This window comes from Quadrisphaera granulorum (genome assembly GCF_003149145.1).
In the GTDB taxonomy this organism is placed as follows: Bacteria; Actinomycetota; Actinomycetes; order Actinomycetales; family Quadrisphaeraceae; genus Quadrisphaera; species Quadrisphaera granulorum.
In genome coordinates this window covers 1-57,136 of sequence record NZ_QGDQ01000024.1, presented here as the reverse complement: position 1 = coordinate 57,136, position 57,136 = coordinate 1, and the positions used below count along the sequence as shown (strand labels likewise).

At 73.1% G+C, this 57,136-nt stretch carries 54 protein-coding genes (1 of these 54 cut by a window edge); 31 read left to right on the top strand and 23 right to left on the bottom strand.

Annotated elements, in window-relative coordinates; translation table 11 throughout:
• Both dapA and BXY45_RS17100 read right to left on the bottom strand, forming a co-directional pair.
• Window positions 1–101: the 5' end (the start) of a 4-hydroxy-tetrahydrodipicolinate synthase gene (gene dapA / locus BXY45_RS17105; RefSeq protein ID WP_425468338.1), read on the bottom strand. It extends 820 nt beyond the left edge of the window; 101 of the gene's 921 nt are visible here — the first part of the coding sequence; the start codon lies at window positions 99–101; the stop codon falls past the left edge of the window.
• Window positions 102–119: 18 nt separating this feature from the next.
• Complete coding sequence (locus BXY45_RS17100; protein WP_109775730.1) at window positions 120–1,052, bottom strand: lysophospholipid acyltransferase family protein; 933 nt, start codon at window positions 1,050–1,052, stop codon at window positions 120–122.
• A 107-nt stretch (window positions 1,053–1,159) separates the two neighbouring features.
• On the opposite strand from BXY45_RS17100, the gene BXY45_RS17095 reads away from it, so the two are divergent.
• Window positions 1,160–1,693: a hypothetical protein gene (locus BXY45_RS17095; protein WP_109775729.1), complete on the top strand. Its 534-nt coding sequence runs from the start codon at window positions 1,160–1,162 to the stop codon at window positions 1,691–1,693.
• A gap of 7 nt (window positions 1,694–1,700) precedes the next feature.
• Here BXY45_RS17095 and BXY45_RS17090 read toward each other — a convergent pair whose 3' ends face one another.
• Window positions 1,701–2,705 carry an ROK family glucokinase gene (locus tag BXY45_RS17090; protein WP_245961889.1) on the bottom strand — a complete coding sequence of 335 codons (1,005 nt, stop codon included), beginning with the start codon at window positions 2,703–2,705 and terminating at the stop codon, window positions 1,701–1,703.
• Between the two features lie 64 nt (window positions 2,706–2,769).
• Here BXY45_RS17090 and BXY45_RS17085 point away from each other — a divergent pair, with 64 nt between their 5' ends.
• The gene (locus BXY45_RS17085) at window positions 2,770–4,599 is read left to right on the top strand and encodes an AMP-dependent synthetase/ligase (protein WP_211319687.1); all 1,830 of its coding nucleotides are present in this window, start codon (window positions 2,770–2,772) and stop codon (window positions 4,597–4,599) included.
• Here BXY45_RS17085 and BXY45_RS17080 read toward each other — a convergent pair.
• Window positions 4,581–5,762, bottom strand: coding sequence for a glycosyltransferase family 4 protein (locus BXY45_RS17080; RefSeq protein ID WP_109775753.1), 1,182 nt, complete (start codon window positions 5,760–5,762; stop codon window positions 4,581–4,583). The two genes, BXY45_RS17085 and BXY45_RS17080, sit on opposite strands and share 19 nt — an antisense overlap.
• Window positions 5,759–7,231 (bottom strand): hypothetical protein, encoded by a 1,473-nt coding sequence (locus tag BXY45_RS17075; protein WP_109775727.1) that lies wholly within the window; start codon window positions 7,229–7,231, stop codon window positions 5,759–5,761. Before BXY45_RS17075 ends, BXY45_RS17080 begins: the two co-directional genes overlap by 4 nt.
• 6 nt (window positions 7,232–7,237) lie before the next feature.
• Here BXY45_RS17075 and BXY45_RS17070 point away from each other — a divergent pair, with 6 nt between their 5' ends.
• Together BXY45_RS17070 and BXY45_RS17065 are read left to right on the top strand one after the other, a co-directional pair.
• Window positions 7,238–8,989, top strand: a complete 1,752-nt coding sequence (locus tag BXY45_RS17070) for a DEDD exonuclease domain-containing protein (protein WP_109775726.1) — start codon at window positions 7,238–7,240, stop codon at window positions 8,987–8,989.
• Window positions 8,986–9,267 (top strand): Lrp/AsnC family transcriptional regulator, encoded by a 282-nt coding sequence (locus tag BXY45_RS17065; RefSeq protein WP_109775752.1) that lies wholly within the window; start codon window positions 8,986–8,988, stop codon window positions 9,265–9,267. Before BXY45_RS17070 ends, BXY45_RS17065 begins: the two co-directional genes overlap by 4 nt.
• A gap of 24 nt (window positions 9,268–9,291) precedes the next feature.
• Here BXY45_RS17065 and trpD read toward each other — a convergent pair whose 3' ends face one another.
• The gene (gene trpD, locus BXY45_RS17060) at window positions 9,292–10,374 is read right to left on the bottom strand and encodes an anthranilate phosphoribosyltransferase (protein ID WP_245961888.1); all 1,083 of its coding nucleotides are present in this window, start codon (window positions 10,372–10,374) and stop codon (window positions 9,292–9,294) included.
• Between the two features lie 123 nt (window positions 10,375–10,497).
• Between trpD and ctaE the strand changes: the two genes are divergently transcribed.
• The 7 genes from ctaE (at window position 10,498) to BXY45_RS17025 (ending at window position 18,224) form a co-directional block, all read left to right on the top strand.
• Window positions 10,498–11,130 carry an aa3-type cytochrome oxidase subunit III gene (gene ctaE, locus BXY45_RS17055; protein WP_109775724.1) on the top strand — a complete coding sequence of 211 codons (633 nt, stop codon included), beginning with the start codon at window positions 10,498–10,500 and terminating at the stop codon, window positions 11,128–11,130.
• A gap of 81 nt (window positions 11,131–11,211) precedes the next feature.
• Complete coding sequence (gene qcrC / locus BXY45_RS17050) at window positions 11,212–12,000, top strand: cytochrome bc1 complex diheme cytochrome c subunit (protein WP_109775723.1); 789 nt, start codon at window positions 11,212–11,214, stop codon at window positions 11,998–12,000.
• 43 nt (window positions 12,001–12,043) lie between these two features.
• Window positions 12,044–13,108 (top strand): cytochrome bc1 complex Rieske iron-sulfur subunit, encoded by a 1,065-nt coding sequence (gene qcrA / locus BXY45_RS17045; protein WP_245961887.1) that lies wholly within the window; start codon window positions 12,044–12,046, stop codon window positions 13,106–13,108.
• On the top strand, window positions 13,105–14,781 hold the full coding sequence (gene qcrB / locus BXY45_RS17040) for a cytochrome bc1 complex cytochrome b subunit (protein ID WP_211319685.1): 1,677 nt from the start codon (window positions 13,105–13,107) through the stop codon (window positions 14,779–14,781). Before qcrA ends, qcrB begins: the two co-directional genes overlap by 4 nt.
• Window positions 14,782–14,913: 132 nt before the next feature.
• Window positions 14,914–15,579 carry a hypothetical protein gene (locus BXY45_RS17035; protein WP_109775722.1) on the top strand — a complete coding sequence of 222 codons (666 nt, stop codon included), beginning with the start codon at window positions 14,914–14,916 and terminating at the stop codon, window positions 15,577–15,579.
• A 9-nt stretch (window positions 15,580–15,588) separates the two neighbouring features.
• Window positions 15,589–17,571: a sensor histidine kinase gene (locus tag BXY45_RS17030; protein WP_109775721.1), complete on the top strand. Its 1,983-nt coding sequence runs from the start codon at window positions 15,589–15,591 to the stop codon at window positions 17,569–17,571.
• The gene (locus tag BXY45_RS17025; protein ID WP_109775720.1) at window positions 17,568–18,224 is read left to right on the top strand and encodes a response regulator transcription factor; all 657 of its coding nucleotides are present in this window, start codon (window positions 17,568–17,570) and stop codon (window positions 18,222–18,224) included. The genes BXY45_RS17030 and BXY45_RS17025 overlap by 4 nt, the downstream gene beginning before the upstream one ends.
• 18 nt (window positions 18,225–18,242) lie before the next feature.
• Here BXY45_RS17025 and BXY45_RS23900 read toward each other — a convergent pair whose 3' ends face one another.
• The 9 genes from BXY45_RS23900 to BXY45_RS16980 form a co-directional block, all read right to left on the bottom strand.
• Window positions 18,243–19,538, bottom strand: coding sequence for a helix-turn-helix transcriptional regulator (locus BXY45_RS23900; protein WP_211319684.1), 1,296 nt, complete (start codon window positions 19,536–19,538; stop codon window positions 18,243–18,245).
• Between the two features lie 4 nt (window positions 19,539–19,542).
• Window positions 19,543–20,241, bottom strand: a complete 699-nt coding sequence (locus BXY45_RS17015; protein ID WP_146211247.1) for a hypothetical protein — start codon at window positions 20,239–20,241, stop codon at window positions 19,543–19,545.
• Between the two features lie 112 nt (window positions 20,242–20,353).
• A complete protein-coding gene (locus BXY45_RS17010; RefSeq protein WP_109775718.1) occupies window positions 20,354–20,752 on the bottom strand; it encodes a cytochrome c oxidase subunit 4 in 399 nt (132 codons plus the stop codon).
• A 6-nt stretch (window positions 20,753–20,758) separates the two neighbouring features.
• On the bottom strand, window positions 20,759–22,417 hold the full coding sequence (ctaD, locus tag BXY45_RS17005; RefSeq protein WP_342799576.1) for an aa3-type cytochrome oxidase subunit I: 1,659 nt from the start codon (window positions 22,415–22,417) through the stop codon (window positions 20,759–20,761).
• A 68-nt stretch (window positions 22,418–22,485) separates the two neighbouring features.
• Entirely contained in the window at window positions 22,486–23,358 is an 873-nt protein-coding gene (gene ctaC / locus BXY45_RS17000) for an aa3-type cytochrome oxidase subunit II (protein ID WP_428842825.1), read from the bottom strand.
• A 218-nt stretch (window positions 23,359–23,576) separates the two neighbouring features.
• Window positions 23,577–24,248, bottom strand: coding sequence for a leucyl/phenylalanyl-tRNA--protein transferase (gene aat / locus BXY45_RS16995; protein ID WP_109775715.1), 672 nt, complete (start codon window positions 24,246–24,248; stop codon window positions 23,577–23,579).
• Window positions 24,249–24,303: 55 nt separating this feature from the next.
• Entirely contained in the window at window positions 24,304–24,666 is a 363-nt protein-coding gene (gene erpA, locus BXY45_RS16990; RefSeq protein WP_211319690.1) for an iron-sulfur cluster insertion protein ErpA, read from the bottom strand.
• Between the two features lie 101 nt (window positions 24,667–24,767).
• Entirely contained in the window at window positions 24,768–25,934 is a 1,167-nt protein-coding gene (locus BXY45_RS16985) for a glycerate kinase (protein WP_109775713.1), read from the bottom strand.
• Window positions 25,935–25,946: 12 nt separating this feature from the next.
• A complete protein-coding gene (locus tag BXY45_RS16980; protein ID WP_109775712.1) occupies window positions 25,947–27,350 on the bottom strand; it encodes a M20/M25/M40 family metallo-hydrolase in 1,404 nt (467 codons plus the stop codon).
• Window positions 27,351–27,520: 170 nt separating this feature from the next.
• Between BXY45_RS16980 and BXY45_RS16975 the strand changes: the two genes are divergently transcribed.
• Entirely contained in the window at window positions 27,521–28,435 is a 915-nt protein-coding gene (locus tag BXY45_RS16975) for a cation diffusion facilitator family transporter (RefSeq protein WP_109775711.1), read from the top strand.
• Window positions 28,436–28,449: 14 nt separating this feature from the next.
• A complete protein-coding gene (locus BXY45_RS16970; RefSeq protein ID WP_170131570.1) occupies window positions 28,450–29,061 on the top strand; it encodes a DUF3043 domain-containing protein in 612 nt (203 codons plus the stop codon).
• Between the two features lie 11 nt (window positions 29,062–29,072).
• On the opposite strand, the gene BXY45_RS16965 is transcribed toward BXY45_RS16970, so the two are convergent.
• Complete coding sequence (locus BXY45_RS16965; protein WP_109775709.1) at window positions 29,073–29,315, bottom strand: hypothetical protein; 243 nt, start codon at window positions 29,313–29,315, stop codon at window positions 29,073–29,075.
• Between the two features lie 37 nt (window positions 29,316–29,352).
• On the opposite strand from BXY45_RS16965, the gene BXY45_RS16960 reads away from it, so the two are divergent.
• The 4 genes from BXY45_RS16960 to BXY45_RS16945 are packed head-to-tail and all read left to right on the top strand — an operon-like array spanning window position 29,353 to window position 33,882.
• Window positions 29,353–29,997 (top strand): hypothetical protein, encoded by a 645-nt coding sequence (locus BXY45_RS16960; protein ID WP_109775708.1) that lies wholly within the window; start codon window positions 29,353–29,355, stop codon window positions 29,995–29,997.
• Entirely contained in the window at window positions 29,994–31,661 is a 1,668-nt protein-coding gene (locus BXY45_RS16955; protein ID WP_109775707.1) for an ABC-F family ATP-binding cassette domain-containing protein, read from the top strand. The genes BXY45_RS16960 and BXY45_RS16955 overlap by 4 nt, the downstream gene beginning before the upstream one ends.
• The gene (locus BXY45_RS16950) at window positions 31,658–32,371 is read left to right on the top strand and encodes a M50 family metallopeptidase (RefSeq protein WP_109775706.1); all 714 of its coding nucleotides are present in this window, start codon (window positions 31,658–31,660) and stop codon (window positions 32,369–32,371) included. Before BXY45_RS16955 ends, BXY45_RS16950 begins: the two co-directional genes overlap by 4 nt.
• An 11-nt stretch (window positions 32,372–32,382) precedes the next feature.
• On the top strand, window positions 32,383–33,882 hold the full coding sequence (locus tag BXY45_RS16945; RefSeq protein WP_245961885.1) for a leucyl aminopeptidase: 1,500 nt from the start codon (window positions 32,383–32,385) through the stop codon (window positions 33,880–33,882).
• Between the two features lie 9 nt (window positions 33,883–33,891).
• Here BXY45_RS16945 and BXY45_RS16940 read toward each other — a convergent pair whose 3' ends face one another.
• Window positions 33,892–34,242: a thioredoxin domain-containing protein gene (locus BXY45_RS16940; RefSeq protein WP_109775704.1), complete on the bottom strand. Its 351-nt coding sequence runs from the start codon at window positions 34,240–34,242 to the stop codon at window positions 33,892–33,894.
• 95 nt (window positions 34,243–34,337) lie between these two features.
• Here BXY45_RS16940 and lpdA point away from each other — a divergent pair, with 95 nt between their 5' ends.
• Genes lpdA through BXY45_RS16925 form a run of 3 tightly spaced genes read left to right on the top strand, consistent with a single transcriptional unit; the run spans window position 34,338 to window position 38,399 of the window.
• The gene (gene lpdA / locus BXY45_RS16935) at window positions 34,338–35,714 is read left to right on the top strand and encodes a dihydrolipoyl dehydrogenase (RefSeq protein WP_109775703.1); all 1,377 of its coding nucleotides are present in this window, start codon (window positions 34,338–34,340) and stop codon (window positions 35,712–35,714) included.
• Window positions 35,715–35,736: 22 nt separating this feature from the next.
• Window positions 35,737–37,512, top strand: coding sequence for a 2-oxoglutarate dehydrogenase, E2 component, dihydrolipoamide succinyltransferase (sucB, locus tag BXY45_RS16930; protein ID WP_109775702.1), 1,776 nt, complete (start codon window positions 35,737–35,739; stop codon window positions 37,510–37,512).
• 8 nt (window positions 37,513–37,520) lie between these two features.
• Window positions 37,521–38,399: a TIGR01777 family oxidoreductase gene (locus tag BXY45_RS16925; RefSeq protein WP_245961884.1), complete on the top strand. Its 879-nt coding sequence runs from the start codon at window positions 37,521–37,523 to the stop codon at window positions 38,397–38,399.
• A gap of 6 nt (window positions 38,400–38,405) precedes the next feature.
• On the opposite strand, the gene BXY45_RS24325 is transcribed toward BXY45_RS16925, so the two are convergent.
• Window positions 38,406–39,785: a protein kinase gene (locus BXY45_RS24325; protein WP_146211246.1), complete on the bottom strand. Its 1,380-nt coding sequence runs from the start codon at window positions 39,783–39,785 to the stop codon at window positions 38,406–38,408.
• Window positions 39,786–39,855: 70 nt separating this feature from the next.
• Between BXY45_RS24325 and BXY45_RS24320 the strand changes: the two genes are divergently transcribed.
• Window positions 39,856–41,175, top strand: coding sequence for an NAD(P)/FAD-dependent oxidoreductase (locus tag BXY45_RS24320; protein ID WP_170131569.1), 1,320 nt, complete (start codon window positions 39,856–39,858; stop codon window positions 41,173–41,175).
• On the opposite strand, the gene BXY45_RS16910 is transcribed toward BXY45_RS24320, so the two are convergent.
• Window positions 41,132–42,157 carry a Gfo/Idh/MocA family protein gene (locus tag BXY45_RS16910; RefSeq protein ID WP_109775699.1) on the bottom strand — a complete coding sequence of 342 codons (1,026 nt, stop codon included), beginning with the start codon at window positions 42,155–42,157 and terminating at the stop codon, window positions 41,132–41,134. The genes BXY45_RS24320 and BXY45_RS16910 overlap by 44 nt on opposite strands.
• Window positions 42,158–42,192: 35 nt before the next feature.
• Here BXY45_RS16910 and lipB point away from each other — a divergent pair, with 35 nt between their 5' ends.
• From lipB to BXY45_RS16895, 3 genes are all read left to right on the top strand, one after another.
• Entirely contained in the window at window positions 42,193–42,879 is a 687-nt protein-coding gene (gene lipB / locus BXY45_RS16905) for a lipoyl(octanoyl) transferase LipB (RefSeq protein ID WP_109775698.1), read from the top strand.
• Window positions 42,876–44,138 (top strand): agmatinase, encoded by a 1,263-nt coding sequence (speB, locus tag BXY45_RS16900; RefSeq protein WP_211319681.1) that lies wholly within the window; start codon window positions 42,876–42,878, stop codon window positions 44,136–44,138. Before lipB ends, speB begins: the two co-directional genes overlap by 4 nt.
• 96 nt (window positions 44,139–44,234) lie before the next feature.
• Complete coding sequence (locus tag BXY45_RS16895; protein WP_109775697.1) at window positions 44,235–45,263, top strand: NAD(P)-dependent alcohol dehydrogenase; 1,029 nt, start codon at window positions 44,235–44,237, stop codon at window positions 45,261–45,263.
• A 7-nt stretch (window positions 45,264–45,270) separates the two neighbouring features.
• On the opposite strand, the gene BXY45_RS16890 is transcribed toward BXY45_RS16895, so the two are convergent.
• Window positions 45,271–46,746, bottom strand: coding sequence for an AAA-type ATPase lid domain-containing protein (locus tag BXY45_RS16890; RefSeq protein WP_172601967.1), 1,476 nt, complete (start codon window positions 46,744–46,746; stop codon window positions 45,271–45,273).
• 167 nt (window positions 46,747–46,913) lie between these two features.
• On the opposite strand from BXY45_RS16890, the gene BXY45_RS16885 reads away from it, so the two are divergent.
• From BXY45_RS16885 to BXY45_RS16875, 3 genes are all read left to right on the top strand, one after another.
• Window positions 46,914–47,978 (top strand): amidohydrolase family protein, encoded by a 1,065-nt coding sequence (locus tag BXY45_RS16885; protein ID WP_109775696.1) that lies wholly within the window; start codon window positions 46,914–46,916, stop codon window positions 47,976–47,978.
• Window positions 47,975–48,790, top strand: coding sequence for an iron-sulfur cluster assembly protein (locus tag BXY45_RS16880; RefSeq protein ID WP_211319680.1), 816 nt, complete (start codon window positions 47,975–47,977; stop codon window positions 48,788–48,790). The genes BXY45_RS16885 and BXY45_RS16880 overlap by 4 nt, the downstream gene beginning before the upstream one ends.
• A 136-nt stretch (window positions 48,791–48,926) precedes the next feature.
• On the top strand, window positions 48,927–49,451 hold the full coding sequence (locus tag BXY45_RS16875; protein WP_109775695.1) for a DUF1097 domain-containing protein: 525 nt from the start codon (window positions 48,927–48,929) through the stop codon (window positions 49,449–49,451).
• A gap of 31 nt (window positions 49,452–49,482) precedes the next feature.
• Here the strand turns inward: BXY45_RS16875 and BXY45_RS24315 are convergent, their stop codons facing one another.
• Both BXY45_RS24315 and BXY45_RS16865 read right to left on the bottom strand, forming a co-directional pair.
• Window positions 49,483–50,355, bottom strand: coding sequence for an LLM class F420-dependent oxidoreductase (locus BXY45_RS24315; protein WP_245961893.1), 873 nt, complete (start codon window positions 50,353–50,355; stop codon window positions 49,483–49,485).
• Entirely contained in the window at window positions 50,306–51,334 is a 1,029-nt protein-coding gene (locus tag BXY45_RS16865; protein WP_211319679.1) for a DMT family transporter, read from the bottom strand. Before BXY45_RS16865 ends, BXY45_RS24315 begins: the two co-directional genes overlap by 50 nt.
• A 40-nt stretch (window positions 51,335–51,374) precedes the next feature.
• Here BXY45_RS16865 and BXY45_RS16860 point away from each other — a divergent pair, with 40 nt between their 5' ends.
• The 4 genes from BXY45_RS16860 (at window position 51,375) to BXY45_RS16845 (ending at window position 55,726) form a co-directional block, all read left to right on the top strand.
• Complete coding sequence (locus BXY45_RS16860; RefSeq protein WP_109775692.1) at window positions 51,375–51,893, top strand: MarR family winged helix-turn-helix transcriptional regulator; 519 nt, start codon at window positions 51,375–51,377, stop codon at window positions 51,891–51,893.
• A 201-nt stretch (window positions 51,894–52,094) separates the two neighbouring features.
• A complete protein-coding gene (locus BXY45_RS16855) occupies window positions 52,095–53,504 on the top strand; it encodes an NtaA/DmoA family FMN-dependent monooxygenase (protein ID WP_109775691.1) in 1,410 nt (469 codons plus the stop codon).
• Window positions 53,501–54,052, top strand: a complete 552-nt coding sequence (locus BXY45_RS16850; protein ID WP_245961882.1) for a flavin reductase family protein — start codon at window positions 53,501–53,503, stop codon at window positions 54,050–54,052. Before BXY45_RS16855 ends, BXY45_RS16850 begins: the two co-directional genes overlap by 4 nt.
• 18 nt (window positions 54,053–54,070) lie before the next feature.
• Window positions 54,071–55,726: a hypothetical protein gene (locus tag BXY45_RS16845; RefSeq protein ID WP_109775690.1), complete on the top strand. Its 1,656-nt coding sequence runs from the start codon at window positions 54,071–54,073 to the stop codon at window positions 55,724–55,726.
• On the opposite strand, the gene BXY45_RS16840 is transcribed toward BXY45_RS16845, so the two are convergent.
• Entirely contained in the window at window positions 55,707–56,966 is a 1,260-nt protein-coding gene (locus tag BXY45_RS16840; protein WP_146211245.1) for a DUF11 domain-containing protein, read from the bottom strand. The two genes, BXY45_RS16845 and BXY45_RS16840, sit on opposite strands and share 20 nt — an antisense overlap.
• Window positions 56,967–57,136 lie beyond the last annotated feature (170 nt).

Here is a 57,136-nt window from a genome sequence, read left to right as displayed (position 1 = left end):
GCGGGCACGTCGAGGGCGCCGTCGCGGGTGAACGGGGTGGCCATCGCGGTGAGCACCGCCCCGAAGGGCCGATGAACGGCGGCGGGCGTCACTGCGGGCACTGCGGGCACCGGGGAAGGCTACCGGGGGGCCCCGCCGGGCCCGTCCGGGGGCGGCTCGGGAGTCGGCTCGGGAGTCGGCTCGGCGGGAAGTGCGGTGCCGACGTCGCCCAGCTCCTCCGGGCCCAGCTCGGGCTCGTGGGCGCGACGGCTGGTGGAGTCGGCGTCGGGGCCGGCGGCCAGCACCTCGGGGCCGTCGGCGGGCGCTGACGTGGTGCCGGGGCCGTTGGCCGAGGCGGCCTTGGAGGTGCGGAACGGCACGCGGCGCTCCTTGGCGCCGGCGGCCAGACGCTCCTTCATCGACGCCGCATAGACATCGACGTACTCCTGGCCCGAGAGCCGCATGATCTCGTAGGTGATCTCGTCGGTGACGGACCGCAGGACGAACCTGTCGTTCTCCATGCCCTCGTAGCGGGAGAAGTCGAGCGGAGCGCCGATGGTGATGCCCACGCGGCGGATGCGCGGGATGCGCCGGCCGATCGGCTGCACCTTGTCGGTGCCGTGCATCGCGACCGGGAGCACCGGGACGCCGCTGGTCAGCGCCACCCGGGCCACGCCGGTCTTGCCGCGGTAGAGGCGGCCGTCGGGGCTGCGGGTGCCCTCGGGGTAGATGCCGAACAGCTCGCCCCTGTCGAGCACCTGCAGCGCCAGGTCGATCGCGGCCTGGCTCGCCTTGCCGCCGGACCTGTCGACGGGGAGCTGACCGATGCCCTTGAAGAAGCCCGCCGTGAGGCGCCCCTTGACGCCGCGGCCGGTGAAGTACTCGGCCTTGGCCATGAAGCTGACCCGCCGCGGGATGACGAGCGGCAGGAAGAACGAGTCGGACACCGAGAGGTGGTTGCTGGCCAGTACGGCCGGCCCGGTGAGCGGCACGTGCTCGAGCCCCTTGACCTCCGGCCGGAACAGGGACGTCAGGATCGGGTACAGCACCGCCTTGAACAGCCAGTAGAGCACCCGTCCTCCTCTCCGAGCGGTTCCGGGTCAACCATAGGGGCGCCCCCGCCGTGCGACGATGGTGGCGTGGGTGTGCTGGCCGGCGCCGTCGACCTGGTGGCACGACTGTGACCGCCGCCCCTCCGCCCGGAGGCGACCCCGAGGGTGTCGACGTCGACGCCGCCTGGGCCGAGATCATGGCCCACTGGGACGAGCCCGCTGCGCGCCCCGACCGGCCCGAGCCTGCCGCGCCGCCGTCGGCTCCCCCGACTCCTGCGGCCCCGCCAACCCCTCCGGGTGAGCTGCGCCGACGGCGCACCGACCGTCCCGCCGAGCCTCCCGTCGACCGCGCCGTCGAGCGGCCGCAGCTCCCGGACGGGCGCGGCGGCACCGAGGCCGACCCGCTCGCCGAGGAGCACTGGACCCCTCCGGAGCCGCCTCCGCTGCCCAGCGGCAGCTGGCGCGCCTGGCGGACGTGGCTGCCGTGGGTGGGCGTGCTCGGCGTCCCGTTCTTCTTCCTCGTCGTCCTCGTGGTGAGGCCGCCGCTGCCGCCCGTCGTCGTCCTCGTGGCGGTGCTGGGCTTCGTGGCGGGGTTCGTCACCCTCGTCCTGCGGTTGCCCAGCCACCGCGAGGACGACGGCGACGACGGCGCCCGCCTCTAGCAGGGCTCTAGCCCTGGCGGGCCAGGTCGGCCACGCCGATCATCCCCGCGTCGTTGCCGAGGGTGGCCAGCTCCACAGGGATGGCGGGGCGGTGCCCGCGGGCCGTGAGCTGACGCGCGAACGCGGCGCGCGCGGGGCCCAGCAGCAGGTCGCCTGCCTCGGAGACTCCACCGCCGACCACGACGAGCGCCGGGTCGAGCGCGGCGACCACGCTCGCGGCGCCCTCCCCGATCCACCGGCCCAGGTCGGCGAGCAGCTCGATGGCGGCGGTATCGCCCTCCATCGCGGCCGTGGTGACCGTGGGCCCCTGGATGGCCTCGGGGTCGTCTCCGGCGAGCTCCAGCAGGTGCGCCGCCAGCGGCGAACGGGTGCGGGCCACGGTGCGGGCCTCGCGCACCAGCGCGCGGCCGGAGGCGTACTGCTCCCAGCACCCGCGGTTGCCGCAGCCGCAGGGGTGCCCGTCGGGCACGACGCGCACGTGGCCGAGCTCCCCGGCGAAGCCGTTGGCGCCGCGCAGCAGACGGTCACCGATGACGATGCCGCCGCCCAGCCCGGTGCCGATGGTGAGCAGCACCATGTCGTGGACCTCGTGCCCGTCGTTGCTGGCGGCGCGCCCCGCGCCGTGCGCGAACTCACCCCACGCGGCGGCGTTGGCGTCGTTCTCCACGACCACCGGCAGGCCGAGGGCGCCCTCGAGGTCGGCGCGCACGGGTTCGTCGCGCCACGCGAGGTTGGGGGCGAAAGTGACGACGGAGCGACTCGCGTCGACGAAGCCCGCCGCCGCGACGCCGACAGCAGCGACCTCGTGGGTGCGTCGCAGCTCCTCGACCGCGTCGACGACGGCGTCGGCGATCGCACCGACGTCGCGCGCGGGCGTCTCGCGTCGGGTGCGGGCGACCACCCGCCCGTCGGCGTCCACCACCCCCGCCGCGATCTTGGTGCCGCCGATGTCGATGCCGATGGTGAAGGCGCTGGCCAGGTCCTGCGCCGCTGCGCCGGAAGGGGTGCTCACGCGGCCGGACGTTACCGGCCTCGCTACAGTCGAGGGCACCCGCCGAGCCGCTCAAGGGAGTGCAGTGATCGAGCGCGCCGAACCTCTCGCTGTCCAGATCGACCCGGACCAGTCGGTCACCGACCTGCTGGTCGAGGTGGCGGCGGCCTCTCCCGACCTCCCGCTCCTGGCCCGTCCGGCCGGTGACGGCTGGGAGAACCTGGGCGCCGCCGAGGTGGTGCGCCGCGTGCGCGCGCTCGCGGCGGGCCTGGCCGCCAGCGGCGTGGCCCCCGGAGACCGGGTGGCGCTGCTGAGCCGGACACGGCTCGAGTGGACCCTCGCCGACTACGCGATCTGGTGGGCGGGCGCCGTCACCGTGCCGGTCTACGAGACGTCCTCGGCGGAGCAGGCGGCGTGGATCATCTCCGACTCCGGCTGCACCGCGGCCATCGTCGAGCAGCCCCGCCACCGCGCGCTGCTCGAGTCCGTTGCGGGCGAGACCCCCGCGCTCGACCCGGCGCGGGTCTGGGTCATCGACGACGGCGGCTTCGAGGCGGTCGAGGCCCTGGGGCGCGACGCGTCGCTCGCCGTCGACGACGCCGAGCTCGAGCGCCGCCGCGCCGCCGTGACCGGGGCGGACCTCGCCACGATCATCTACACCTCGGGCACCACCGGTCGCCCCAAGGGCTGCCGGCTCACGCACGCCAACTTCGTCGTGCTCTCGCGCAACGCCGTCGCCGCCATCCCCGAGGTCTTCGCCGTCGGCGCCTCCACGCTGCTGTTCCTGCCGCTGGCTCACGTCTTCGCGCGGTTCGTCCAGGTGCTGTGCCTGGCCGGCCGCACCACCCTGGCGCACACGGCGGACACCACCCAGCTCACGAGAGACCTCGCCTCGTTCCAGCCCACGTACGTGCTCGCGGTGCCGCGCGTGTTCGAGAAGGTCTACGCCAGCGCCGAGCAGAAGGCCATCGAGGGCGGCAAGGGCAAGGTCTTCACGCGGGCAGCCGCCGTCGCCGAGGCGTACAGCCGCGCTGCGGATGCCGGGGCGGACGGCGGACGGGGCCCCGGGCTCGCGCTGCGCGCGCAGCACGCCGTCTTCGATCGACTCGTCTACGCCAAGCTGCGGGCGGCCCTCGGTGGGCGCGCGCAGTACGCCGTCTCCGGCGGCGGTCCGCTCGGGGAGCGTCTGGGCCACTTCTTCAAGGGCGTCGGCATCACGGTGCTCCAGGGCTACGGCCTCACGGAGACCACGGCCCCCACCACGGTCAACCGGCCCGAGCGCGTGAAGGTGGCCTCGGTCGGCCGTCCCCTGCCGGGCTGCTCGGTGCGCATCGACAGCGACGGCGAGGTGCTCGTCAAGGGCCCTCACGTGTTCGCGGGCTACTGGGGCGACGCGAAGGCCGACGCCGAGGCCTTCGACGCCGACGGCTGGTTCCGCACCGGAGACCTCGGTGCCCTGGACGACGAAGGGTTCCTGTCGATCACCGGCCGCAAGAAGGAGATCATCGTCACGGCCGGCGGCAAGAACGTGGCCCCCGCGGTCCTGGAGGACCGCCTCCGCGCCCACCCGATCATCAGCCAGGCGCTGGTGGTGGGCGACGCCCGCCCGTTCGTCGCGTGTCTGCTCACCCTCGACCCCGACGTGCTGCCCGGCTGGCTGCGCGCCCGCGGCATGCCCGTGCTCGACGTCGCCGCCGCCGCGCACGACGCCGGGGTCCGCGCCGTGCTGCAGGAGGCCGTCGACCAGGCCAACGCCGCCGTGTCCCACGCCGAGGCCATCAAGAAGTTCGCCGTGCTCAAGACCGACTTCACCGAGGCGAACGGCCTGCTGACGCCCTCACTGAAGCTGCGCCGCCGGCAGGTGATGGCCGCCCACGCCGAGGCGGTGGAGGAGCTCTACAGCTCCAGGAGCTGAGCCAGCGCCGCGGCCCGGTCCTCCCAGTCCCAGGCGTCGCGGATCCACCGCTGACCGGCCTCGCCCATGGCGTGGGCGAGCGCTGGATCGGCCAGCAGGGTCGTGACGGCGGCGGCGACGGCGGCGACGGCGGTGCCGTCGACGAGCAGGCCCGTCTCGCCGTCGCGGACGGCGTCCGGCGCTCCCCCGGACCTGCCCACCACCACCGGGCGGCCACTCGCGGCCGCCTCGAGGAAGCAGATGCCCAGGCCCTCGGTCTCCAGCCCACCGCGGCGGTCGCGGCAGGGCATGGCGAAGACGTCGGCGGCGGCGTGCGCGGCAGCCAGGTCCGGGGCCGGCAACCGCCCGGTGAGGACGACGTCGCCGCCCGGCCCCCGGCGCAGGCCGAGCGAGTCCGCGAGATGCTCGAGGTACCGGCGGCGGGGCCCCTCACCCACGAGCACGAGCGCCGCATCGGGGACGGCGCGCTGGACGGCGGGCAAGGCGCGCAGCAGCACGTCCTGGCCCTTGCGGGCCACCAGGCGCGACAGGCACAGCACGAGCGGTCGGCCGGTCAGGCCCCACTGCGCGCGCAGGGCCCGGCCGCCGTCGTCGTCCTCGGGTCTGCCGAACGCGGCCGGGTCCACCCCGGGCGACAGGGTGGCGACCCGGGCGCGCAGGTGCGCGGGCAGTACCGCGGCGATCGGCCCGCCCGTTGCGGGCCCGAGGACGGTGAGCACGTCGTTGCGAGCGGCGACGGCGCGCAGCGCGGCGCGAGAGCCGGGAAGCCGCGCCCACCAGACCTCGTGACCGTGCGTGGTGGCCACCGTCCGGCGCACCCCGGCGCGGCGCAACGCGGGGGCCAGCACGCCCAGCGGGGCCGCGGCGCCGAACCACGCCCGGTCGCAGCCGTGCGCGCGGGCGGTCGCGGCGACCCGACGGGCCAGGGCCGGGGTCGGCAGGAGGAGGCTGCGGGGATCGCGGACGACGACGACGCCCGCCGTCGCCAGCTCCGCGTCGAGGGCGCGCTGCGCGCCGAGCAGGGCCGGGTGCCGTCGGGTATGGACGACGACGCGACGCGCCCCGTGGGCGGGGAGCCGCCGCACGAGGTTCTCGACGAAGGCCTCGATGCCCCCCGCGCGCGGCGGGAAGTCGTTCGTGACGACCAGCAGGGACGCGCTCACCGCGGCGCCGCGAGCTGGGCGATCTCCGCGCGCCACAGGGCGTCCACGCCGGCGCGATCGGTGCCCAGCACCGAGGCCAGCGAGGCGTCCAGGGCCGCGTCGGGGTCGTCGGTGGCCGCGCCCTCGCGCGAGGCCGTGCGGTACAGGGCCACCACGCGGTCGTCGCCGTACCGCTGCGCCAGCGCCTCGACCGCCAACCAGGCCGAGGAGTACGCGGGCCCCACGTCGGAGGTCTTCGTGGGGTCGAAGTCGTCGGAGGTCGGCAGCGCCCGCGGCGGCCTCCCGGCCCGGACCTGGGTGAGGAGGTCCGCCGCGACGTCCTGCCGCGACAGCCTGGTCCCCCGGTACCCGACCCAGTCCGCGAAACCCTCGGACAGCCACAGCGGCACCGCCCGCGTGGCGCCGGAGCGTGTGGCCACGTGGGTCAGCTCGTGGGTCAGCACCACCTCCTGGCCCAGGGCAGCCAGTTGGCCGAATCCGCGCGGGTTGACCACCACGTGGTCACCGCGGGTGGCCCCCCGGCCCCCCACCAGCTCGCCCGTGGTCACCGCGGCGATCTGCTCCAGCCCGGCGTCGTCGTCACGGCCCAGCAGCCTCGCCATCTGCTGCTGGTCGGCGGGGACCTCCACCACGGTGGCGCGCGGCCAGGCCGTCCCCCACACCGCGTCGACCGAGCGCGCCGAGGTGGTGGCCAGCCGGGCGACCTTGTCCAGCTCGGACCGCTCCGCGGTACCGATGACCACCGCCCGCTCGGACGTGACCACCCGCACCGCGCCGAGGTCCCACAGGTCGGGCACCGTCTCGCCGTCGGCGTCGTCGGCCACGGCCCACCCGCCGTCACGCGGGACCACGGTGAGGTCCTGCTGGCGGCGCACGGGGTCGTCACCGGCGCCCGCCACCGACCACACCAGCGTCGTACGGGCCACCCAGCTGCCCGCGGGCAGCTGCTGGGCCCGCTCGGCGGACAGCGCCGGGCCGCTCCCGGTGACCTCCCAGTGCCACGTGCCCAGCGGCACCGGCTCGAGCCTGTCGAAGGTGACCCGGGTCCGCTCGCGGTAGGCCGCCAGCGCGGCGACCCCTGGGCCGTTCACCGAGTCGTCCCCGGCCACCGCCGCCCGCCATCCGGCGCCGTCGCGAGCGAGCAGCGCGGCCGCCCGGGCGTCCAGGAGGGCCTGCACGGCCCGCACCGCCGAGGGCGCGCCGGCGGTGGAGTCTCCCGGGTCGGTGGCCGTCGCGGCGCTGGAGGGGGCGGGGGCGGCGACCGGTGCGGCCGGGTCCGCGGGCTCCAGCAGGCGGGACGCCCCCGTGGCGAGCACCGCGAGGGCCGCGACGGACAGCAGCAGCGTGAGGACGCGCGTGACGAGCCGCGGCGAGCGGGGGGCGGGACGACGGTGGTGCTGCCGGAGGTCGCGACGACGCGGGAACTCCGGGGTGCTGGGCGGGCCGGCCGCGCTGTGCCGTCCAGCCACCGGGCGATGGTACGTCGGTTGTCAGTGGCGGCACCTAGCGTGCGCGACGTGCTGGAGCCTTCTTCCCCGACCCTCCCGCTGGCCGTCGTGGGCGAGCTCGACCCGGTCACCCCCCTGCACGAGGTCGACTTCGTCGTCGTCGACCTGGAGACCACCGGCGCCTCCGCAGCCACCTGCGACATCACCGAGGTCGGGGCCGTGCGGGTCCGCGGCGGGGAGGTGGTGGCCGAGCTGGGCAGCCTCGTACGGCCGCCGGGCCCGATCCCGCGCGAGATCACGGCGTTGACCGGCATCTCGGACGCGATGGTCGCGGACGCGCCGACCGTCGGTCAGGTGCTCGCCCCGCTGCTGGAGCTGCTGCGCGGCGCCGTCCTCGTGGCGCACAACGCGCCGTTCGACATCTCGTTCCTGCGCGCCGCGTGCGTGGCCACCGGCCGAGACTGGCCTGCGCCCGCCGTCGTCGACACCCTCCGCCTGGCCCGGGCGGTGCTGGCGCGCGGCGAGGTGCGAGACCACAAGCTCGGCACGCTGGCGCGCCACCTGTCGGCACGCACCACGCCCACGCACCGGGCCCTCGACGACGCACGCGCCACCGTGGACGTGCTGCACGCCCTGCTGGGGCGTGTCGGCTCCCTGGGCGTGACCACCCTGGGTGACCTCGTGCAGGTGGCCCCGGCGGTGCCGGAGCAGGTCCGGCGCAAGCGCACCCTCGCCGACGGGCTGCCGTCGGCGCCCGGGGTGTACCTGTTCAAGGACGCCCGCGGTCGGGTGCTCTACGTCGGCACCAGCGGCGACCTGCGCGCCCGGGTCCGCAGCTACTTCACGGCGGCCGAGAAGCGCACCCGGATGGCCGAGATGGTTCAGCTGGCCGCCTCGGTGACTCCCGTGGTGTGCGCCACCCCGCTGGAGGCTCAGGTGCGGGAGCTGCGTCTCATCGCCGAGCACGATCCGCACTACAACCGCCGCTCGCGCCGGCCGGATCGGCTGCCGTGGGTGAAGCTCACCGCCGAGCCGTACCCGCGGCTGTCGGTGGTGCGGGAGGTCCGTGCCGACTCCGACGACGGCGCCGCCTATGTCGGCCCGTTCTCCTCCTCGCGGTCCGCGCAGGCCGCCGTCGAAGCCATCCAGGACGCCCTGCCCCTGCGGCGGTGCACTCCAAGGCTGCCGTTGCGTCCCGCGGCCGGCGCGTCCGCGTGCGCGCTGCACGAGATCGGGCGCTGCGGGGCGCCGTGCACCGGCGCGCAGTCACCCGAGGCGTACGCGGAGGTCGCCGCGAGGGCGCGCGCGGCCCTCACGGCGGATCCCGACGTCGTGGTGGGCGCCGCGCGGGCGCGCCTGACGGCGCTGGCCGCGGCGGAGCGCTACGAGGAGGCCGGCCAGGTGCGCGACAGGTCGCTGGCGTTCCTGCGGGGCGCGGCCCGCGCCCAGCGGCTCGCGCCGCTCGCAGCGGCCCCCGAGGTCGTGGCCGCACGGCGCCGGCCGGCCGGCGGCTGGGAGCTCGTGGTGGTCCGCCACGGCCGGCTGGCCGGGACGACGACGACACCGCCCGGCGCCGACCCCCGCCCGGCCGTCGAAGCACTGCGGGCCACCGCGGAGGTGGTGGCTCCACCGGTGCCGCCCGAGCCGGCGTGCTCGGCCGAGGAGGCCGAGCGGGTGCTGGCGTGGCTCGAGGGCGAGGGCGTGCGCCTCGTCAGCGTCGAGGGGACGTGGGCGTGCCCGGTGCGGTCGGCGATCGGACGTGCTGGGATGGGCGCATGATCACCGCCATCGTCCACGTCGACGTCGAGGTCTCCCAGGTTCCGGAAGCGGCGGCGGCCATCGCCGACGTCGAGGGCGTCAGCGAGGTCTACTCGGTCACCGGAGACACCGACCTCGTCGTCATGGTGCGCGTGGTGCAGCAGGAGGCCCTCGCCGAGGTCATCGCCGACCGGATCGGCAAGGTGCCCGGCGTGCGGGCCACCCGCACCTACCTCGCCTTCCGCGCCTACTCCAAGCACGACCTCGAGGCGGCGTTCGCCATCGGCGCCGACGAGTAGCGTCGGGCCTCTGTCAGCTGGCGCTCAGCTACCGGTCGCGGCGACCCACCGTTCGAGGACGGCGGCGGCCGCCCCGCTGTCCACCGACGCGGCGGCCACAGCCAGCTGGGCGCGCAGGTCGTCGTGGAGGTCACCGTGGAGGCCGTCGGCCGCGACGAGCGCGGCCGCGGCGTTCAGGAGCACCGCGTCGCGCACCGGCCCAGGCTTACCCGCGAGCACGGCTCGGGCGATCGCCGCGTTGTGGGGTGCGTCACCCCCTGCGAGATCGGAAAGGCTCGAGGGCGGCAGGTCGAGAGCGGCGGGGTCGACGACGACCTCCTCCACCGTGCCGGCTGCGCCGGCCCTCCAGGCCCGCGAGGGGCCGCTCGTCGTGAGCTCGTCGAGGCCGTCGTCGCCGCGGAACACCAACGCCCGCGTCCCCCGCCCGACCAGCACGCCCGCCACCAGCGGGGCCAGGCGTGCGTCGGCGACCCCGACAGCCGCGGCCCCGGGGCGCCCGGGGTTGGTCATGGGGCCCAGCACGTTGAACGCCGTGGGCACCCCCAGACCCGAGCGCGCCTCCGCGGCGTGCCGGAAGGCCGGGTGGAAGACCCTGGCGAAGGCGAAGGTGATGCCGACCTCCCCCGCGAGCTCGCCCACCCGCGCCGGTGGGAGGTCGAGGCGGACGCCGAGCTCCTCGAGCAGGTCAGCCGAGCCGCACAGCGAGGACGCCGCCCGGTTGCCGTGCTTGACCACGGTGCGGCCGGCCCCGGCCACGACCAGCGCCGCCATGGTGGAGATGTTCACGGTGCTCGTGCCCGTCACCGATCGGTCGCCGCCGGTGCCGACGATGTCTACGGCGGCCTCCGCGGGACCTGCCGCCGGGGGAAGGGTGAGCGGGACCGCGTGCGCGAGCATCTCGTCCGCGAGGCCGCTGAGCTCCTCGACGGTCTCGCCCTTGGCCCGCAAGGCCACGAGGAAGCCCGCCAGAGGCACCGCGGGCGCCTCTCCCGCCATCACCCGTGCCATGGCCCAGGCGCAGTCCTGAGCGGTGAGGTCACGCCCTGCGACCAGGGACGAGATGAGGGACTGCCAGGTGCGCGCACCCTGCGCTCCGACCACTGCCACGGCCACACCCTGCCAGGTAGAGGTGGCAAACGAGCAGCCCGGGCACAGGCTGTACACAGACGAAGACGCGCCGCAACGGGTCCCGATCGCCGCGCGTCGCGTCCAGGACGCCATAATGGCGCCGTGTCGAGCACAACAGCCCTGCCGCACGCTCCGGCGGCCGTCAACAGGCCCGACCCCGTGTCGGTCGGGACCATCGTCTGGCTTTCGAGCGAGTTGATGTTCTTCGCGGCGCTGTTCGCCATGTACTTCACGGTGAGATCGGTGGTGCCGCAGCTCTGGGAGACCGAGCCGGCGCTGTTCAACATGCCGTTCTCCGTGACCAACACGGCGATTCTGGTGCTCAGCTCCGTGACCTGCCAGTACGGGGTCTTTGCCGCAGAGCGCTATCAGAGGTCCCGCACCGGCTCCCTGCTCCAGATCAACCGCTGGGGCATGCGCGAGTGGTACGTGCTGACGTACCTCATGGGGGCCTTCTTCGTCTCCGGTCAGGCCTTCGAGTACGCCGAGCTCGTGCACGAGGGGCTGACCATCTCGTCGTCCCCGTACGGCTCGGTGTTCTACCTGGCCACCGGCTTCCACGGCCTGCACGTGACGGCGGGCCTGCTGGCCTTCCTGCTCGTCATCGGCCGCAGCTTCGCCGCCCGCCGCTTCGGCCACCAGGAGGCGACCAGCGCCGTCGTCACCAGCTACTACTGGCACTTCGTCGACGTGGTGTGGATCGGACTGTTCTTCATCATTTACATCCTCCGCTGACCCTCCGATGAGCGATGTGTGTCTCGTCACGTCCCCGGCGCGTCTCGTCGCGCTTCCCCCCGCAACGTTGAGGATGACCCCGTGAAGGCTCTCGCCGCCCGCCGCCGCCACCCGCTGGGTGGCGTGGTCGTGATGCTGCTGGCGCTGCTCGTCGTGGGCGGTGCCTACTCGGTACTCACTCCGGCACCCGCTTCGGCCGCCGCCGCCACCGATGACGACATCCAGGCCGGCAAGGAGCTCTTCCTCGCCAACTGCGCCAACTGCCACGGGCTGCAGGCCCAGGGCACCGACGCCGGGCCGACCCTCATCGGTGTGGGGTCCGCGTCGGTCGACTTCCAGGTAGGCACCGGCCGCATGCCCCTGTCGGCCAACCAGCCGCAGGCGCACGACAAGCCCGTCCAGTTCTCGGACGAGCAGATCGCGCAGATGGGGGCGTTCGTCGCCAGCCTGGGCCCCGGCCCCGCCGTACCGCCGGCCGAGTTCCAGGAGTTCACGGATGACCCGGAGCGCATCTCCAAGGGCAACGAGCTCTTCCGCACCAACTGCGCCATGTGCCACAACGTCGTCGGCGCCGGTGGCGCACTGACCCGCGGCAAGTGGGCCCCGAACCTGCAGGACGTCTCGGCCAAGCACATCTACGAGGCCATGCTCACCGGTCCGCAGTCCATGCCTGTCTTCAACGACGCGAACATCACGCCGGAGGAGAAGCAGGACATCGCCAGCTACCTCCACTTCGCGGGCACCGAACCCTCCCCGGGCGGCCTGACGCTCGGCGGCCTCGGCCCCGTCTCGGAGGGCCTGTTCGCGTGGGCCGCCGGCATCCTCGCCCTCGTCGGGTGCGCCGTCTGGCTCGGAGCGAAGGCCTCATGAACCGGCCCACCACCACCATCACGCACACCCCGGAGGACCGGCCGTGAAGGACTCGCCCACCACGGGGCACGCCGCCGTGCACAGTCACGGCGGCGGCACCGATCTTGCCGCTCCCGAGGGCACCGACCTCGAGAACCGCTTCGCCAACCCTGGCCTGCCGGCCCACCGGTTCCGCGTCACGGACACCGACCCGAAGGCGGCGCGCAGCGCTGAGCGCCAGGTCTCGACGATCTTCCTGCTCTCCGCAGTGGGCACGGTCGTCTTCCTGGTTGGCTACTTCGCCCTCCCCATCGAGGAGGACAAGAGCTTCGAGCGGCTGCTGCTCTCGACGCTGGTCCTCGGTCTCGGTCTGGGCTTCGCGATCTTCTGCATCGGCATCGGTCTCGTGCACTGGGCTAAGACACTCATGCCCGACCACGAGCAGATCGAGCTCCGGCACGACATTGCCGGCACCGAGGACGACCGCCGCGACGCGGCGAACATCATCCTCGACGGCGTCGAGGAGAGCGGCGTCATGCGCCGCACGGTGATCCGCAACTCGCTCATCGGCGCCCTCGGCATCCTCCCGATCCCCGCGGTGGTGCTCTTCCGCGACCTCGGCCCCCTGCCGGGCGAGGTGCTCCGCCACTCCCTGTGGGAGAACGGCGTCCGGCTCACCCGTGACCCCGACGGCACGCCCATCCGCGCCGCCGACGTCACGTACGGCTCGGTCTTCCACGTCATCCCCGACGGCATGGAGGACTCCGCCCACCCGATCGAGGAGAAGGCAAAGGCGGCCGTGCTCCTCATCCGTATCCAGCCCGAGAAGGTCCAGGCTGCCCCGGAGCGGGACGGCTGGGACTACGACGGCATCTACGCCTACTCCAAGATCTGCACGCACGTCGGCTGCCCCGTCGCTCTCTACGAGCAGCAGACACACCACCTTCTCTGCCCGTGCCACCAGTCGACCTTTGACCTGACGCAGCACTGCAAGGTGATCTTCGGCCCGGCCAAGCGGCCGCTGCCGCAACTTCCGATCACGGTGGACAACGAGGGGTACCTCGTCGCGCAACGCGACTTCCCGTACCCGCCCGGTCCGAGCTACTGGGAGCGAGGCGAATCAGAGTGAGCTCGATCCTCACCGACAAGAGGACGGCGACGCTCGCCGGCTACGTCGACGACCGCGTCGGCGCGTCGAAGATCGTCAAGACTTTTGCGCGAAAGATCTTCCCGGACCACTGGTCCTTCATGCTGGGCGAGGTCTGCCTCTACACGTTCGTCGTCCTGCTCATCTCCGGGACGTTCTTGACGTTCTGGTACACGCCGAGCATGGCGCTGACCACCTACGAGGGCAGCTACCCCGCGCTTGTGGGGCAGACGGTCTCCGAGGCGTACGCCACGACGCTGCACATCAGCTTCGACATCCGCGGCGGACTGCTGATCCGGCAGATCCACCACTGGGCTGCGCTGCTGTTCGTCGCGGCGATCCTCGCCCACATGGCGCGCATCTTCGTGACCGGCGCGTTCCGCAAGCCGCGCGAGCTGAACTGGGTGGTGGGCTGCGTGCTCGCCATCCTGGCCCTGGCTGCCGGCTTCACCGGTTACTCGCTCCCTGACGACCTGCTCTCCGGCAACGGTCTGCGGATCATCTCGGGCGTCATCCAGGCCATCCCGGTGGTCGGCACGTACATGGCGTTCTTCATCTTCGGCGGGGAGTTCCCCGGCGAGGTGATCATCCCGCGGCTGTTCATCATGCACGTGATGCTCATCCCGGCCGCCCTGCTGGCGATGATCGGCATCCACCTCGGGATGCTCGTCATGCACAAGCACATGCAGTTCCCCGGCCCGGGCCGCACCAACAACAACGTCGTGGGCTACCCGGTGCTGCCGGTGTACGCCGCGAAGGCCGGTGGCTTCTTCTTCATCGTCTTCGGCGTCGTCGTCCTCATGGCGGCCACCGTGACGATCAACCCGATCTGGAACTACGGGCCCTACGACCCTTCCCCGATCGGCGCCGGCACTCAGCCCGACTGGTACATCCTGTTCGTCGACGGCGCCCTGCGGCTCATGCCGGGCTGGCTCGGACCGGTCCCGACGGAGTTCTCCACGTTCGGCTACGTCTGGTCGCTGAACATCCTCCTGCCGGGCGCAGTGGTCCCGGGAATCATGATCATGGGGCTGTTCGCCTACCCCTGGATCGAGCAGTGGCTGACCGGTGACACCCGCGAGCACCACCTGCTCGACCGTCCCCGGAACAAGCCGACCCGCACCGGTCTGGGCGTCGCGGCGCTCGTCTTCTACGTGGTCATGGCGCTCGCCGCCACGAACGACCTCGTGGCGACGCACTTCCACATCTCCATCAACGACATGACGTACGTGCTCCGCACGCTGTTCTTCGTGGGCCCGCCGATCGCCTTCTGGGTGACCAAGCGGATCTGCCTGGGGCTGCAGCGTCGTGACCGTGAGCTCGCGCTCCACGGCCGCGAGAGCGGGCGCATCGTCCGCACCGCGGACGGTGAGTACTTCGAGGTGCACGAGCCCCTCGACGTCTACGAGCGGTGGAACCTCGTGCAGCACGAGGACGAGGTCGTGGTGCCGCTGCCCCAGGGGCGTGCCACGACGCTCGACAAGCTGCGGGCGCGTCTGTCGGCCTTCTTCTTCGAAGACCGCATCGCCCCCGTCACACCTGCCGAGCTCGAGGCCGCTCATGCTCACGGGGGCCACGGCGAGGTCGAGTCCGGTCACGACGTGCCCGCCGTCGGCGCCACGGGTCACGGCACCGGGTCGAGCCACGGCCACTGAGGTCCTTCACGCGTCGGTGTACTGAACGCCGCTGGCGCACTCCGCCGAGGGGCGGGTTCCGGAGAAGTCCGGGACCCGCCCCTCGCCGCGTCCCCCTGGTCCCTGGGATGCCGGGAATCGCACCGTGGGGTCATGACCCGCACCAGCGTCCCCACCCCCGTTCCGCTCCAACGGACCGGCGGATGGCTGCTCATCGCCTCGCTGCCCGCCTTCGTGCTCGTGCCCGTCGTGAACGTCGCCGTGCTCTCCGGCGCCGGGATCGGGCCGTTCAGCGACATCACACGTGACCAGATGAACCAGCTCGGGAACCAGTGGGCCCTCGTGGTGCTGACGGTCCTGCTGGCGATGGTGATCGGGAACGCGGGCGTGTCCGTCGTGGCGCTCACACTGCGCGACCCCCGAGGCGGCCCCCGAGGCGCCCGCCAGCCCGTCCTCGCCGCAGCGGCGGCGGTGCTCGCCGTGGCCGGCGGCGTGGTCGACGCCGTCCTCCGCATCGCCGCGGCAGGGTTCGACGGGGCGCGGCTCGGTGACGACGGGCTCTTCCGGGCCGCCGAGCTCGCGAGCAATGTCGCTTTCTCTGCCTCGGCGGCCGCGATCGTCCTGCTCGCGGCCGCATTTTCCGTGACGGGTATCCACCGGACCACGGGCACCGTCGTCGGGGCACTCGGCACCGTGGTCCTCCTCGTCAGCGTCGTCGCCTACGCGTTCGTGCCGCCGTTCGTGCTGGCGCTCCTGTGGCTTCCGCTCGGTGTCGTCTGGCTCTTGGGGACACAGCGCAGAGGCGGGGTCTCGCTCTAGGTTGGCCGCGTGCTCGCGGGGGTGGTGGCGATCCGTGCCCGGGTGCTCTCCGGTGCACTTGCGCTGCTCGCCCTGGTCTGCGCGGGCGCCGTCGTGGTGTCAGGGGTACGCACGCCGCCGACCAGGGCGCTGGACACCGTGCTCCTCGCCTTCGACCTGCTCCCCCTGACCGCGGCACTCCTCACGGGCTGGCTCCTGCTGCGGGCCCCACGGCACCCGGGGTTCACGGCCTATCTCGCGTTCGCCCTCGTCCTGTTCGTCCTCGGAACGACGCACCTTGCCGAGCGTGCGGTGACCGCCCTGTCGGGGCCACCGCGTCTCCTGGACGCCTTCACGGTCCTGTCCTGCTTCGGGTTCCTTGTGGTGGCCTACCTGTTCCCCGACGGTCGCTTCGTGCCCGGATGGAGCCGCTGGCTGATCGCCGGTTGGGGGGCGGCGGCCGCTCTCGCCCTCGCCTTCCCCTGGGACACCTTTCCCCCGGCCGCCCAGGTCCTCCTCGGCGTCCTGACGACTCCCCTCCTGCTGACCCTGGTCGGCACGCAGGTCCACCGCTACCGCGCGGTCTCCACACCGCTGGAGCGTCAGCAGACCACCTGGTTCCTCCTCGCCCTCACGCTGCAGGTGACCTGGTACCTCGCCGTCGTCGCCCTTCCGGTCCACACGATCGAGGCGCTGCCCGCTGCCGGTCGGACAGCCGTCGCCGCCTGCGGGGCTCTCGTCACGACGTCGCTCTGCGTGGCCATCGGCGGCGCCGTGCTGCGCCACCGCCTCTTCGACGTGGACCTCGTGGTCGGACGGGCCCTGGTGTACGGGGCCCTGACCGCCTTCACGGCCCTGAGCTGTGCCGTCGTCATCGGTGCCGCGGGCCTCGTCCAGCCCGCGGACACCCCGGCCGCGCTGGTCGTCGCCGCGACAGCCGTCACTGCCCTGGGTATGGGGCCACTGCGCCGAGCGGTGCAGCGGCGTGTCAACCGCTGGCTCTACGGGCTGCGTGACGAGCCCGCAGCCGCGCTCGGCCGTCTCGGGGAAGAACTGTCCGCGACGTCCGACCTCGATGGGGCCATGTCGCGGATCGCGTCGACGGTCCGGTCGGCGCTTCGCTCCCCGCGGGTGCGGGTCCAGGTCTTCCCCGAGGGCGCGCCGCCCCGCGAGGCCACCGCGGGAGCGCCAGCCACTGCGCTGGACCAGGCGGCCACCGTCGACATCCGTTCCGACGGCGCGCTGCTCGGCCGCATCGACGTCGCGCCGCGCCCGTGGGACCGGGTGAGCCCTCGCGACCTCGCCCTCGTCCAGCGCCTTGCGCGGCACGCCGCCGTCGCGATCCGGGCCGGGATCGTCACCGAGGAGCTGCAGCGGTCCCGCGCGGAGCTCATCCTCACGAGAGAGGAGGAGCGCCACCGTCTGCACCGCGACCTGCACGACGGTCTCGGACCCACCCTCGCCAGCCTCTCCCAGCGCATCGACCTCGCCCTACGCTCCCTTGCGTCAGACCCGGCCCGCACGCGGCACCTCCTCGACGGCGCCCGGGAAGGCATCGACGAGGCTCTCGCCGAGCTGCACGTCGTCGTCGAGTCGCTGCGCCCCGCCGCGCTCGACCGCCTGGGCCTCGTCGGCGCGATCGCCGCGGCGTGGTCATGCGATGAGCGGGTCAGGGTCGACGGGTTCACGCTGCCTCCTCTGGATCCGCAGGTCGAGCAGGCCGCCTACCGCATCGCGATGGAAGCGGTCAGCAACGCCGTCCGGCACGCCGACGCCACCCGGTGCGACGTGACCGTCTCCCTCGACCACGAGGACGACGGCGACGGCGACGGCGTGCTCGTCCTCGAGATCGTCGACGACGGCCACGGGATGCCCGCGTGCCCGGTGCCCGGCGCGGGCCTTCGCACCATGCGTGAGCGCACAGCCGAGCTCGGCGGGAAACTCACCACCGACAGTGACCGCACTGGTGTACGGATCGTCGCCCGGCTGCCGGTCACTGGAGGTGCCGCATGAGCCACGTGCGCGTGCTGCTCGCCGACGACCACCCCTTCTACCGGGAGGGGGTACGGGCGATGCTCGCGTCGGAAGACCACGGCATCCGGCTCGTGGCCGAGGCGGCCACCGGCGAGGAAGCCGTGGCACTGGCCGCGCGAGAGGCACCGGACGTGGTCCTCATGGACCTGACGATGCCCGGCATCGGAGGGCTGGAAGCGACCCGGCGGATCGTCACGCGCCAACCGGCGACCGCCGTGCTCGTGCTGACGATGCACGACGACGCCTCGGTCTTCCTGGCTCTGCGGGCAGGGGCGCGGGGGTACCTGCTCAAGCACGCGGGGGTGGAGGAGCTGACGCGCGCGATCGTCTCCGTAGCGAAGGGCGAGGCCATCTTCAGCCCGGCGGCCGCCCGGAGGCTTACCGAGCACTTCGTCCGCGTCCCCGGCCGCACGCACGCCCCAGACGCCTTCCCGGACCTCACCGGGCGCGAACGCCAGGTACTCGCCCTGCTCGCCTCAGACCTGGGCACAGTGGACATCGCTCGACGGCTCGGGCTCACCGAGAAGACGGTCTACAACTACGTCGCGACAGTTCTCGCGAAGCTGCGCGTGCGTGATCGCGAGGAGGCTGCGGCACGGGCTCGCGAGGCCGGCCTCGGAGAGCTGCCCTGACACTGAAGGGGCCATCGCTCACCCTGCGGCCGCGCTGCGACGCCGAGCGAGCTCGGCCGCCCGCTCCTTGTCGGGGACGCCAAGCTTGGTGAGCACGATGGACACGTAGTTGGCCACGGTCTTGGTGGAGACGCCCAGACGAGCCGCGATGGCTGCGTTCGGCAGGCCACGGGTGATCCCGGCGAGCACTTGGCGCTCACGGTCGGTGAGCTCGGGGAAGGCGCTGGCGAGCCGGGCGCTGTGGAGTGCCGGCGCTGCGGCGGCAGCCAGCGCGTCGAGGAGGCGCAGGTCGGCGGCGGCGAGCGCGGACTCGGCGGGGCGCGGCCAGAGCGTCAACGTGGCGACGGGGACGCCGAGAAAGCGCACGACGTGCTCGACCCCACCCTGCACGCTCTCCCCCGGTCTGCCTGCGACAGCCCACGCGTCGACCTGGCCCGAGCGGCGCAGCACGACGGCCTCGGCTCCAATCGCGGCGCGGATCGCTTCCACGGCCCGGTGCGGGATCTCCACCGGGTCGACAGCGTCCTGGAGCCGACGAGCCAGCTCGTGAACCGCCCGGTGCTCCTCCTCCCGCCCGCGGAAGACGACCCTGCGCGCGAGCCGCTGGGCGGCTGGCACGACCCAGAGGCTCGCGACCACAGCAGTCCCCGCCGCCGCGACGGCGGCCCAGGGCACCTCCAGCCACGTCATGAGGATCGCGAGAGAGCCTGCGAAGAGCAGGCCCAAGCCGGATCCCACGAGCACCAGCGTCACCCAGACGGCGAGCAGCCTGTCGACGAGGTCGTTCGGCGGCAGGAGAAGACCCGCGAGGAAGCCCGCTGCGGGCACGAGGAACAGGACCTCCTGCACTCCGACCAGCACCGGCGGCGGATCGCTAACCGGGCCACCGGTGACGGCGACCGCGACCACGTCCACGGTGAGGAAGAAGGTCACCACCACCAGGACGGCCAGGAGCGGCCAGCGCACTGCCTCACGCTCGGCCGCGCTGGACCGTCGCCAGTACCGGTACCCCTGTCCCCCCACCGTCAGGAGCAGCAGGAGGGGAACCACTGGCAACGGCCACCACACGCGCGCCGAGACGTCGGGGCCGGCGACCTGGGCACCCGCGAACAGCAGCGTCAGGCAGCCTGCCACCGCGAGCGTCCACCGCGGCACGGGCCGCCCCGTGGGATAGCAGGAGAGGAGAAAGCTCAGAGCGGCGACGAACACGACCGTCGCCGGACTCCCCTCTCGCTCGTCAGCGCCCAGCCAGACGATGTCGGCGAGGTGCGCGAGCGCCATGACGACGGTCACCGCGACCATCCGCGTCCGCACGTGGCTACGGTGCCACGGGAAGCGTCGGCGTCGATGACGCTGCCCCAACGCGCTCGAGCCTCCGGGCGCGGAGCAGGAGGGCGGCGCCCAGGACGAGCAGCGCCACGATGCTCGAGGGGATGCCGCCCACGTTCGCCACCCATCCAGCCAAAGGCACGAGGCCCCCCAGCACCACGACGGCGACCGCCGTCGGCAGGCCGAGCGTCCCGGTCTTGACGGCTCGGACCGCGAAGGCGAACCGCCAGGCGCAGAGCACCACCGCCGTCGCGGTCGCCGCCGTCGTCAGCAGGACGTCGGTCGACTGCAGGGCTGCTCGCGCGACCGAAGGGTCGGTGGTGACCTCGTCGATCGCGGTCGCGTTGAAGCCGCGGCGAGCGATGTTGGTCATCCCGGCGAGGAACCACCCCGTCACTCCCACCACGGTCGCAGAGTGCGCTGCCCGACTCCAGGCGGCATCGGTGCCTGTCGCGTCTTGCCACACGAGCGCGGTCGCGGCGCTGAAGAAGACCAGGTAGGCGAGCCCGATCACGGTGAAGGTGGTGGCACCCGCCACCCCGAACCAGTAGTTGCTCGCGGCCTCGCCAGGCGTGGGGAACTCCGGCTCGTCGAGCACGGGGCCGATCCCCAGGACGAGGAACTGCAGGAGGTGGGCAAAGGCGGCGGTCAGCGCGGACCACCCGGTGAGGCGCAGCAACGTGAGCATGGCCACAGGGAAGCGGAATACCTTCCCGGGTCGTTCGGGAAATCGCCTCACGACGCCGAAGGGCCCCGGAGCAGTTGCTCCGGGGCCCTTCGGGAAAAGCTGTGACGCATCCTCAGTGGGCGTGGGCCCCGCGGTAGAACTCGAAGAGCCACCCCACGAGGCAGACCAGCGCGAGGAGGCCGCCGAGCAGCGACAGCCACCACCCCACGGCGAGTCCGCAGACGACCAGCGAGATGCACAGGCTGATGGCCAGCGGCCACCAGGAGTGCGGCGGGAACACGCCCTGCTCGCCGGCGCCGTCGGCGATCTCACCGAAGACGTCGTCCTCGGGGCGCGGGTCGATGCGCCGCGAGGTCAGCCACAGGTAGGCGCCCATGAGGCTGGCCATCCCGCCCGTCAGGAACAGACAGACGGTGCCAACAGTCTCCCAGCTCGACAGGACGCCGTAGACGACGGCCAGCGGCAGGAAGAAGAACGCACCGCCGCCGAAGGTCCAGAACTCGGTCTTCACGGATGCTCACTTCCCCCGGAGGTCGGGCTCGCCGACCAGCTTGTCGAGCAGGTTCTGGTCCGGCGTGGCGCGGTCAGCCGCGGCCACTTCCGGGTGGTGCAGGTCGAACGCCGGCGACTCGCTGCGGATGCGCGGCAGCGACGTGAAGTTGTGGCGCGGCACCGGGCAAGCGGTGGCCCACTCCAGGGAACGGCCGAAGCCCCACGGGTCGTCGACCTCGACCTTCGGGGACCGCACGGCCTTGTACACCGCCAGGATGAAGGGGATGAAGGACGCCGCGAGGATGAAGGACGCGATGGTGGAGAGCTGGTTCATCCACGTGAACTGGTCGGTGGCGGAGTAGTCCGCGTAGCGACGCGGGAAGCCGCGCACGCCCAGCCAGTGCTGGATGAGGAACGTGCCGTGGAAGCCCACGAACAGCAACCAGAAGTGCCACTTGCCGAGCGTCTCGTCCAGCATGCGACCGGTCCACTTCGGCCACCAGAAGTAGAAGCCGGCGAACATCGCGAACACCACCGTGCCGAACACCACGTAGTGGAAGTGCGCCACCACGAAGTAGCTGTCCGAGATGATGAAGTCGAGCGGGGGGCTCGACAGGATGATGCCGGTCAGGCCACCGAAGAGGAACGTGATGAGGAAGCCGATCGACCACAGCATCGGCGTCTCGAAGGTGATCGACCCGCTCCACATGGTGCCGATCCAGTTGACGAACTTCACGCCCGTCGGCACCGCGATGAGCATCGTGGTGAAGGCGAAGAACGGCAGCAGCACCGCACCCGTCACGTACATGTGGTGGGCCCACACGGCCACGGACAGACCGGCGATCGCGATGGTCGCGTAGACCAACGACTTGTAGCCGAAGAGCGGCTTGCGACTGAAGACCGGCAGGATCTCGCTGATGATGCCGAAGAACGGCAACGCGATGATGTAGACCTCGGGGTGCCCGAAGAACCAGAACAGGTGCTGCCACAGGATGGCGCCGCCGTTCTCGGGGTTGAACACCTGGGCCTGGAAGATGCGGTCTGCCGCGAGGGCGAAGAGTGCCGCCGCGAGGGCCGGGAAAGCCATGATCACCAGGACGCTCGTGATGAGCACCGTCCAGGTGAACAGCGACATGCGCCACATGGTCATGCCGGGCGCGCGCATGCAGATGATCGTGGTGATGAAGTTGACGGCCCCCAGGATGGTGCCGAAGCCGCTCATCGCCAGGCCGAGCACCCACAGGTCACCGCCGATGCCGGGGGTGAAGGAGTCGTCCGAGAGCGGGCTGTAGGCGAACCAGCCGAAGCTCGCCGCACCCGACGGCGCCAGGAAGCCCGCCATGACGATGAGCGAACCGAAGAGGAACAGCCAGAACGACAGCATGTTCAGGCGCGGGAACGCCACGTCCGGCGAGCCGATCTGCAGCGGCATGATCGCATTAGCGAAACCCGCGAACAGTGGTGTCGCGAAGAGCAGGAGCATCACCGTGCCGTGCATGGTGAACAACTGGTTGTACTGCTCGCCCGTCTTGACCACCTGCAGGCCGGGCTCGAAGAGCTCGGCGCGGATGAGCAGCGCCATGACGCCACCCAGCAGGAAGAAGATGAAACTGGCGATCATGTACATCGCACCGATGACCTTGTGGTCGGTGCTGGTGATCCACTTGACGACGATGCGGCCCATCGCCTCGCGATCGCTGATCGCTCGCGACCGCGAGGCCCCGGCGGCGCCACCGGCCTCGTAGTAGGTGGTCATCCGTTGGCTCCCTCGGAGTCGGTCTCTGCCTGGCCCTCGCCGGGGACGGAGTGCGCCGGGCCGATGTCGGGGCTCAGCTCGCCCACGTTGCCAGCGGCTCGCAGATCTTCCATGTGCTGGTCGTAGTCCGCCTGGGACACGACCTTCACCTTGAAGATCATGCGGCTGTGGCCCTCGCCGCACAGCTCGGCGCAGCGGCCGATGTAGTCGCCCGTCTTGGTAGGCGTAATGGCCATGTAGTTCGTGTGCCCCGGGATGACGTCCTTCTTGTAGGAGAACGCCGGGACGTAGAAGTCGTGGATGACGTCACGCGCGGTGAGCTTCAGCTCGATCTTCTTGTCGACCGGGAGGTACAGCGTGGGGATGGTTCCCGGGACGTCGAAGTCGAGACCGTCGGGGGTCTGCGCGGCCTGGATGCCGGTGTCGTAGACGCCCGAGTCGGTGTAGTTGAAGTCCCACGCCCACCGCTTGCCCACGACCTCGATGTTGACCTCGGGCTCCTGGTAGCGGTTCTCGAGGATGTGCTGGTCACGGGCGGTGAAGTAGAACAGCACCGCCACCATGAACAGCGGCATGATCGTGAAGAGCATCTCGACCGGCACGTTGTAGCGGAGCTGGGCCGGAAGGCCCGCCTCGCCCTTGCGGCGCCGGAACTTCACGATGGCGTAAAGCATCACGCCCCACGTGATGACCCCGACGACGAGCGCCGCGATCCACGAACCCACCCAGAGGTGCTCCGAAAGGGCGGTTGTCGTGGTGGCGCCTTCCGTCTCGGGAGGCAACCACCCACGCTTGACATCATCATTGACGGCTGCTGTACAGCCGGAAGTAAGGGCGGTCGCTGCCAGAGCGACGACGCCCCAGGCCACGGAGGCCCGGCGGGTCCCGGTCGGTCCGGAACGGTGCTGCTGCGACACGTGCGCTCCTGCTCGTCTGGCGGCCCCGGCGCTCGTGTCGCCGAAGGGCGCCGCGGCGGAGGACCCGGATCGCTGGCACAGTACCCCGCCGGGACCCTCCACCACCCTCCTGGGGGCACGCCGCGCCGGAGCTGTGATCTCCCCCACCCGGAGTAACGCCGGTGACGAGATCACCACACCGGTGGAGGTGCCTCGAGTGCTCTCCGGAGCGCCTTCGCGTAGTCCGCGCGTGACAGTTCGACAACACCCAGGCTGGCCAGGTGCGACGTGCTCCACTGCACGTCCAGGAGCCGACGCGGGTCGCCGTCGGCATGAAGGACCGACACCAGCCGCACCAGCGCGACCTTCGAGGCGTCGGTGGCTCGCGAGAACATCGACTCGCCGGCGAACAGACCCGAGACCGACACGCCGTAGAGCCCGCCGACCAGTCGCTCCCCGGGTGCGCCGTCCCACACCTCCACGGAGTGCGCCCACCCCAGGCGGTGCAGCCGGCCGTAGGCGGCGGCCACCTCGGGGGTGATCCACCGGTGAGGCCGGGACGGATCGGCGCAGCCCTCGACGACATCGTCGAAGGCGGTGTCCACCGTGGTCTCGTACCGGCGCACCGACCGCCGCAGCGACTTCGAGACCCGTAGACCGTCGAGCGGCAGCACGCCCCGCGGGTCCGGGCTCCACCAGCCGATGGGGCCGGCCCCTCCCCCGCCCACCCCCATGGGGAACAGGCCCACGCGGTAGGCCGCCAGGAGGGTGCCGGGTTCCAGGTCTCCGCCGGTGCCAGCGACCTCGCCCACGGCCTCCCCGGCAGCGGCCGCCGCCTCCAGACGCGCGAGAGCCGCCGCCAACCCCGTGGCGTACGGGGACGGCGGCGGCTCTCGCAGGTTCAGGGAAGGAGCGGGCTCAGTGGAACGAGTCGCCGCAGGCGCAGCTGCTCTGCGCGTTGGGGTTGTCGATGGTGAACCCCTGCTTCTCGATCGAGTCGGCGAAGTCGATGACGGCGCCCTCGAGGTAGGGACGGCTCATCTTGTCGACGATGACCTCGACGCCGTCGAAGTCACGGGCGGCGTCTCCGTCGAGGAAGCGCTCGTCGAAGTACAGCTGGTAGATCAGGCCCGAGCAGCCGCCGGGCTGCACGGCGACGCGCAGGCGCAAGTCATCACGGCCCTCCTGCTCGAGCAGGCTGCGCACCTTGTCAGCGGCGACGTCGGTCAGCTCGACGCCGTGCTCCTTGGTGGTAGGCGTGTCAGCACGTGAATCTGCCAGGTCGGTCACTGGTCCTCCTCGGCACAGGGGCTCGTCTCGGCGAGTATGCGGTCTGCAACGCGGGGCGCGGCACCACTGTTCCCGCCAGTCTTCCAGCCAGGCTACGCCCACTGAGCAGCTGCCTCGGCCGTCGCGGCGGCCAGCGCAGGGCCGGGAGAGGCCAGCGAGCGTTCCAGCTCACCCGGATGGTGGGCCGCGTCCTCGACGACGGCGTGGACCAGCGCCAGGCCTGCGCCGACTGCTTGCGCGACGTCGAGACGGACCTGCCCGGCGACCGCGACCACCGGCGTCCCCGTGCGGACGCCGAGCCGGGCGACCTCCGCCACGACCTTCCCGTGCAGTGACTGCCAGTCGAGGCTCCCCTCCCCGGTGAGGACGACGTCGGCGCGCGCGACCCGGTCCGCCAGCCCGACGGCCTGCGCCACCGCCCGAGCACCCGCCTCACGGTGGCCACCCAGCACGAGCAGCCCGTACCCCAGGCCGCCGGCCGCCCCAGCGCCCGGCGCGCGCGCCACCCCGGTGGTGACGGGCTCGACCTCCTCGACGGCGTCGCGCCACGCCGCGAGCGCCTCCTCCAGCAGCGCGACGTCCGCTGGGGAGGCGCCCTTCTGTGGCCCGAAGCCGTGCGCGGCGCCGTGGGGCCCGAGCAGGGGGACGTCGACGTCGGTGGCCGCGACGAGGTCGACCTCGGCCCAGGCCGCGCGCAGCGCCGGGAGCCAGGACAGATGCTCGGCGCGCACGGAGCGGACGGCCCCTCCCCCGCTGGTGAGGAACGGCTCGTCGGCGCGGGCGAGCGCCGCGAGCGCCCCCGCTCCCCCGTCGGTGGTGGCGCTGCCGCCCAGGCCCACGAGCACGCGCCGCGGGCCCGAGGGAGGCAGTCCTGCCCGGGCGGCCGCCAGCAGCGCCCCCACACCGACGGTGGTTGCGCCGAGGGCGTCACGCTCGGCGACGGGCACGGCGACGGGCAGCAGCGCCGTGCCGCAGGCCAGCGCGGACTCGACGGCCGCCGTCGCCGTCGTGCCGTCGAGGAACAGGACGGGGGCGGTCACCGGGGCGCCGAGCGGGCCGGTGGTGGGGACCTCGACGCGCCGGGAGGCGGGCGCGGCGGCCTCGAGCACGTCGAGGAAGCCGGGCCCGCCGTCGGACATCGGGCACAGGTCCACGTCGTCGCCGGGACGGGTGTGCAACCAGCCCTCCGCCATCGCCGCGGCGGCCTCGGGGGCGGTGAGGGTGCCCGTGAAGCCGTCCGGGGCGACGAGCACCCTCACGTCAGCCCTTCTTCAGCGCAGGGCAGCGAGCGAGTCGAGCAGCAGCGCCTCCGCGAGCAGGGCCCGCTCGAAGACCGCCAGCGAGAGCGACTCGTCCTGGCCGTGGGCGCGGGTGTCCGGGTCCTCCACGCCGGTGACGAGCACCGTCGCGCCGGGGAAGGCCTCGACGAGCTCGGCGATGAAGGGGATCGACCCGCCGACGCCGGCGTGCACGACGTCGTCCGCCGAGGCCAGGCCCCAGGCGCGGGCCAGGGCGGCGCGGGCAGCGTCGTAGACGGGTCCGTCGACGTCGCCGGCGAACGGCTGACCTGACTCGTCGAGCTCCACCTCGACGTGCGCGCCGAGCGGGGCGGTGGCGAGAAGGTGGTCACGCAGCAGCTCGTAGGCCTTCGCGGGTGCCAGCCCCGGCGGCACGCGCAGGGACAGGCGGGCGCGGGAGGTGGGCGCGAGGGTGTTGGAGGCCTGGGCGAGGGGCGTGACGTCCATTCCGATGACGGTGATGGCGGCGCGGTGCCACAGCCGCTGCGCGAGCGGACCCGAGCCGAGCAGCGCGACGCCGTCGAGGACGCCCGCGTCGGTGCGGAACCGCTCCTCGGTCACCTCGGGCAGCCCCGTGGGTTCAGGGCCGTCGGTGGGGCGCAGCCCGGGAACGGCGATGGCGCCGTCGTCGTCGCGAAGACGGTCCAGCAACCGGACCAGCGCGGTGGTCGCGTCGAGCGCCGGACCGCCGTACATCCCGGAGTGCACCGCGTGGTCGAGGGTCCGCACGGTGACGGTGGCGTCGACGAGGCCCCGCAGGCTCGTGGTGAGGGAAGGGGTGTCGACGGACCAGTTGTCGGAATCGGCGACGACGATGACGTCGGCGGCCAGCGCGTCGCGGTGCTCGGCCAGGAACGCGGAGAACGACGGCGAGCCGACCTCCTCCTCCCCTTCGACGAAGACGACGATGCCGACGCCCTCGTCCGGGCCCCAGGTCGGCAGGAGCGCGCGCAGGGCCCCGACGTGCACGAGCACGCCGGCCTTGTCGTCCGCGGCGCCGCGGGCGAACAGGCGGCCATCCCGCTCGACAGGCTCGAAGGCCGGCGTGGTCCAGCCGTCAGGGGTGCCGGGCGGCTGGACGTCGTGGTGGGCGTAGAGCAGCACGGTCGGCGCACCGGCGGGCGCGGGACGGCGACCGACGACGGCGGGCATGCCGGGCGAGCCGTCGGGGCGGGCGGACGTGAGGACGCGGACGTCGTCGAGACCGGCCGAGTGCAGCAGGTCGACCACGGCGTCGGCGCTGCGGCGCACCTCGTCGGGGGAGGTGGCCGAGACGCTGGGGATCCTCACGAGGGCCTCGAGGTCCGCGCGAGCGCCCGGCAGGGCGGCGCGGACGGCGTCTTCCACAGTCTTGCTGCTGGTCTCGCTGCTGGTCATGTCTCCGGACGGTACGACCGGAGCTCTTCGACGCGCGGACCGGGTCACCGCACGGCAGGCTCTGCGGGTGCCCGAGGAACCCGAGAAGCGCGCGGGAGGGGAGAGCACCGTCACGGTGCTCTCCCCTCGGCGCGAACCTTCTCGTCGCCCTCGCCAAGGGTGTCGCGGCGGTGCTCACCGGGTCGGCCTCGATGGCCGCGGAGACGGCGCACTCCTTCGCCGACACGCTGAACCAGGTCTTCCTGCTCATCGCGCTGCGCGGCAGCGCGAAGCCCGCCGACCGCGCCCACCCGTTCGGCTACGGCCGGGTCCGGTACTTCTGGGCGCTGCTGGCGGCAGGGTCGATCTTCGTCACCGGGGCGCTGTACTCCGCTTTCGAGGGCGTCCACGCGCTCACCTCCGGGGAGCACGACATCGCCTCGCCGCTGGTCAACTACGTGGTGCTAGGGGTCGCGTTCGTCCTGGAGGGCGCCTCCCTGGTCCGCGGACTGCAGCAGACCCGCGACGAAGCCCGCCAGCACCGGCAGAGCTTCCGGGGGTTCCTGCGCACCAGCGACGACCCCACGGCGACCACGGTGGTCTTCGAGGACTCGGCCGCCCTCATCGGGTTGCTGCTCGCGGCAGCCGGCAACGTCCTCCACCAGGTCACCGGGCATGCCTTCTGGGACGGCATCGCCTCGCTCGCCATCGCCGTGGTGCTCGCGGCCGTGGCGCTGCGCCTCGGGTTGACGAACAAGCGGCTGCTCACCGACGTCCAGGCCGACCCGCGCCTCGTGCGCGCCGTGCTCCGGCACCTCGGTGACGAGCCCGAGGTCGACGCCGTCGTCGACCTCCTCACCCTGCAGCTCGGAACCGACGCCGTCCTCGTGTGTGCCCGCCTCGACCTCGCCGACGGCCTCACCTCCGCGGAGGTCGAACGGGCCATGGTGCGGATCGGCGGCGGTGTCGAGGAAGCCTTCCCCGACGTCGCGGAGGTGTTCCTGGAGCCGGTCCCGCGTCACGACGACGACGTCCGCCAGCGCGTCCGTTCGCGGTACGGCGATCGGCTGGCCGAGTACATGGTCCGGGAGGCCAGCCGTCCTTGACCTACTCTTGGGGTGTGTTCGGACGGACGAAGGAGCCCCCCACCCCGGCAACTCCCTCTGGGGGGCCCGCTGGTCCGTCGGGGAGTCAGCCGGGTCAGGGCAAGGGCAGGCCGACACCCACGCGCGCCGAGCGCGAGGCGGCCAACCGCCGTCCCCTGGTGCCGACGGACCGCAAAGCCGCCAGCGCCAGCTCCAAGGAGGCGATGCGCGACGAACGCCGCCGCGTGCAGCAGGGCCGCATCAACGGTGAGGAGAAGTACCTCACCCTGCGCGACCGCGGCCCCGTCAAGCGGTACGTCCGCGACATCGTCGACTCGCGCCGCAACCTCGGGGAGTACTTCCTCCCCTTCGTGCTCGTGCTGCTGCTGGTCCAGCTGGGCGTGAGTAGCACCCGCAACAACACCCTCTTCTTCGCCTCGTACGCGCTGCTGTACGTCGGGCTCATCGCCGTCGTCGTCGACTCGCTCTTCCTGCGCCGGCGGGTGCGCCGGCTGGTCGAGGCGAAGTTCGGCGCCGAGGCGCTGGTCCGCACCGGCGTGGTCGGCTACGCCGTGATGCGCGCCCTGCAGCTGCGCCGCAGCCGCATCCCCAAGCCACAGGTCACCCGGGGCCAGCAGATCGGCTGAGTTTCTCGGCGTTACTCGGCGGGGCGCAGGGGCATCGGCCCGTAGACGCGTCCGTTGTCACGCAGCAGGACGGCGCCCTCAGCGCCTCCCGCCAGCAGCGGCCGCCAGTTCAGGCCGACCCACGTCTCGGCGTCGGCCTGGGCCCCGAAACCGCCCTCGGGCTGCTCGACACCCGATGGTGACACCGGGCTGCCCTCGGCGTCCTCGAAGGACCACGTCCACCGGCTCGGGGCGGCGATCGATGCGGCGCTCATGGGAGCCACGCTAGGTCGCCCTGCGAGGATGGCGCGCGTGGGGCTAGGAGGCGGGCCGAGCGAGGCCGACGACTACGAGTGGATCGACCTCGCGGTGCTGCGCGCCCGCTGGCCCCGCCGAACCACGCCGGTCACCCCTGGTCCGGCGCCGGCAGCGAAGCCAGCACCGGATCCGTTGGCCGACGCGCTCTGTGCCCTGCTCACCGACCGGCCGCTGTGGCTCTCGCTGCCCATCCGCCGCGTGCTCCTGGTCGACCTCGACAATCTGCGCGCCGGCCCGGCGCGCTGGCGTGCGCGGATGGCGGCCGTCGTGACGCTCGCGCGCCAGGCCGACACCGCCCACCTGGCGGGGCAGGCCGGCGCCGTGGAGAGGGCTCGGCCTCACCTGGCGGAGTTCGCCGAGCAGGCGATCCCGGTGGCCGACGGCTCCGACGTCGCCGACTACGTGCTCCTGGAAGCTGCCGCCGCGGACGCCCGCGCCGCGCTGGAGGCCGGGGAAGACGGCCCGCAGGTGCTGGTCGTCAGTAACGACGGCATCTTCGCGACGCTCGCCGAGACCGGACCGCTGCTCGTGCTCTCCCCCGGGGTCGACGCGCTGTCGGACCGCCTCGACGACGCCGCCACCGACATCCTCGACCTGTCGGGCATCGAAGCCGACGTCGCCTCTGAGCTTCCAGCGTGAGCGCCACGCTCGTCGCCCGGGGCCTGGCCGCCGGGCACGCCGACCGCACGCTGTTCAGCGGCCTGGACCTCGTGGTCGCCCCCGGTGACGTCGTCGGGCTGGTCGGAGCGAACGGAGCGGGCAAGTCGACGCTGCTGAGGCTGCTGGCCGGCGTGGACACGGCGGGGGCTGATGAGGCAACCGCGGGCACGGTGTCGCTGTCACCGCCGGGGGCCGCCGTGGGCTGGCTACCGCAGGAGGTGGACCGGCGCCCCGGCGAGACCGTGGCCGCGCTCCTGGCGCGCCGCACCGGCGTCGCCGCGGCACAGGAGCAGCTCGACGCGTCGCTCGCGGCACTGGAGCAGGGAGAGGCCGGCTCCGAGGACGCCTACTCGGAGGCCTTCGAACGCTGGATGGCCCTCGGCGCCGCCGACCTCGACGAGCGCGTGCCGGCCGTCTTCGCCGACCTCGGGCTCGGCGTCTCGGCGGACGCGCTCATGACGTCGCTGTCCGGCGGGCAGGCCGCGCGCGTCGGGCTGGCGGCGCTGCTGCTGTCTCGCTTCGACCTGCTGCTGCTCGACGAGCCCACCAACGACCTCGACCTCGCCGGGCTCGCACGGCTGGAGCGGTTCGTCGCCGAGCAACGCGCGGGCGTCGTCGTCGTCAGCCATGACCGCGAGTTCCTCACCCGCACCGTGACCACCGTCGTGGAGCTCGACCTGGCCCAGCAGCAGGTCGGCGTGTACGGCGGCGGGTACGAGGCCTACCTCGAGGAGCGGGCCGTGGCCCGCCGGCACGCGCGCGAGGCGTACGAAGAGTTCGCCGACACCAAGGCCGGCCTGGAAGAACGCGCCCGCACGCAGCGCGCCTGGATGGACAAGGGCGTCAAGAACGCCGTCCGGAAAGCGAAAGACCCGGACAAGATCTCCAAGGCCTTCAAGCGGGAGTCCACCGAGAAGCAGGCCGCCAAGGCGCGCCAGACCGAGCGGCGCATCGAGCGGCTGGAGGTGGTGGAGGAGCCCCGCAAGGAGTGGGAGCTGCGGTACTCCATCGCCGCTGCCCCGCGGGGGTCGTCGGTGGCCGCGGTGCTGTCCGGCGCGGTGGTGCGCCGCGGGGGCTTCACGCTCGGACCGGTGAACGCCCAGGTGGACGCCGGCGACCGGATCGGCATCACCGGCCCCAACGGCGCCGGCAAGACGACGCTGCTGGCCGCCCTGCTGGGCCGCGCGGAGCTGGCGGCGGGCACGTCGTCGCTGGGGGCGAGTACGCAGGTGGGCGAGGTCGACCAGGCCCGCAGGTCGTTGGACGACGACGGACATCGCGGCGGCGCCCTGCTGGACGCTGTCCGCGCGCAACTTCCCGACGACCCGCCCCCAGCGGAGGTGCGCACGCTGCTCGCCAAGTTCGGCCTCAAGGGCGACGCGGCGCTGCGGCCCGCGGCCACGCTGTCACCGGGTGAGCGGACCCGCGCCGCCCTGGCTGTGCTGCAGGCACGCGGGGTCAACCTGCTCGTGCTCGACGAGCCCACCAACCACCTCGACCTGCCCGCCATCGAACAGCTCGAGGCAGCGCTGGAGGAGTACACCGGAACCCTGCTGCTCGTCAGCCACGACCGGCGCCTGCTGGAGGCCGTGCGCCTGACGCGGCGCTGGCACGTCGAGGCCGGTCAGCTGTCCGAGACGTGAGCTGGCTCTTCGAGGTCTGGGCACGCGCGACGGCGCTCGCACCACCGCTACCGCTGGCGACGGCGGTGGCCACGGGGATCATCGCCCTCGCGGTGGTGGTGTGGCGGCCGAGCTGGCGCGTGTGGCGTGCCGCACTCGTGCTTGCTCACGAGGGTGGGCACGGCCTCGTCGCGACAGTGGTCGGACGGAGGCTGCGCGGCATCCGGATGCACCCCGACGCCTCCGCGGTGACGGTGTCCGTGGGACCGGCGCGCGGGCTCGGCGTCGTCGCGGTGCTGCTCGCCGGGTATCCCGCGCCCGCGCTGGTGGGCCTGGGCGCCGCGGCTCTGCTGGCCGCGGGCCGCCCGGCGGCCGTGCTCTGGGCGGTGCTGCTCGCGCTGGCCCTGCTCGCGGTCCAGGTGCGCGGCTGGCGAGCCGTCGGCGCGCTCGCCGCGACGGCGCTGCCCACCGCGGCCGTCACCTGGTGGGCCAGCGCGACCGTGCTGCAGGTGGTGGCCGCGCTGCTCGCGTGGGGTCTGCTGCTCGGCGCGCCGCGCGGGGTGGCCGAGCTGGCGCGGTCCCGCCGCCGCGGACGCTCCTCCGGCAGCGACGCCGACCAGCTGGGCCGGCTGACGGGGGTACCCGCGGTGGTGTGGGTGAGCCTGTTCGCGCTGGTGACGGCGGGAGCCGCGGCATGGGGCGGCTCGCTGCTCCTCGGAGTCCGACGCTAGGTTGGGCTGGCGTGACCGACCTGCGCGCCTCGACCACCGCCCTCTACCGCGCGAAGGCCGACGCCCTCGTGCTGGCCGTCGCCCCCGGGCCGCGTCTGCTGGGCGCCGACGACCTGCCGCGACCGCTGCGCTCCACGCTCTCGCCCGAGGGGCTGAAAGCGCTCGGCGTGAGCGGCAAGGCCGACGAGGTGGTGCGCATCCCCACGGCCGAGGGTGGCCTGCGTGCCGCCGTCGTCGTCCTCACCGGCACCGGCCGCCTCACCGGTGACCTTCCGAGTGCTGAGCAACTGCGCCGTGCCGCTGGCGCGGCCACCCGGACGCTGGCCGGCCTCGGCTCGGCGGCGCTGGCCCTGCCCGCCGACGACGTCGAGAGCGCCGCGGCCGTCGCGGAGGGCGCCCTGCTCGGCGCGTACGCCTACCGCGCGCAGCGTGGACGCACGGCCGCCGACGCGAAGGCGCCGGTCGCGGAGCTGGAGCTGCTGACGCCGCTCGCCCGCGACAAGACCCTCGCCGCCCGCCTGGAGCGCGCGGCCGTGCTCGCCGACGCCGTCTCCACCGTGCGTGACCTCGTCAACGCCCCGCCGAACGAGCTCTACCCCGAGACGTTCGTCCAGGCGGCGCGCGACGCAGCGAAGGGCACCAAGGTCAAGATCACCGTGCTCGACGAGAAGGCGCTGGCCGCCGGCGGCTACGGCGGCATCCTCGGCGTCGGTCAGGGCTCGGAGCGCCCGCCGCGCCTGGTCCGGGTCGAGCACGCGCCCTCCAAGCCGAAGGCGCACCTGGCGCTCGTCGGCAAGGGCATCACGTTCGACTCCGGCGGCCTGTCCCTCAAGCCGCCGACCGGCATGGTCACCATGAAGTGCGACATGGCCGGCGCAGCCACGGTGCTGGCGGCCGTTGTCGCCGCGGCCCGGCTCGACCTGCCCGTGCGCGTCACCGGGTGGCTGGCGTTGGCGGAGAACATGCCGTCGGGCACCGCGCAGCGCCCGTCCGACGTGCTCACCACCTACGGCGGCCGGACCGTGGAGGTGCTCAACACCGACGCCGAGGGCCGCCTCGTCATGGCCGACGCGATCGTCGCCGCGGGCGAGGAGCAGCCCGACGCGATCGTCGACGTCGCCACCCTCACCGGCGCCCAGGTGGTGGCCCTCGGCTCCCGCGTCAGCGCCGTCATGGGTGACGACGCACTCCGCGCGGCGGTGCTGGCCGCCGCCGAGCGCGCCGGCGAGCAGTTCTGGCCGATGCCGCTGCCCGAGGAGCTGCGCGCTTCGCTCGACTCCCCCATCGCCGACATCGCCAACATCGGTGACCGCAACGGCGGCATGCTCGTGGCGGGCCTGTTCCTGCGGGAGTTCGTGCCCAACGGCGCCGACGGCACGCGGCTGCCGTGGGCGCACCTCGACATCGCCGGCCCTGCGTTCAACGAGCAGGGCCCCCACGGCTACACCGGCAAGGGCGGCACCGGCCACGCGCTACGCACGCTCCTGGCCCTCGCCGAAGACCTGGGCTGAAGACCTGGGCTAGAGGCCGCCGTCCTCGCGGCGCTTGCGGGCGGTCCACTCCCGCATGCGCTGCGGGTAGCCGGTGAGGTTCACGTCGTAGACGGGGATACCGGTGCGACGGGCGAAGGCCCGCGCAGTGGCGGGGTCCGGGACGCGACGGCGGGTCCACTCGCCGTCCTGCGCGACGAGCACGAGTGTGGTGGGTGTCACGTTGGTGGCGGGTTCGACGTACGCCTCCACGCCGGTGCGGGTCGCTGCGAACTCCGCAAGGTGGGCCGAATCGGGACCGGTCGGGCGGAACCCGCCGCCACCCCGTGACGACGCACGGGACGAGGAGCGCCCCAGGCCCAGGCGCGAGAGCAGACCCACGCGGCACACGGTAGTGGCGTCTGGGAGCATGACGGGGAGCGCGGCGCGGCAGAGATGCCGCCGTGCCGGCGACAGACGGTTCGAAGGAGGGTCTGGTGGCTGAGTCTGTGTACGACGTCGTCATCCTGGGTGGCGGCAGCGGCGGGTACGCAGCAGCCTTCCGCGCAGCGGAGCTAGGACTGAGCGTTGCCCTCGTCGAGAAGGACAAGCTCGGCGGGACCTGCCTCCACCGCGGCTGCATCCCCACCAAGGCGCTGCTGCACGCCGCCGAGGTGGCCGACGCAGCCCGCGAGAGCGAGCAGTTCGGCGTCAAGGCCACCTTCGAGGGCATCGACATGGCCGGCGTCAACAAGTACAAGGACGGCACCATCGGCCGCCTGTACAAGGGCCTGCAGGGCCTCGCGAAGGCCCACAAGCTCACGCTGGTCGAGGGCGAGGGCAAGCTCGTCGCCCGCAACACGGTGGAAGTCAACGGTGAGCGGTACACCGGCAAGAACGTCGTGCTGGCCACCGGCTCCTACTCGCGCTCCCTGCCCGGCCTGGAGATCGGCGGGCGCGTCATCACCAGCGAGCAGGCGCTCCAGCTCGACCACGTGCCGAGCAGTGTGATCATCCTCGGTGGCGGCGTCATCGGTGTGGAGTTCGCCAGCGCCTGGAAGTCCTTCGGCGCCGAGGTGACCATCGTCGAGGCGCTGCCCCGGCTCGTGCCCGTCGAGGACGAGGCCGCCAGCAAGGCCCTCGAGCGTGCCTTCCGCAAGCGGAAGATCGGCTTCAAGACCGGCGTGCGCTTCTCCGGCGTGACCCAGGACGACTCCGGCGTCACCGTCTCGCTGGAGTCCGGCGAGCAGCTCCAGGCCGACTACCTGCTCGTGGCTGTCGGCCGCGGCCCGGTGACCGCGGGCCTGGGCTACGAGGAGCAGGGCGTGAAGGTCGAGCGCGGGTTCGTCATCACCGACGAGCGCCTGCGCACCGGCGTGGAGGGCCTCTACGCCGTCGGAGACATCGTCCCCGGTCTGCAGCTGGCGCACCGCGGCTTCGCCCACGGGATGTTCGTGGCCGAGGAGATCGCGGGCCTCAACCCCGTCCCCATCGTCGACTCGGGCATCCCCCGCGTCACCTACTGCGACCCCGAGATCGCCTCCGTGGGCCTGTCGCAGAAGCAGGCCGAAGAGGCCTACGGCGCCGACCAGGTCGAGGCGCTCGAGTACAACCTCGCCGGCAACGGCAAGAGCCAGATCCTCGGCACCCAGGGCTTCGTCAAGCTCATCCGCCGCAAGGACGGCCCCATCGTCGGCTTCGTCGCTGTCGGCGCCCGCATGGGCGAGCAGGTGGGCGAAGCCCAGCTGATCGTCAACTGGGAGGCGTTCCCCGACGAGGTCGCGCAGCTCGTGCACGCCCACCCCACCCAGAACGAGTCGCTCGGCGAGGCGCACCTGGCGCTGGCCGGCAAGCCCCTCCACTCGCACGCCTGAGCCCTAGGGAGACACAGAACCCATGCCCTCCGTGGAGATGCCGGCGCTCGGCGAGAGCGTCACCGAAGGCACCGTCACCCGCTGGCTCAAGAACGTCGGCGACACCGTCGAGGTCGACGAGCCGCTGCTCGAGGTCTCGACCGACAAGGTCGACACCGAGATCCCCTCGCCCTTCGCGGGCACGCTGACCGAGATCCTCGTCGGCGAGGACGAGACCGCCGAGGTCGGCACGAAGCTCGCCGTCATCGGCGAGGCGTCCGAGGGTTCCTCGTCGGCACCGGCGGAAACCCCGAAGGCCGCAGAGCCCAAGGCTGAAGAGCCGAAGGCCGAGGCTCCGAAGACCGAGGCCCCCAAGGCTGAAGCTCCCAAGAGCTCCGGCGGGTCCTCGGGCGGCGGTTCCTCTCAGTCCGTCACCATGCCCGCCCTGGGCGAGTCCGTCACCGAGGGGACCGTGACCCGGTGGCTGAAGAGCGTCGGTGACACCGTCGAGGTCGACGAGCCGCTGCTCGAGGTCTCGACCGACAAGGTCGACACCGAGATTCCCTCGCCGTTTGCGGGCACGCTGCTGGAGATCCTCGTCGGCGAGGACGAGACCGCCGAGGTCGGCGCGAAGCTCGCCCTCGTCGGCAGCGGCTCCGCCAGCTCGGGCAGCTCCGGCAGTTCCGACGGGGAAGACTCCGCCGCCGGTTCGCTGGCGGACGAGGTCAGCGAGCGCGCCAAGGCCGAGGAGCAGTCGCTGAGCGACGCGGAGGCGCCCGAGTCAAAGCCGGCTCCGGCTCCGGAGACACCGACCAAGGCCAGCGGCAGCATCACGCCCCCGGCTGCTCCGAGCACCCCCAGCAGCAGCGCGCCGAAGGCGCCGGCCGACGTGTCGGCGTACGTCACTCCGCTCGTGCGCAAGCTCGCGGCCAGCGAGGGCGTCGACCTGTCCACCGTGACGGGCACCGGCGTCGGTGGGCGCATCCGGAAGGAGGACGTGCTCAAGGCAGCCGAGGCCGCCAAGGCGAAGGCCGCGCCGGCCGCAGCACCCGCGGCGCCGTCGTCGGCCCCCAAGGCCCCGCCGGCACCGAGCATCTCCGCCAAGCGCGGCACCACCGAGAAGATGAGCCGCCTGCGCAAGGTCATCGCGCAGCGCATGGTCGAGTCGCTGCAGGTCTCCGCGCAGCTCACCACCGTGGTCGAGGTCGATGTCACGCGCATCGCCAAGCTGCGTGAGCGCGCCAAGGACGCCTTCAAGGCCCGTGAGGGCGCCTCGCTGAGCTACCTGCCCTTCATCACCCTGGCCACGGTCGAGGCGCTGAAGCAGTACCCGCAGGTCAACGGCAGCATCGAGGGCGACTCGATCGTCTACCACCCGCAGGAGAACATCGGCATCGCCGTCGACACCGAGCGCGGCCTGCTCGTGCCCGTGGTCAAGGACGCCGGCGACCTCAACCTCGCCGGGATCGCCCGCAAGATCGGTGACCTCGCCAAGCGCACCCGGGACAACAAGGTGACGCCCGACGAGCTCGGGGGTGGCACGTTCACCATCACGAACACCGGCAGCCGCGGCGCCCTGTTCGACACGCCGATCATCAACCAGCCGCAGGTGGCCATCCTCGGCACCGGCGCTGTCGTCAAGCGGCCCGCCGTCGTGACCGGTCCTGACGGTGACGATGTCATCGCGGTCCGCTCGATGATGTACCTGGCGTTGTCCTACGACCACCGCCTGGTCGACGGCGCTGACGCTGCCCGCTTCCTCGTGGCGGTCAAGACCCGCCTGGAGGAGGGCGCGTTCGAGGCCGAGCTCGGCCTGTGAGGATCGTCGTGGCCGGAGCATCCGGCATGATCGGCAAGCCACTGGTCCGCTGGTGGCGCGGAGCCGGCCACGACGTCCTCCAGCTCGTCCGTCGGGATCCCACTGCACCCGGTGAGGTGCAGTGGGATCCGGCGTCCGGCCGGCTCGACCCGGCGCTGTTGGGGAGGGTCGACGCTGCGGTGAACCTCGCCGGCGCCGGCGTCGGGGACCACCGCTGGACGGAGTCCTACCGGCGCACCATCGTCGAGTCGCGCACCTCGGCCACGGCAACGCTCGCGAAGGCCCTCGCCGCCCTCGACGAACCGCCGTCGGTGCTGCTCCAGGGCAGCGCCATCGGCTACTACGGCGATCGCGGCGACGAACCCCTCGACGAGGCAGCCCCGGCGGGCCAGGAGTTCCTGGCGCGGTGCTGTGTCGCGTGGGAGGCAGCCGCCGCCCCGGCGCGCGCCGCAGGCATCCGCACGGTGGCCCTGCGCACGGGGCTGGTCATGGACGCCACCGGCGGCGCCTTCGGCCAGGTGCTGCCGCTGGTGCGCCTCGGCCTCGGCGGTCCGCTCGGGAGCGGACGCGACTGGTGGTCGTGGATCTCCCTCGAGGACCAGCTCCGCGCCATCGACCACCTGATGCATGCGGACGTCTCCGGTCCGGTGAACCTCGTGGCACCGGACCCCCGGCCCAGCGGCAAGATCATCAAGACCTTCGCACGGCAGCTGCACCGCCCAGCGGTGCTGCCGGTGCCGGCGGCCGCCCTGCGCCTCGCCGTCGGCGGCTTCGCCGAGGAGATCCTCGCGAGCCGTCGGCTGACGCCCTCGGCGCTGCTCGGGAGCGGCTTCCGGTTCAGCCACCCCGACCTGCCGTCGGCGGTGCGCTGGACACTCGCCCGCTGAGCGGCCTCACGCGGTCTCGGCGACCTTCCACCGGCCCCCGTCCCGGCGCAGCAGCAGCCGCGACGTCACCGGCCCGGTGGCCGGCACCTCCTCGACGTGGTCTCCCGTGACGACGCGGTGAGCGGACACCTCCGTGACGACCTGGACCCACGCCTCGTCGCCATGGTGCTCTCGCACCTGCGCTGACAGGACCTGTGACGTGGCGCCCTCGACGCTGCTGGCCTCCAGGGAGGCCAGCAGGTCCGCGTCAGCGCGAGCGGCGGGTGAGTCGGTGACGTCGACGGCCGCGAGGAGCGCGGTGTCGTGCTGGGTGACGGCCTGCAGACGCAGCTCCGCGAGCACTTCGACGGCGGCGGCGGGGTCGTCTCCGGTGAGGCGGGGGTCTGGTGCTCGCGCCGCTCCGAGAGCGGCCCCTCCGCCCGTGAGCAGCGCCACCGCGAGCAGGCCGCCCGCCCAGCGCAGCGGATGACGGGCCACGCGCGAGCGCAACCGTCGGCTGCCGGCCGCGGGCTCGGGGGAGGTCGCGGCGGCGACAGCGGCCGTGCGACGGATGCGCTGGGTGACGGCCGAGTCGGCTGCCTGGACGGTGGACCTTGAGCCGTCGGCGGGGTGGGCGCATCCTGCTCCGAGCGGTGCCGGCGGCACGGCCTGCCAGCACGCGCGAGCGAGCTCCTCTGCCGTCGGCGAGGCGGAGCCGCTGTCGGCGTCGGCGGCGGCTTCGGCGGCGGCGCTGAGGAGCCCGGCGAGGTCGGAGCTGCTCCTGCCCAGTGCCTGCAGCCCGAGCAGGGCCAGCGCCCGCACGTCGTCCGTGGTGCGGGGTGCGGATGGTCGAGGGCGGGGACGGCTGGAGCCGCTCCGCAGGTCCCGACGCCGCAGCCCCGTGGTGGCGGCGGCGCGGGCCGCGCCCCAGCCGAGCAGCACGGGCAGGCCGCCGTCGCCGACGAGCACGCCGGCGGCGCACACCTCCCCGTGCACGAGCCCCCGCTCGTGCAGCGCCGCGAGCGCGCTGCCCACCCCCGCCACGAGCGTCGTCACCTCGCCGGGCTCGAGCCGGCCGCGCTCGGCGAGCAGGTCCGCCAGGCAGATCCCGGTGACCGGCCCCAGCACCTGCACGGCGCCCTCGCGGCCGCGGGCCACGCGGAGCAGCGGCACGACGTGGGGGTGGGGCAGACTCCGGCGCAGGGTGGCCTCGTCGAGGCCTGCGAGCGGGCCGGTGCCCCCGGCGGGGCGGACGCGCTGGACGACGACGTCCTGCCCGTCCTCGTCGACGGCCCACCACGCGGCGGGTCGGCCGGGTACCGGGCTGGCGACGGGTCCGCCGACGAGCAGGCCCGGCACCTGCGGAGCCGACGGCATCGACGTAGGTGCGGGGTTCTGGCGCCTCACCCGGTCACTGTGCCTGCGCGTCGGGGTGTCCCGCTGGCGCGCAGCCGCCGCCTGTGGACAACTGGTCCCCGTGGATCACGGGCTGGGTCACGAGCTGGACGTCGTGGTGGTCGGCGCCGGGCTGGCGGGACTGGCGTGCGGGCTGAGGCTCGCCGAGGCGGGCGTCGGCGTGCTGGTGCTGGAGGCTGACGACCGCCCCGGCGGTCGCGTGCGCACCGACGACGCGGGCGGCTTCCGTGTCGACCGCGGGTTCCAGCTCATCAACCCGGCCTACCCCGCGCTGCGGCGCGTGCTGGGCGCCGACGGGATGGAGGACCTCTCGCTGCAGGCGTTCGGCGCGGGAGCTGCGGTGGCCGTCGGCGGCGCCCACCACGTGCTCGGTGACCCGCGGCGCCTGCCCTCGGCGGCGCTGTCGTCGCTGCTGGCGCCGCTGGGGTCACCGTGGGAGAAGGCGGCGTTCGTCGCGTGGGCGCTGCGGGCGGCCACGGCGGACCCGCACGCGCTGCGCGACGGCGCGGACGAGCCGCTGAGCAGCGCCCTCGACAGGGCGGGGGTGCGCGGGCGGCTCCGGACCGGCGTGGTCGATCCGTTCCTCGCGGGGGTGCTCGGCGAGGCCGAGGGCCGCACGTCGGCGGCGTTCGCGCGGCTGGTCGTGAGGTCGTTCGTGTTGGGTACGCCGGGAGTACCGCCCGACGGGGTGCAGCGCCTCCCCGACCTGCTGGCAGCCCGGCTGGCCGGGGCGCGAGCGGGTCAGGGAGGCGCGCAGCTGCGCTGCGGCGCGCCCGTGCGCGGGATCCATCCCGGTGCCGACGGCGTGCGCGTGCACACCGACGACGGCGAGGTGCGCGCCCGCGCCGTCGTCGTCGCCACCAGCGGGTGGGCGGCGGCGGACCTGCTGCCGGGCTTGACCGTGCCGGCAGCCCGCGGCCTCACCACGTTCTGGCACGAGGCACCGGTCTCGCCGGTCGAGCGGGGCCGCGCGCGGCTGCTGCACCTCGACGGCGACCGTCGCGGCCCGGTGGTCAACAGCGCGCTGCTCACCGCCGTCGCCCCCGGCTACGGCCCCACGGGACGGCACCTCGTGGCGTCGACGGTGCTCGGTGCCGAGCCGGGCCTGGAGCCGGTGGTGCGCCAGCAGCTGGAGCACGTCTGGGGCGTACGCACCGCGGGGTGGCAGCTGGTGAGCACCAGCGTCGTGCCGGAGGCGCTGCCCGCGCTGCTGCCGCCGCTGCGGGCCCGGCAGGACCCGGCCCTGGGCGACGGCGTCTACGTGGCGGGCGACCACCGGGACACCGCCAGCCAGCAGGGCGCGCTGACCTCCGGGCGGCGCGCCGCCGACGCGGTGCTCAGCCAGCTGGGAGCGTCACTACCCGCTGCTCGGCCGAGCTGATGCGGGCGGCGTCGAGCACCTGCGCCACGTGCAGCGTCTCGCGCGGGGGCACCGGCACGGCCGCGGGGTCGCCGGCGCGTACGGCCGCCGCGACGGCGCGGTAGAAGTCGGCGGGTGCACCGGGCGCGGTGGGCACGGGACGACGCTCGGCGCCCGCGACCACCCACCCGGTGCAGCGCGGCGCATCGGCAAAGCCTCCGAACGCCGCGGGCTCGCCCTCGAAGTCGGTGACGACGTACGCGCCCGCCGTGCCGAGCAGCCGCGTGCGCGGTCCGGGCGCCCCGACCAGCGACCCGACCGCGAGGTGCGACCGCACCCCACCGGCGTGGGTGAGCGCGAGCACGGCGTCGTCCTCTGACGGCGTGGTGCGGGCGGCGAGCTCGGCGTAGACGGCGCTCACCGGTCCGAACAGGTCGACGGCGGCATCCACCACGTGGCTGCCGAGGTCGAGCAGCAGCCCACCGCCCTCTGAAGCGGGCGCGTTCTCACGCCACCGCTGCTTGGGCTTGGGCCGCCACCGCTCCCAGCGCCGCTCGAAGCGGAACGGACGCCCCACCTCGCCGGCCTGGAGGAGCCGCCGCAGCGTGCGGTGCTCGTCGGAGTGACGTCGGTTCTGGAAGGTCGTGAGGACGACGCCGGCCGCCTCGGCGGCCTCGACCACCCGCTGCGCGGACGCCGCGTCGACGGCGAGGGGCTTGTCGACGACGACGGCGACACCGGCCGCGATGCACGCGAGCGCCTGCTCCGCGTGGACCCCGGACGGGGAGGCGAGGACGACGACGTCGACGGCGAGCTCCTCGGTAGAGGCGAGCAGCGCCTCGAGGTCGGGCAGCACGCGGGCTCCGGGCAGGTCCGAACGGACGGCGGCGGAGCGGACGGCGTCCCGCGTGACCACCGCGACCACCCGCGCGCCCGCGGCGCGCAGCAGCGGGACGTGGAAGGAGCGACCGGAGTCGCCGTACCCGACGAGGCCCACGCGCACCGGACTACCCTAGGTCGGTGCACCATGTCCCTCTGATGGAGCGGGGCCCCATCGTGGAGCGGGTCGGCGGCGTCGGAGCCGGCGGCCTGGTCGAGTACCGGCACGCCTGGGACCTGCAGCGCGAGGTCCACGCCGGCGTCGTCGCCGGTCGCCGAGGCGACACCCTTCTGCTCCTGGAGCACCCGCCGGTGTTCACGGCGGGCAAGCTCACCGAGCCCGCGGACCGGCCCCTCGCCGGCGGTCCAGGTGATGCGGGGGTGCCCGTCATCGACGTCGACAGGGGCGGCCGGATCACCTGGCACGGCCCGGGTCAGCTCGTGGGGTATCCGGTGCTGTCCCTGGCGGGGCGGATCGACGTGGTCAAGCACGTGCGCCGCGTGGAGGAGCTGCTCATCGCCGTCTGCGCCGACCTCGGCGTGGTCGCGGAGCGGGTGCGGGGCCGCAGCGGTGTGTGGGTCGACGAGCGCAAGGTCGCGGCGATCGGCATCCGCGTCGCGCAGTCGGTGACGATGCACGGCTTTGCGCTGAACTGCGACAACGACCTCGGCGCCTACGGCGCGATCGTCCCCTGCGGCATCGCTGACGCCGGCGTAACCACGCTGTCCGTCGAGCTGGGCCGGCAGGTGACGGTGGCCGAGGTGCTGCCGCTGGTGGAAGCTCACGCGGAGCTGCTCGACCCCTCCCGGGAACCCGGGGAGATCGCGCTACCGTCCGGCGCGTGAGCGACTCCCGCGGCGGCTGGTGGCCGCCCGACCTCGACGGCGACGAGACACCCCACGAGCACCACCACCACGACGGCGACCCGGCCGTCCTCGCCGACCTCGACGCGCTCTCCGCCGACCTCTCCCCCAGCCTCGGCACCGGACTGGAGGGCCACGGGGCCGTCGACCCCTACGGCGCGCGCCAGGGCCGCCGGCCCGGTCCGATCTTCGTGGACCGCTACGACGGCGAGGCCTCCTACGGCATCCAGACCTTCGGCAAGCTCCCGGTCTGCCTCACCCCGGAGGACCTGCGGGCCGGGGAGATGGAGGTCGCCGTGCTCGGGGTGCCGTGGGATGCGACGACGACGGGCCGCTCCGGCGCCCGGTTCGGGCCGGCGGCCATCCGCTCGTGCGACTACGTCGGCGGGTTCGGCTACCCGGCCCCTCACCTGGGCACCCGCGTGGACGCCTTCGCGGACCTGCGCATGTGCGACTTCGGCGACGCGCCGCTGCACCTGGGCAACGTCATGGGCTCGTTCGTCGGGGTGCGCAAGTTCGTCGGGGCGGTCGTCGAGACCGGCGCCGTCCCGATCATCCTCGGCGGAGACCACTCCATCACGTGGCCGTGCGCGATGGCCGTGGCCGACCACCACGGCCACGGGAAGGTCGGCATCGTCCACTTCGACGCGCACGCCGACACCGCCCCCAACTCCCCCGGCCACCTCGCCAGCCACGGCACCCCGATGCGCAAGCTCATCGAGTCGGGCGCGGTGCCGGGCAAGAACTTCGTGCAGGTGGGGCTGCGCGGGTACTGGCCCACGCCGGACACCCTCGACTGGATGTCGCAGCAGGGCATGCGCACCCACTTCATGGCCGAGATCGAGGAGGACGGGTTCGACGCGGTGCTCGAGCGCGCCGTCGACGAGGCGCTCGACCAGGCCGACTACCTCTACATCTCCCTCGACATCGACGTCGCCGACCCGGCGTTCGCCCCCGCCACCGGCACGCCCGAGCCCGGTGGCCTCACGAGCAGCCAGGTGCTGGCCGCCGTGCGCCGGCTCAGCGCCGAGGTGGGGATCGTGGCGATGGACGTCGTCGAGGTGTCCCCGCCCTACGACGGACCCGGTGCCATCACCGCGCTGCTCGCCAACCGGGCGGTCCGCGAGGCCATGACGGGTATCGCCATGCGCAAGCGGGGGCTGACGCAGACCCGCTACGTCGACCCGCGCTCCCGCGGCACGCTGGAGCCGCGCAGCCTCCGCCGCAACGTCTCAGGGTGAGACACGCGCTGGCGGTCTGCCGTGGCGGTGGGAAGGCTGGGCCTGGTCCCCAGATCGGCAATGAGCGCCGGTGGGACCTCGACGAGGAGGAGCGCCGTGAAGGCCCTGCGCGTGCACGAGTACAACAAGCCGCCGTCGCTGGACGACGTGCCCGAGCCGGAGGTCTCCGGGCCCTGGGACGTCGTCGTCGACATCGGCGCGGCGGGCCTGTGCCGGACGGACCTGCACATCATCGAAGGGCAGTGGGAGCCCATCCAGCATCCGCCGCTGCCGTACACGATCGGCCACGAGAACGCCGGCACGGTCCGCGCCGTCGGCTCGGCGGTGAGCAACGTCGCCCCCGGCGACGTGGTGATCATGCATCCGCTGGTCACGTGCGGGCTGTGCCTGCCCTGCCGCAACGGCCAGGACTCGCACTGCCAGAACGCGGTGTTCCCTGGTCTCAACGTCGACGGCGGCATGGCCGAGCAGCTGCTCACCAACGCCCGCTCGGTGGTGAAGCTCGACGGCGGGCTGCAGCCCGCCGACGTCGCGGCGCTGGCGGATGCCGGCCTCACCGCCTACCACGCGGTCCGCAAGGCAGCGGACGTGCTGTTCCCGGGCACCCACGCCGTCGTCGTCGGTGCCGGCGGACTGGGACACATCGGCATCCAGACCCTCGCGGCCATCACCAGCGCCCAGATCACCGTGGTCGACCGCAGCGAAGCGGCCCTGGAGCTGGCGAAGGGCATCGGCGCCCACCACACCGTGCAGGCGACGAGCGACGCCGAGGTCGAGAAGGCGGTGCTGGACGCCACCGACGGCGGCGCCCACGTGCTGTTCGACGTCGTCGGGGAGCACGGCGCGGAGCTCCTCGCGCCGAAGCTGCTGCGCAACCGCGGCTCGCACTACGTCATCGGCTACGGCGGCGAGGTGCGCCTGCCCACCATCGAGATCATCAGCCGCGAGATCAACGTGGTCGGCAACCTCGTGGGCACCTACCAGGACCTCGTCGAGCTCATGGCGCTCACCGCGCAGGGCCGCGTCACGCTGCACACCAAGAAGTACCCGCTGGAGGCGGCGCTCGACGCCATCCACGACCTGGAGTCCGGCAACATCCGCGGCCGCGGGATACTCATCCCCTAGACCTTGATCATGCGCGCGGCACGTCGATGCCGTAGGAGCTGATGCGCCGGTAGACGGTGGCGCGGGAGATGCCGAGTCTCTCGGCGGCCTGCGCCACCGTCGTGCCGGGCACCGCGAGCGCCTTGACGATCTCGTCGCGTTCGAGGGCTTCGAGGCGGGTGAGCGTGCGCCGGGTGCGGGAGGCGAGGTCGGCCGGAAGGTGGCGGACGTCGACGACGTCGGTGCGCGCCGAGGCTGCCTGCACCACCTGCCGCAGCTGGGTCGCGCCTCCCGGCCACGCTGCCGCCCGCAGCACCTGCGCGGCGGCGGGCGTGATCGCCACGTCGCGGTGGCGGTAGGCGCGGGCGAAGTGCTCGGCCAGGGGGACGACGTCGTCGGGACGGTCGCGCAGCGGGGGGACCTCGACGACGACGTCGACCAGCGCGGCCAGCGCCTCGGGCAGCGACGGCGCGTCGTGCTCGGTCAGGACGAACGGCTGCGGTGAGCCGTCGCTGCGCCGCGCGGCAGCCAGCAGCGCAGCGAGCTCGTCAACGGCCCACGCGGGCAGCGCGGAGGTGCCGGAGACGACGATGCAGGCGCCGTCCTCGTGGAGCACCGGCGTCCACGCGGCCATCCAGGAGCTGACCTCCTCGGGGCCGGGCGTGCGGGCCGCGAGCAGCGTGCCGCGCAGCTCGGCGCGGCGGCGTGCGGAGGCGACCAGCGCCGTCTTGCCCGCCCCGGCCTCCCCCGCGAGCGCGACGACGCGCCCGGCGAGCAGCGCCCGCTCGACCTGCTCAACGGCGGTGCGCCACAGCCGCGAGGTGCAGGGGTCCGCGGGGCCGGCTGCCCGGGCGGGCACCACGCGGTACACCTGCCCACGCGGCGCAGCCGCGGCGCCCGTCGTCGTCCTGCTAGGTCCGAGGGCAGCGGTGCCTCCGGTGCGGGCGAGCATGAGCGCCGAGGTACTGCGGGCCGCGGTGGTGGCCAGCGCGAGGAGCAGGCCGGAGGACGAGCGCGACCAGGTGGTGAGGTTGACGGTGCCGGCGATGTCGCCGGTGCGCGGGTCGATCACCGGCGCAGCGGCGCAGGTGTACTCGCGCAGGCTCTCCACATAGTGCTCCGGGCCACGCACGATGCTCGGAGCGCGGTCGGCCAGCGCCAGGGCCAGGCCGTTGGTGCCGGCGTGTGCCTCGGCGTAGGAGAAGCCGGGCGCCAGATGCACCCTGTCGAGGGAGCGGTGCATGGCGGCGTCGTCGAGGAACCGCTGCAGCACCAGGCCGGTGGCGTCGGTCAGCATGACGCCGACGGGCTCCCCGGCGAGGGTGGAGCGCAGGTCGGCGAGCACGGTGCGACCGGACTCCACGAAGACGGGGTCCACGTCGACCGCGCCGCTGAACACGGGTGGCACCTCGTCGGGCGGCACCTCCAGGTGCTCGCACCGCGCCCATGAGGCCCGCAGCCTCAGCGACGTGTCCACCGACGTGCCCGCCAGGGCCTCCGGCACGATTCCCCACCCCCGAGGTCGGAGGCAACGCTGCCCCCGTCGGCACTCAGCGTAAGCGGCGTGAGCGAGCGCGTCTCACAGTGAGACGTACACCCTCTGTGAGACGGGGCCACGGGGTGCGACGGTCTTCTCGGAGCAACGACGCACCACCTCGACGAGGAGGCACCGTGTACAGCAAGGACGGCACCGACTACTTCATCCTCGACGCGCACATCGCGCTGTGGGACGCCCGCCCGGAGAACCTCCGCAACATCCACGGCAAGCAGTTCATCGACTGCTTCTACGACTACCACCGCAACCTCTCGCCCGAGAGCGAGCACTGGTCCTACGACCAGTACCTGTACTACGCGGACCGTCTCATGAAGGACCTTTTCGAGGACGGCTACGTCGACCACGCGATCTTCCAGCCGGCGATCCTCGGCGAGTTCTACAGGAACGGCTTCGGGCAGACCGAGCAGGCGCTCGCCCTCGCGCAGGCTCACCCGGACAAGCTGACCTACAACCACGCCTTCGACCCGCGCTTCGGCGAGCGGGGCCTGGAGCAGCTCCGCAGGGACGCGGAGCGCATGAACCTCAAGGGCGTGAAGCTCTACACGGCGGAGTGGCAGGGCGAGTCGCGCGGCTACAAGCTCACCGACCCGTGGAGCTACCGCTACCTGGAGGCCTGTCAGGAACTCGGCATCAAGAACATCCACGTGCACAAGGGCCCCACCATCCGCCCGCTGGACCGTGACGCGTTCGACGTCGCCGACATCGACGCCGTCGCCTCGGACTTCACCGACCTCAACTTCGTGGTGGAGCACTGCGGCCTGCCGCGTCTGGAGGACTTCTGCTGGATCGCCACGCAGGAGCCCAACGTCTACGCCGGCCTGGCCGTTGCGATGCCGTTCATCCACTCGCGCCCGCGCTACTTCGCGCAGATCATCGGCGAGCTCATGTACTGGATCGGCGACAGCCGCATCTTCTTCTCCTCCGACTACGCCATCTGGACGCCCAAGTGGCTGGTGGAGAAGTTCGTCGACTTCCAGATCCCCGAAGACATGACGGAGTACGCCCCGCTCACCACCGACTCCAAGAAGCGCATCCTCGGCCTCAACGCCGCGGCCCTCTACGACATCCCCGTCCCGGCGCACCTGCAGGTGGCACCGGAACCGCTGAACGTCGAGGAGCCGGCCGTGAAGGTCGACAACCCCCGCGCCGCCGAGTCCGAGCTCATGACGGGGATGGCGTGACGGCCGTCGCCGAGCGGGTCGAGCAGCGGACCCGGCTCGAACAGGAGGCCTGGGACGCGCTCGGGGCGGTCATGGACCCTGAGCTCGACGAGGCGATCACGTCGCTGGGGTTCGTTCGATCACTGGATGAGCTGGGCGACGACGGCGACGGTCAGCGTGGCCGGTCGCTGCGCGTGCACCTTCGCCTGCCGACCTCGTTCTGCTCGCCGAACTTCGCCTACCTCATGTGCTCGGACGCCAAGGACGTGCTGGAGGCGCTGCTCGGCCGTCACGGCGGCGGGCGGGCCTACGTCGAGCTCGACGACCACCACGACTCCGACCTCATCAACCGCGGCCTCGCGGCCGACGCCGGGTACAAGGGCACGTTCGGGCACGAGGCGGAGTCCGACCTCGACGAGCTGCGCCTGACCTTCCGCCGCAAGGCCCACACCGCCGCGGCGGAGCGGGCGCTGACCGCGCTGCTGCGGGCACGTCCGACGCTCGGCGAGCACGACGTGCACGCCGTGAGGGTGCGAGACCTGCTGCCCGGCGAGGTCACGGCGGCGCTGCTGCGCCGTCGCTCGGCGCTCGGGCTCAGCACCGCTGACGACGCGCCCGTCGCCGTCGACGACCACGGCACGCCCGTGCCGCCGTCGGTGGTGGGCATGTGGCTGCGCAAGGCCAGGTCGACGCGCATCAGCATCGACGGCAACGCGCACTTCTGCCGCGGCCTGCTGGCCACGCGCTACCCGGGGGCCGAGCACGACCAGGCCCCCCGCGACGAGGGCACCTCACCGGTCCCGGTGCAGCTGCTCAGCCGTCGCCCCGCCTGACCATTCCCCTCCCACGCTCCTCCCGACGATCAAGGAAGTCCTGCACGGTCACCGTGCAGAACTTCCTTGGTCGTCGCAGAGGGGGCGATGTGCCACGTCCTGCACCACCCCTGCTGCTGTTCAAAGGAGAACAGTCATGAAGCGTCTGCTCGCGCTCGGCATCTCGATCGGCGTCCTCGCGGGGATCCTCACCTGGGTGGGCTTCTCCCTGCCCGAGGCGGGCACCACCGCCGCCGTCCTCGTCGTCTGGGTGGGCTTCGCCGCCTGGGCGATGTTCTACGCCGCCGGCGGAGGCACGGGCGGGCTCGGCAAGACCGTGGCGTCCACCCTGTCCGGCGTGGTCTGGGGGTGGCTGATCATCCAGGCCGCCACCGCCGCCATGAGCGGCAACGCGGCCGTCCTGGGCCTGGCGGTGGCGATCGGCGCGTTCGGCATGTGCGTGCAGGCCGCGTGGAAGCCGCTGGCCTTCATCCCCGGCGCCTTCGTCGGCGCCGCGTGCTTCTTCGGCACAGGAGCCAGCGGAGCGGCCGTCCTCGCGTCCGTGGTGTCGCTCGTGGTCGGCGCACTGCTCGCGTTCGCCTCCGAGAAGGGCGCGGACGTCATCGAGCCGCTGCTTGGCAAGAAGGCAGCACCCACCCCGGTGGCCCACCGACACGCCTGACCGCCTCCGCCTCCGCCGCGACGGGAGGGGGCTACAGCTGCGGGGTCACCAGGGACGCGAACGCGTCGAGGTGGTCGAGGTCGGCCAGGTCGAGCACCTGCAGGTAGAACCGGGTCGCGCCCGCCTCGCGGTAGCGCCCCAGCAGCTCGACCACCTCGCCCGGCGTGCCGCAGAACCCCTGCTCCCGGATCTGCTCGGGGTCACGGCCGACGGCACGGGCGCGGCGCGCCACCTCGTCGTCGTCCTTCCCGAGGACGAGCAGGTGCGCCACCGACAGCTCGATGGTGCCCGGGTCGCGCCCGATCGCCTCGCACGCGGCGCGCACCCGGGCGAAGCGCTGGCCGGCGTCCTCGGGGGTGCAGAAGCCCGCGTTGAAGTCCGCCGCATAGCGGGCGGCGAGCTCCGGGGTGCGCTTCTTGCCCGCACCGCCGACCACCACGGGCAGCGGCTGCTGCACCGGCTTGGGCAGCGCCGGGCTGTCCGTCACGGTGTAGTGCTGACCGGAGAAGTCGTACGTGCTGCCCGCCGGCGTGGACCACATCCCGGTGATGAGCTCCAGCTGCTCAGCCAGCCTGTCGAACCGCTCCTTGAGAGGGGGGAACGGGATGGCGTAGGCGGCGTGCTCGGCCTCGAACCACCCCGCGCCCAGACCCAGCTCCACGCGGCCGCCGGACATCTCGTCGACTTGCGCGACCTGCACCGCGAGCACGCCGGGATGGCGGAACGTTGCGGAGGACACCAACGTGCCCAGGCGCACCCTGCTCGTCTCACGGGCGAGGCCAGCGAGGGTGGTCCACGCATCGGTCGAGCCGGGCAGGGCGTTCGCGGGATCGTCCACCATCGCGAGGTAGTGGTCAGAGCGGAAGAAGGCGCTGAACCCCGTCTCCTCGGTCCGCCGGGCCATGGCCAGCAGCTGGGAGTACGTGGCCCCCTGCTGGGGCTCGGTGAAGATCCTCAGGTCCGGTCGCTGGCTCACGACCGACGACCCTACGGCGGGCCTGTCCCAGCGCCACGCCGCCCAGCACGAGCAGCAGCCCCACCCACTGGAGGGCGCTGAGGTGCTCGCCCGCGAGCAGGGTGCCCAGCGCCACGCCGGCCACCGGGTTGAGGAGCCCGACGACGGCGACGGCGCTCGCGTCGAGCCGCGCGAGGCCGGCGAACCAGGCGGTGAAGGCCAGCGCGGTGGCCACGAGGGAGACGTAGGCCAGGGCCAGCAGGCCCGCGCCGTCGAGGGAGGGCGGTGCGCCCTCGACGGCGGCGGCCACCGGCGCGAGCAGGAGCCCGCTGAGGGTGAGCTGCCAGGCCGTCATGGTCAGCGCGGGCGGCACGGCTTCACCGGCAGCCGCGGCGCTGCGGGTCCAGCGCTGGGACAGCACGGTGCCGACGGCGAAGACGACCACTGCGGCCACGGCGGCGAGCACGCCGAGCGGGTCCAGCCCGGAGGCGGCGGCACCGACCAGCAGGACGACGCCGACCAGCCCGATCAGTGCGGACGCCGTCGTCGCCAGGCGTGGTCGCTGGGCGAGCAAGGCCCACGCGAGGACGAGCACGACGAGCGGGCTGAGGCCTGTCACGGTGGCGGCCACGGACGAGGGCAGCAGCTGGGCGCTGGCGTAGACGAGGGAGAAGAACGCGCCGTTGACGAGGGTGCCGAGCACCGCGGCGCGCCACCACCAGACGCCGTGCACCCTGCGGCCCCGCCCTGCACTCGCGGAGCCGTGCAGGGGCAGGGCGAGCAGCACGAGGCCGGCAGGCAGGGCTCGGAGCACGCCTCCCCACAGGGGCTCGTGGGCGGGCAGCGCGTGGCCGGTCACCCAGTAGGCGGTGCCCCAGGAAATGGGGGCGACAGCGGTGACGGCGACCCAGCGCCATTTATCTTCCACGGAAGACAGGATGCCTTACCAGGAAGATAGAGTCCAGGGCATGACGGACCGGGTGGCGCGCATCCAGGAGCAGTGGCGCATCGAGCGCCCCGACCTCGACGTCTCCCCGCTCGGGCTCATCGGACGCCTCCACCGGCTGGCCGCGGCACTCACCCGCGAGCTGGAGGTCGTCTACGAGGCCTATGGACTGTCCGAGGGCGACTTCGACGTCCTCGCCACCCTGCGGCGCACGGCCACCGAGCTCACGGCCGGCGACCTCGCCACCGCCACGATGGTCACCACGGGCGGCACCACCAAGCGCCTGGACCGGCTCGAACGCGCTGGTCTCGTGGTTCGGCGCGTCAGCGAGACCGACGGGCGCAGCCGCGTGGTGGCGCTGACGGGGGCCGGACGGCGGCTCATCGACGAGGCGTTCACCACTCACGTCGCCAACGAGCACCGGCTCGTGGGCCAGCTGGACGACGACGACGCGGCCGCGCTCGAGCGGATTCTGCGCACCTGGCTCGCCCACCACGAGCAGCCGGCGGACGCGCCGTCCGATGTGGCCCGACCCCGTTGACGCGCATACGGGGCCGCACCTAGCGTCCCCCGGGTGATCCCCCGTCGCGCGCACGTGCACCCCGCGTGCCTCGCGACGACGCGCAAGATGCCCCTGTACGCCGAGGACACCACCCGCGGCGACCTTCGCCCCTGAGCCCGGCTGCTCCCGCCCCCCACCCGGCCAGCAGCCACCCCGTCACCCCAGCTCAGGAGCACCGCCATGTCCTCTGCCCCCACGCGTCCTGCCCCCAGCAAGCACATCAAGCTCGGCCTGTTCGAGACGCCCGTCCTCAACGTCGGTGGGATGACGACGTGGACGCACCCCCACAACCAGACCCACCGGTACGCCGACCTGTCGTACTGGGTGGAGACCGCCCAGCGCCTGCAGGACGCCACCTTCGACTTCTGCTTCCTGGCGGACAGCTACGGCCACGGTGAGATCGGCGGGGTCCGCCCCGACGTCAACGCCCGCGAGGCGATGGAGCTCCCCCGCCTCGACCCGATGCTCCTCGTCCCGGCGATGGCGCAGGCGGCGCAGCAGCTGGGCTTCGTGGTGACGGCCTCGACGATGTTCGAACCGCCGTTCGCCAACGCACGCCGCTTCTCCACCCTCGACCACCTCACCCGCGGTCGCATCGGCTGGAACGTCGTGACGTCGAGCTTCGCGGAGAGCGCCTCGGCCAACTTCGGTCGGCCGATGGTCCCCCACGACGAGCGGTACGCCATGGCCGAGGACCATCTGCTCACCACCTACGCCATCCTCGAAGGCTCCTGGGAGGACGATGCCGTGCTGGCCGACAAGGCCAGCCGCACCTACGCCGACCCGGCCAAGGTCCACCGCGTGACCCGGACCGGCCGGTACTTCTCCGTCGACGGGTACAGCAACACCGCACCCTCGCCCCAGCGCACGCCCGTGCTGTTCCAGGCCGGCACGTCGAAGGCGGGGCTGGGCGTGGGCTCACGGCACGCGGAGTGCGTCTTCCTCCAGGGGTCGACCAAGGCCAAGCTCGCCGAGCACGTGGCGACGCTGGACCGGCTCGCCGTCGAGGCCGGACGGGCGCCGGGTTCGGTGAAGACGATGGTGGGGCTGTCCGTCGTCGTCGCCCCCACCCGCGAACAGGCGCAGCGCCGCTATGCCGAGTACCTGGCGCTGAACACCCGCGAGACCGCCATCGCCAGCTACGCGCTGTTCACCGGCATCGACCTCGGCGCGTACGACCCGGATGCGCCGTTCGCGGGCATCCGCACCGAGATGGGCCAGAGCCAGATCGAAAGGCATCTGCGGCAGGCCGGTGATGGGCCCGGTCCTACGGTGGGTGACGTGATCGAAGCTCACCGCACTCGCGGTTCTCGCGGCCTCGTGGCCGTCGGCTCCCCCGACGACGTCGTCGAGCAGGTGCTCGACCTCGTCGACTCCACCGGGGTCGACGGCTTCCTCCTGGAGCCGTTCGTGCAGCCCGGGTCGGTGGACGACGTCGCCGAGCACGTGGTGCCGCGCCTGCGCGCCGCCGGCAGGTTCCCCACCGAGTACACCGAGCAGACCCTGCGCGAGCGCATGTTCGGCGCAGGCCGCCGCCACCTGCCCGCCGACCACCCCGGTGCCGCGGCGCGCACCTGGGCGACCGCGTGAGCACCCCGGTGACCGGAACGGACGCGGGTCTGACCGACGTCGACGACGCCCCCGATGCCGCCTCAGCGCACCGCGCGCTCCGCGACGCGTTCGGGCGCTTCCCCAGCGGGGTGGTGTCGGCCTGCGCGCGCATCGGTGGCACCCCGATCGGGATGGCGATGAGTTCGTTCACGTCCGTCTCGCTCGACCCACCGCTCGTGCTCGTCTGCGTCGACAGGGCGTCGTCGACCTGGCCGAAGCTGCGCGAGGCGGGAGCGGGCGGCCGCCTGGGCATCTCCGTGCTCGGCGAGGCGCACGACACCACCGCGCGTCAGCTGGCCTCCCGCACCGCCGACAGGTTCGCCGGCCTGTCGCTGGTGGACGGCGACGGCGGAGCGGTCTTCGTCGACGGCGCCGCCGCGTGGCTCGAGTGCTCCGTCGAGGAGGAGCTGCCGGGCGGTGACCACGTGGTGGTGCTGCTGCGCGTGCACGCTCACCGCGTGCTGGAGCCGGGTCCGCTCGTGTTCCACGCCAGCGGCTTCACGACGCTGCCGGCACGGAGCCGCTGAGAGCGGGATCATGGTCGGGTGGGCGGGGAGAGTGCTGTCGACGCACCACTGGACGCCACGGTGCTGCGCCACCTGGCTGGACGGGCCACGAGCAACCGGCGGACGGCACAGGGGCGTAGGGCGCTGGCCTCCGACCCCACGACGCGTCGAATCGTCGAGGGTGCGCTGCAGCTGCTGGCCGCCGAGGTCGGCGCCCCCCTCGCGGTGACCGACAGGGCAACGGCCCAGGGCGGGAACCGCTGCCGCATGCTCGACCAGCTCTCCGCGCAGGCTGTGGCCGACGCCGCGACCCGGCTCGGGCCCCTGCGGGCCACCCCAGCGCACGTGCGCGACCGCTGGCCGCGCCAGGGCGACCTGGCCCAGGACCTCGTAGCCCACCTGCTCGTGAGGTCCCTGTGGGGAGGGCACCTCGAGCGGACCCAACGACAGGCGCTGGCGGACGCTGCGGCAGACGCGTCGCGGCCCCTGGGCGAGCAGTGGGTCGAGCTGGGCCTCCACCTCCCCCGTGATCCCCTGCTGCACCGGCTTCACGTGGTGGCCGTGGTGCTGGCCAGCGGTGACCCGAGGCTGCAGGCCGTGGCGCGGGAGGGCCGCGCAGCAGCCGACGACGCGTGGTCCTCCGTGCTCTCGTGCGCGCTGCGGGCGCGTGGCCTACGTCCCCGCGCGGGCGTGCACCTCGCCGACCTCGCGCGTGGCCTGTCCGCCCTCCTCGACGGAGTGCACCTCGTGGCACTGGAGGGGGGTGACGACCCGGCGGTGGCGCGGCGCTGCGCCCACCGCCTGCAGCGTGGGCTCGACGTGCTGGCCCACGCCGCACTCGAACCAGGCGAGCCGCCCCGCGGGCCGGCCCCTGCCGACGGCCCAGCGAGCACGGCGGCGCCCCCGGCCGCTCCTCAGGTGCTGGCGCGCCTCACCGACCCCGTGACGGGCACCCGACGCACCGAGCGCGGGCGACGGGTCCTCGCCGAGGACGCCCTGACCGAGCAGCTGCTGGCCGGAGCGACCGCGGTCCTCGCCGAGGACCTCACCGGGGCCACCTCACCCCGCCTCTTCGAGGCGCTCTCCTTCCCCCAGGTGGCCGCGGCAACCACCGCCGACGGCCGGGGGTCCGTCACCGCCGCGCAGGTAAAGGACCGCTGGCCGCGGCACGAGGGTCTCGTCGAGGACGTGCTGTCGTACTCCGTCTCGGCTCACGGAGGGATGTACGACGCCGGCTTCACCCTCGGCGCGCAGGTCACGGAGGGCGCACCGGGTGACTTCTCGGCCTTCGCGCACGCCGTGACGGCGGCCGAGCTGGCCTGGGTCCTCGACAGGCCGTCGGCCAAGGCTCGCCTCCTCGGCTCGGTGCTCACACAGGGGCGGCCCCGGCTCCACGCCGCGCTCGTCGCGGCCCGGACCGCGCAGCGAGACGTCTGGGGTGACCTCAACCGCGCAGTGCTCTCGACGTTCGGCCTGTCGCTGCGGGCACCGATCACGCCCGAGGACCAGGCCGAGCTGCTCGTCGCCATCAGCGAAGGGGTGGTCCTGCGCATCCTGGCGACCGGCGAACAGGGCTGGTTCGACAGGCGCACCGGCGAGTCGCTCTTGGGCCGCCTCGCACCGTGGGCCTTCCTCGGTTGCGTAGACGACACCGCCGGCGCCGGGTCGGGGAGGGTCACGGCAAAACCACGGTGACCGCCTGCGCGACGTTGTTGACCAGAGTCAGCTCAGGCTCCGGGCCGCTCGGTGCGACGACGGCCTTCGCACCGGCGACAGCGACGGGCCTGCCACCGGCGCCGGAGGCGTTGGCGTAGATCGGCGTGGTGAACGTCGCCCCCGGGGCGAGCGCTGGCACGGCCCACCGCCTGCCGGTCACGGAGGCCTGGCCGGCGCTCACGGAGCCGTCGGCCAGCCCGGGCGGCGTCGTCGACTGGACGGTCACCCCCGTCAGCTGGACCCCCACGACGGTGGGGGCGCTCGTGGTGGTGCCGCGGTTCAGCACGGTGACGGTGTAGGCGACCAAGCCGCCGCGTCGGGCCAGGTAGGGACCGCCGACGCCGACCCGCAGGTCGACGACGCTCTTCGGAGGCGCCGTCGTCGGAGAGGCCGTCGTCGGAGGCGCCGTCGTCGGAGGCGCCGTCGTCGGAGGCGCCGTCGTCGGAGGCGCCGTCGTCGGAGATGCCGTCGGCTGCAGCCCCTGTCCGTAGGGGAGCACGTAGCGCCCGAGCACCGGGGCGTAGTCGCCGGCCTGCCAGCCCTTGGTCAGCGCCCGAGGGCCGGAATCGAGGAAGGCGCCGTCCTTGCGGCTCCCGGCGAACTCCACGCCCGTGCGGCCGTCGCTCCAGCCGACCGTCGCCCCGGCTTCGAAGCGGTAGAACCCGGTCTCGTCCCACTGGATCCGGTCGTAGTTGAAGACCATGTCGAACTCGCCCGGCCCACGGTCGTTCCGGTTCACGAGGAGGAGCTGGTAGCGGTTGCTCGGCTGCTCAGCGGAAGGTGCGGTGACTGCCGGAGCCGTGGAGAGCCAGCTGAGGCACATCGCCGGGTACCCCTCGAACGTCGTCGTCCCCGAGTACACCCGTTCGGAGGGCCGGTACTCGGTGGCATCCGCCCAGAACGGCGCGATCAGGGGCCGGACCACTGTCGTGAGGTCATACGACGACCCCCACATCCGCTGGGGCGTGAACACCACGTACCCGTCCTCCGTAGCCCACAGCTCCTGGCGCGTGACGCCACCGAAGGACAGGTCGAACGGGATGCTCGCCGACCGCAGGCCGCCGTCGACCAGCGGGGTCAGGGGCGTGCTGTTCTGGCACGAGACGAAGGCCGGCCCAGGGGTTGGACCAGCCGCCGACGCAGCGCCGGAGACCAGAACAGCTCCCACGGCCAGGGTCACAGCGCTCACAGCAGCGGAGACGACACGAGTGAGACTCATGTGGATCACGCTAGGGAGATCGCCCGCTCGTCCGGAGCGTCTTCCGTCCTCCTGCGTTCGTGGAGGTCCGCTGAGCCTCGATCCACCGCGTCGGTGCGGGTGAGGGGCTGATCACGTAGGAGCGGGTGTCGATCTACCTGGAACGATGGGACTTGCGAAGGAACCCATCA

Coding starts and splice junctions, on each gene's coding strand:
- BXY45_RS17070 (WP_109775726.1), top strand. CDS start 7,238: ATGGTACGTCGGTTGTCAGTGGCGGCACCTAGCGTGCGCGACGTGCTG.
- BXY45_RS17065 (WP_109775752.1), top strand. CDS start 8,986: ATGATCACCGCCATCGTCCACGTCGACGTCGAGGTCTCCCAGGTTCCG.
- BXY45_RS17035 (WP_109775722.1), top strand. CDS start 14,914: ATGACCCGCACCAGCGTCCCCACCCCCGTTCCGCTCCAACGGACCGGC.
- BXY45_RS17025 (WP_109775720.1), top strand. CDS start 17,568: ATGAGCCACGTGCGCGTGCTGCTCGCCGACGACCACCCCTTCTACCGG.
- BXY45_RS17015 (WP_146211247.1), bottom strand. CDS start 20,241: ATGCTCACGTTGCTGCGCCTCACCGGGTGGTCCGCGCTGACCGCCGCC.
- ctaD (WP_342799576.1), bottom strand. CDS start 22,417: ATGGGCCGCATCGTCGTCAAGTGGATCACCAGCACCGACCACAAGGTC.
- BXY45_RS16980 (WP_109775712.1), bottom strand. CDS start 27,350: ATGACCAGCAGCGAGACCAGCAGCAAGACTGTGGAAGACGCCGTCCGC.
- BXY45_RS16965 (WP_109775709.1), bottom strand. CDS start 29,315: ATGAGCGCCGCATCGATCGCCGCCCCGAGCCGGTGGACGTGGTCCTTC.
- sucB (WP_109775702.1), top strand. CDS start 35,737: ATGCCCTCCGTGGAGATGCCGGCGCTCGGCGAGAGCGTCACCGAAGGC.
- lipB (WP_109775698.1), top strand. CDS start 42,193: ATGGAGCGGGGCCCCATCGTGGAGCGGGTCGGCGGCGTCGGAGCCGGC.
- BXY45_RS16875 (WP_109775695.1), top strand. CDS start 48,927: ATGAAGCGTCTGCTCGCGCTCGGCATCTCGATCGGCGTCCTCGCGGGG.
- BXY45_RS24315 (WP_245961893.1), bottom strand. CDS start 50,355: ATGGCCCGGCGGACCGAGGAGACGGGGTTCAGCGCCTTCTTCCGCTCT.
- BXY45_RS16860 (WP_109775692.1), top strand. CDS start 51,375: ATGACGGACCGGGTGGCGCGCATCCAGGAGCAGTGGCGCATCGAGCGC.
- BXY45_RS16855 (WP_109775691.1), top strand. CDS start 52,095: ATGTCCTCTGCCCCCACGCGTCCTGCCCCCAGCAAGCACATCAAGCTC.
- BXY45_RS16840 (WP_146211245.1), bottom strand. CDS start 56,966: ATGAGTCTCACTCGTGTCGTCTCCGCTGCTGTGAGCGCTGTGACCCTG.